The organism is Flavobacterium sp. N2550, assembly GCF_025947265.1.
In the GTDB taxonomy this organism is placed as follows: domain Bacteria; phylum Bacteroidota; class Bacteroidia; order Flavobacteriales; family Flavobacteriaceae; genus Flavobacterium; species Flavobacterium endophyticum.
In genome coordinates, this window is sequence record NZ_CP110007.1 from 2,538,614 (window position 1) to 2,596,284 (window position 57,671).

The 57,671-nt window shown below is 39.5% G+C and carries 50 protein-coding genes, 1 tRNA gene and 2 pseudogenes (1 of these 53 cut by a window edge); 21 read left to right on the forward strand and 32 right to left on the reverse strand.

The window, feature by feature from the left end; genetic code table 11:
- The first annotated feature begins 45 nt into the window (after positions 1-45).
- Positions 46-471: a DUF1801 domain-containing protein gene (locus tag OLM56_RS11200; RefSeq protein WP_220477659.1), complete on the forward strand. Its 426-nt coding sequence runs from the start codon at positions 46-48 to the stop codon at positions 469-471.
- A 53-nt stretch (positions 472-524) separates the two neighbouring features.
- On the opposite strand, the gene OLM56_RS11205 is transcribed toward OLM56_RS11200, so the two are convergent.
- Positions 525-848: a nuclear transport factor 2 family protein gene (locus OLM56_RS11205; protein WP_264527025.1), complete on the reverse strand. Its 324-nt coding sequence runs from the start codon at positions 846-848 to the stop codon at positions 525-527.
- Positions 849-868: 20 nt separating this feature from the next.
- The gene (locus tag OLM56_RS11210; protein WP_264527026.1) at positions 869-1,663 is read right to left on the reverse strand and encodes an SDR family oxidoreductase; all 795 of its coding nucleotides are present in this window, start codon (positions 1,661-1,663) and stop codon (positions 869-871) included.
- Positions 1,664-1,787: 124 nt separating this feature from the next.
- Here OLM56_RS11210 and OLM56_RS11215 point away from each other — a divergent pair, with 124 nt between their 5' ends.
- The 4 genes from OLM56_RS11215 (at position 1,788) to OLM56_RS11230 (ending at position 4,748) form a co-directional block, all read left to right on the forward strand.
- Positions 1,788-2,144, forward strand: coding sequence for a winged helix-turn-helix transcriptional regulator (locus OLM56_RS11215; RefSeq protein WP_264527027.1), 357 nt, complete (start codon positions 1,788-1,790; stop codon positions 2,142-2,144).
- 36 nt (positions 2,145-2,180) lie between these two features.
- Positions 2,181-2,819 carry a class I SAM-dependent methyltransferase gene (locus OLM56_RS11220; protein WP_264527028.1) on the forward strand — a complete coding sequence of 213 codons (639 nt, stop codon included), beginning with the start codon at positions 2,181-2,183 and terminating at the stop codon, positions 2,817-2,819.
- 247 nt (positions 2,820-3,066) lie between these two features.
- Positions 3,067-4,197, forward strand: a complete 1,131-nt coding sequence (gene chrA, locus OLM56_RS11225; RefSeq protein WP_264527029.1) for a chromate efflux transporter — start codon at positions 3,067-3,069, stop codon at positions 4,195-4,197.
- 89 nt (positions 4,198-4,286) lie between these two features.
- Positions 4,287-4,748: a hypothetical protein gene (locus OLM56_RS11230; RefSeq protein WP_264527030.1), complete on the forward strand. Its 462-nt coding sequence runs from the start codon at positions 4,287-4,289 to the stop codon at positions 4,746-4,748.
- Between the two features lie 124 nt (positions 4,749-4,872).
- Here the strand turns inward: OLM56_RS11230 and OLM56_RS11235 are convergent, their stop codons facing one another.
- The 4 genes from OLM56_RS11235 to OLM56_RS11250 all read right to left on the reverse strand — a co-directional run bounded on the left by OLM56_RS11235 (position 4,873) and on the right by OLM56_RS11250 (position 8,399).
- Entirely contained in the window at positions 4,873-5,781 is a 909-nt protein-coding gene (locus OLM56_RS11235) for an SDR family oxidoreductase (RefSeq protein ID WP_264527031.1), read from the reverse strand.
- A gap of 58 nt (positions 5,782-5,839) precedes the next feature.
- The gene (locus tag OLM56_RS11240; RefSeq protein WP_264527032.1) at positions 5,840-7,024 is read right to left on the reverse strand and encodes an MFS transporter; all 1,185 of its coding nucleotides are present in this window, start codon (positions 7,022-7,024) and stop codon (positions 5,840-5,842) included.
- A gap of 85 nt (positions 7,025-7,109) precedes the next feature.
- Positions 7,110-7,946, reverse strand: a complete 837-nt coding sequence (locus OLM56_RS11245) for an AraC family transcriptional regulator (RefSeq protein WP_264527033.1) — start codon at positions 7,944-7,946, stop codon at positions 7,110-7,112.
- A gap of 42 nt (positions 7,947-7,988) precedes the next feature.
- On the reverse strand, positions 7,989-8,399 hold the full coding sequence (locus OLM56_RS11250; RefSeq protein WP_182493600.1) for a VOC family protein: 411 nt from the start codon (positions 8,397-8,399) through the stop codon (positions 7,989-7,991).
- A 194-nt stretch (positions 8,400-8,593) separates the two neighbouring features.
- Between OLM56_RS11250 and OLM56_RS11255 the strand changes: the two genes are divergently transcribed.
- From OLM56_RS11255 to OLM56_RS11275, 5 genes are all read left to right on the forward strand, one after another.
- Positions 8,594-9,448 carry a helix-turn-helix domain-containing protein gene (locus OLM56_RS11255; RefSeq protein ID WP_264527034.1) on the forward strand — a complete coding sequence of 285 codons (855 nt, stop codon included), beginning with the start codon at positions 8,594-8,596 and terminating at the stop codon, positions 9,446-9,448.
- A gap of 162 nt (positions 9,449-9,610) precedes the next feature.
- Positions 9,611-10,105 (forward strand): hypothetical protein, encoded by a 495-nt coding sequence (locus tag OLM56_RS11260; protein ID WP_264527035.1) that lies wholly within the window; start codon positions 9,611-9,613, stop codon positions 10,103-10,105.
- Positions 10,106-10,263: 158 nt separating this feature from the next.
- Positions 10,264-10,863 (forward strand): HD domain-containing protein, encoded by a 600-nt coding sequence (locus OLM56_RS11265; protein WP_182494006.1) that lies wholly within the window; start codon positions 10,264-10,266, stop codon positions 10,861-10,863.
- An 861-nt stretch (positions 10,864-11,724) separates the two neighbouring features.
- Positions 11,725-13,101, forward strand: coding sequence for a T9SS type A sorting domain-containing protein (locus tag OLM56_RS11270; protein ID WP_264527036.1), 1,377 nt, complete (start codon positions 11,725-11,727; stop codon positions 13,099-13,101).
- Between the two features lie 379 nt (positions 13,102-13,480).
- Entirely contained in the window at positions 13,481-14,857 is a 1,377-nt protein-coding gene (locus tag OLM56_RS11275) for a T9SS type A sorting domain-containing protein (protein WP_182493596.1), read from the forward strand.
- Between the two features lie 163 nt (positions 14,858-15,020).
- Here OLM56_RS11275 and OLM56_RS11280 read toward each other — a convergent pair whose 3' ends face one another.
- The 19 genes from OLM56_RS11280 to OLM56_RS11370 all read right to left on the reverse strand — a co-directional run bounded on the left by OLM56_RS11280 (position 15,021) and on the right by OLM56_RS11370 (position 35,375).
- A complete protein-coding gene (locus tag OLM56_RS11280) occupies positions 15,021-17,942 on the reverse strand; it encodes a PQQ-dependent sugar dehydrogenase (RefSeq protein WP_264527037.1) in 2,922 nt (973 codons plus the stop codon).
- 260 nt (positions 17,943-18,202) lie between these two features.
- A complete protein-coding gene (locus tag OLM56_RS11285; protein WP_264527038.1) occupies positions 18,203-18,979 on the reverse strand; it encodes a T9SS type A sorting domain-containing protein in 777 nt (258 codons plus the stop codon).
- 18 nt (positions 18,980-18,997) lie between these two features.
- Entirely contained in the window at positions 18,998-20,182 is a 1,185-nt protein-coding gene (locus OLM56_RS11290) for a hypothetical protein (protein ID WP_264527039.1), read from the reverse strand.
- A gap of 152 nt (positions 20,183-20,334) precedes the next feature.
- The gene (locus OLM56_RS11295) at positions 20,335-21,447 is read right to left on the reverse strand and encodes a hypothetical protein (RefSeq protein ID WP_264527040.1); all 1,113 of its coding nucleotides are present in this window, start codon (positions 21,445-21,447) and stop codon (positions 20,335-20,337) included.
- A gap of 151 nt (positions 21,448-21,598) precedes the next feature.
- Positions 21,599-22,348, reverse strand: coding sequence for a LytR/AlgR family response regulator transcription factor (locus OLM56_RS11300; protein ID WP_121376348.1), 750 nt, complete (start codon positions 22,346-22,348; stop codon positions 21,599-21,601).
- 6 nt (positions 22,349-22,354) lie between these two features.
- Positions 22,355-24,331, reverse strand: coding sequence for a tetratricopeptide repeat protein (locus OLM56_RS11305; protein WP_264527041.1), 1,977 nt, complete (start codon positions 24,329-24,331; stop codon positions 22,355-22,357).
- Positions 24,332-25,031: 700 nt separating this feature from the next.
- The gene (locus OLM56_RS11310; protein ID WP_264527042.1) at positions 25,032-25,409 is read right to left on the reverse strand and encodes a hypothetical protein; all 378 of its coding nucleotides are present in this window, start codon (positions 25,407-25,409) and stop codon (positions 25,032-25,034) included.
- A 192-nt stretch (positions 25,410-25,601) separates the two neighbouring features.
- Positions 25,602-25,686: transfer RNA gene (locus OLM56_RS11315), tRNA-Ser, on the reverse strand.
- A gap of 157 nt (positions 25,687-25,843) precedes the next feature.
- Positions 25,844-26,980 (reverse strand): 3,4-dihydroxy-2-butanone-4-phosphate synthase, encoded by a 1,137-nt coding sequence (ribB, locus tag OLM56_RS11320; RefSeq protein ID WP_264527043.1) that lies wholly within the window; start codon positions 26,978-26,980, stop codon positions 25,844-25,846.
- Positions 26,980-28,434, reverse strand: coding sequence for an LptF/LptG family permease (locus tag OLM56_RS11325; RefSeq protein ID WP_264527044.1), 1,455 nt, complete (start codon positions 28,432-28,434; stop codon positions 26,980-26,982). Before OLM56_RS11325 ends, ribB begins: the two co-directional genes overlap by 1 nt.
- A gap of 7 nt (positions 28,435-28,441) precedes the next feature.
- A complete protein-coding gene (locus OLM56_RS11330) occupies positions 28,442-29,086 on the reverse strand; it encodes a LolA family protein (protein WP_246336947.1) in 645 nt (214 codons plus the stop codon).
- Between the two features lies 1 nt (position 29,087).
- Complete coding sequence (locus OLM56_RS11335; RefSeq protein WP_264527045.1) at positions 29,088-31,559, reverse strand: DNA translocase FtsK; 2,472 nt, start codon at positions 31,557-31,559, stop codon at positions 29,088-29,090.
- A gap of 40 nt (positions 31,560-31,599) precedes the next feature.
- The gene (locus OLM56_RS11340) at positions 31,600-31,974 is read right to left on the reverse strand and encodes a diacylglycerol kinase family protein (protein WP_121376341.1); all 375 of its coding nucleotides are present in this window, start codon (positions 31,972-31,974) and stop codon (positions 31,600-31,602) included.
- A 16-nt stretch (positions 31,975-31,990) separates the two neighbouring features.
- The gene (tpx, locus tag OLM56_RS11345; protein WP_182493585.1) at positions 31,991-32,488 is read right to left on the reverse strand and encodes a thiol peroxidase; all 498 of its coding nucleotides are present in this window, start codon (positions 32,486-32,488) and stop codon (positions 31,991-31,993) included.
- Positions 32,489-32,599: 111 nt separating this feature from the next.
- Positions 32,600-33,337 carry a heavy-metal-associated domain-containing protein gene (locus OLM56_RS11350; protein ID WP_182493584.1) on the reverse strand — a complete coding sequence of 246 codons (738 nt, stop codon included), beginning with the start codon at positions 33,335-33,337 and terminating at the stop codon, positions 32,600-32,602.
- An 87-nt stretch (positions 33,338-33,424) separates the two neighbouring features.
- Complete coding sequence (locus OLM56_RS11355; protein ID WP_182493583.1) at positions 33,425-33,985, reverse strand: helix-turn-helix domain-containing protein; 561 nt, start codon at positions 33,983-33,985, stop codon at positions 33,425-33,427.
- A gap of 84 nt (positions 33,986-34,069) precedes the next feature.
- Complete coding sequence (locus OLM56_RS11360) at positions 34,070-34,327, reverse strand: DUF6952 family protein (protein WP_121376337.1); 258 nt, start codon at positions 34,325-34,327, stop codon at positions 34,070-34,072.
- 27 nt (positions 34,328-34,354) lie between these two features.
- Complete coding sequence (locus OLM56_RS11365; RefSeq protein ID WP_121376615.1) at positions 34,355-34,666, reverse strand: thioredoxin family protein; 312 nt, start codon at positions 34,664-34,666, stop codon at positions 34,355-34,357.
- Between the two features lie 73 nt (positions 34,667-34,739).
- A complete protein-coding gene (locus tag OLM56_RS11370; RefSeq protein ID WP_121376336.1) occupies positions 34,740-35,375 on the reverse strand; it encodes a peroxiredoxin in 636 nt (211 codons plus the stop codon).
- Positions 35,376-35,666: 291 nt separating this feature from the next.
- On the opposite strand from OLM56_RS11370, the gene OLM56_RS11375 reads away from it, so the two are divergent.
- Positions 35,667-37,601 carry an amino acid permease gene (locus tag OLM56_RS11375; RefSeq protein WP_264527046.1) on the forward strand — a complete coding sequence of 645 codons (1,935 nt, stop codon included), beginning with the start codon at positions 35,667-35,669 and terminating at the stop codon, positions 37,599-37,601.
- 69 nt (positions 37,602-37,670) lie between these two features.
- Here the strand turns inward: OLM56_RS11375 and OLM56_RS11380 are convergent, their stop codons facing one another.
- Complete coding sequence (locus OLM56_RS11380) at positions 37,671-39,851, reverse strand: S9 family peptidase (protein ID WP_264527047.1); 2,181 nt, start codon at positions 39,849-39,851, stop codon at positions 37,671-37,673.
- A gap of 209 nt (positions 39,852-40,060) precedes the next feature.
- Positions 40,061-41,287, reverse strand: a complete 1,227-nt coding sequence (locus OLM56_RS11385; RefSeq protein WP_264527048.1) for an aminotransferase class I/II-fold pyridoxal phosphate-dependent enzyme — start codon at positions 41,285-41,287, stop codon at positions 40,061-40,063.
- A 176-nt stretch (positions 41,288-41,463) separates the two neighbouring features.
- Between OLM56_RS11385 and OLM56_RS11390 the strand changes: the two are divergent.
- From OLM56_RS11390 to OLM56_RS11415, 6 genes and pseudogenes are all read left to right on the forward strand, one after another.
- Positions 41,464-41,923: pseudogene (locus OLM56_RS11390) on the forward strand (Lrp/AsnC family transcriptional regulator).
- A 144-nt stretch (positions 41,924-42,067) separates the two neighbouring features.
- Positions 42,068-42,262 (forward strand): hypothetical protein, encoded by a 195-nt coding sequence (locus OLM56_RS11395; protein ID WP_121376331.1) that lies wholly within the window; start codon positions 42,068-42,070, stop codon positions 42,260-42,262.
- 202 nt (positions 42,263-42,464) lie between these two features.
- Positions 42,465-43,871 (forward strand): dihydrolipoyl dehydrogenase, encoded by a 1,407-nt coding sequence (lpdA, locus tag OLM56_RS11400; protein ID WP_121376330.1) that lies wholly within the window; start codon positions 42,465-42,467, stop codon positions 43,869-43,871.
- A gap of 108 nt (positions 43,872-43,979) precedes the next feature.
- A pseudogene (locus OLM56_RS11405) lies at positions 43,980-45,279 on the forward strand (anthranilate synthase component I family protein).
- Positions 45,280-45,329: 50 nt separating this feature from the next.
- Positions 45,330-46,634: a tRNA lysidine(34) synthetase TilS gene (tilS, locus tag OLM56_RS11410; protein WP_264527049.1), complete on the forward strand. Its 1,305-nt coding sequence runs from the start codon at positions 45,330-45,332 to the stop codon at positions 46,632-46,634.
- Entirely contained in the window at positions 46,631-48,601 is a 1,971-nt protein-coding gene (locus tag OLM56_RS11415) for a protein-disulfide reductase DsbD family protein (protein WP_264527050.1), read from the forward strand. Before tilS ends, OLM56_RS11415 begins: the two co-directional genes overlap by 4 nt.
- A gap of 30 nt (positions 48,602-48,631) precedes the next feature.
- Here OLM56_RS11415 and OLM56_RS11420 read toward each other — a convergent pair whose 3' ends face one another.
- Together OLM56_RS11420 and OLM56_RS11425 are read right to left on the reverse strand one after the other, a co-directional pair.
- Positions 48,632-49,993, reverse strand: a complete 1,362-nt coding sequence (locus OLM56_RS11420; protein WP_264527051.1) for a CoA-disulfide reductase — start codon at positions 49,991-49,993, stop codon at positions 48,632-48,634.
- 72 nt (positions 49,994-50,065) lie between these two features.
- On the reverse strand, positions 50,066-51,268 hold the full coding sequence (locus tag OLM56_RS11425; RefSeq protein WP_182493574.1) for a sensor histidine kinase: 1,203 nt from the start codon (positions 51,266-51,268) through the stop codon (positions 50,066-50,068).
- A gap of 196 nt (positions 51,269-51,464) precedes the next feature.
- On the opposite strand from OLM56_RS11425, the gene OLM56_RS11430 reads away from it, so the two are divergent.
- Positions 51,465-53,000 (forward strand): YifB family Mg chelatase-like AAA ATPase, encoded by a 1,536-nt coding sequence (locus OLM56_RS11430; protein ID WP_264527052.1) that lies wholly within the window; start codon positions 51,465-51,467, stop codon positions 52,998-53,000.
- A 51-nt stretch (positions 53,001-53,051) separates the two neighbouring features.
- Here the strand turns inward: OLM56_RS11430 and OLM56_RS11435 are convergent, their stop codons facing one another.
- Positions 53,052-53,912 (reverse strand): neutral zinc metallopeptidase, encoded by an 861-nt coding sequence (locus tag OLM56_RS11435; protein ID WP_182493572.1) that lies wholly within the window; start codon positions 53,910-53,912, stop codon positions 53,052-53,054.
- Positions 53,913-54,137: 225 nt separating this feature from the next.
- Positions 54,138-54,512 carry a hypothetical protein gene (locus OLM56_RS11440; RefSeq protein WP_264527053.1) on the reverse strand — a complete coding sequence of 125 codons (375 nt, stop codon included), beginning with the start codon at positions 54,510-54,512 and terminating at the stop codon, positions 54,138-54,140.
- A gap of 265 nt (positions 54,513-54,777) precedes the next feature.
- On the opposite strand from OLM56_RS11440, the gene OLM56_RS11445 reads away from it, so the two are divergent.
- From OLM56_RS11445 to OLM56_RS11455, 3 genes are all read left to right on the forward strand, one after another.
- The gene (locus tag OLM56_RS11445) at positions 54,778-55,302 is read left to right on the forward strand and encodes a hypothetical protein (RefSeq protein WP_246336946.1); all 525 of its coding nucleotides are present in this window, start codon (positions 54,778-54,780) and stop codon (positions 55,300-55,302) included.
- 619 nt (positions 55,303-55,921) lie between these two features.
- Entirely contained in the window at positions 55,922-56,710 is a 789-nt protein-coding gene (locus OLM56_RS11450) for a sensor histidine kinase (RefSeq protein WP_264527054.1), read from the forward strand.
- On the forward strand, positions 56,700-57,356 hold the full coding sequence (locus tag OLM56_RS11455; RefSeq protein WP_182493569.1) for a response regulator: 657 nt from the start codon (positions 56,700-56,702) through the stop codon (positions 57,354-57,356). The genes OLM56_RS11450 and OLM56_RS11455 overlap by 11 nt, the downstream gene beginning before the upstream one ends.
- A 58-nt stretch (positions 57,357-57,414) precedes the next feature.
- On the opposite strand, the gene OLM56_RS11460 is transcribed toward OLM56_RS11455, so the two are convergent.
- Positions 57,415-57,671, reverse strand: the 3' end of a protein-coding gene (locus tag OLM56_RS11460; RefSeq protein WP_264527055.1) for a hypothetical protein. The gene runs 541 nt beyond the window's last position; the window shows 257 of its 798 coding nt (coding positions 542-798); its start codon lies beyond the right edge, outside the window — the gene reads right to left on this strand; its stop codon occupies positions 57,415-57,417.

Consider the following 57,671-nt stretch of genomic DNA (forward strand, 5'->3'; position numbering starts at 1 on the left):
CTCTTGCGCTGGATACTACAGAAAACAACCCAAATACGATGTACGATGGCTGAGAAAAAATCAAAATTGGCAGAAATCAAGACCAAACCAACTGTGGCAAGCGTAGAAGATTTTATCAATACGATTCCGGAGGAGCAAAAGCGAAAAGATAGTTTTGTGATTTTAGAAATGATGAAAGAGGCGAGTGGAGAAGAACCTGTCTTATGGGGCAGTTCCCTCATCGGGTTTGGTACTAAAAGATACAAGAGCGCTGCCACAGGAAGAGAAGTAGATTGGCTCAAGATAGGCTTTTCGCCGCGCAAGGCCAATCTGTCTCTATACATCAGCGTGGGCATAGCAGAACATGCCGAGGCTCTTAAAAAACTCGGCAAGCATAAGACAGGCGTAGGCTGTCTTTACATCAACAAGCTAGCCGATGTTGATTTGGATGTACTGAAAGGAATGATTGCCGCTTCTTTGGATAAAAAGTAAAAGCAGCATAGAATGCGAAGAGCGAAAGAGCAAGCATTCGGATTCGCATTTTCTTAAGCTGTTACTTCCAACGACTGGATCAGCCCGTCGATAATCTCAAAATGATAATTCAGGATAAGCGGACTTCCTTCAAATGTGCCTGAAACTTCTGTTGTCAGAATACTTGAGCTGCCTGCTTCCGTATAGCCGATCGGTTTCATGACGGCTTTATATTTCTGGTTCGCTTCGGCAATCCATTTCTCAATTTCAATTGTTCCAGTATACGCCCTGCCTTCATCTAAAACGGTAGCTGTTTCTGCAAAACAGTTGGCATAGGCGATACTATCGAAGTTGTTTTGCGCCTTTACTAATTCAAGGATACTATTGGGTAAATTCATGATTTTATTTTTTAGAGTTATTAAATTGTCGGGAGGGTACCGCCATCAATGATGTATTCGGTTCCGGTCAGATAGCTCGCTCGCGGCGAAACTAAAAAACCGACAAGTTCTGCTACTTCTTCTGGCTGTGCTGGCCTGCCGTAAGGAATGCCTCCAAGTGCGTCCATTACGCTTTGCGCGGCTTCTTCTATAGATCGATTGGAACTTGCCGAAATCCGTTCTATCATTCTTGTTGATGCTGTCGTCATGATCCAGCCTGGCGATACGGTCAATACGCGGACGCCTTTTGGCGCAACTTCGTTAGACAATCCTTTGCTATAGTTTATCAATCCTGCTTTTGCCGCTGCATAAGGCAAAGTAGAATCATACAAAGGCAATTTGCCCTGTATGCTAGCAATGTGGATAATAACGCCGCCTTTGCGTTCGATCATTTGCGGCAAAAACTTTCTGTCTAGGCGCACAGGAGCAAGCAGATTTGCTTGTATCGTACTTTCCCAAGCCTCGTCATCCAATACGGCAAAACCGCCGCTCGGTGTTTCGGAGCTGCCTAGGTTGTTTACAAGAATATCGAGCCTGCCGTATTTTCCTAAAACTTCGTTTACCACCTTTTGCGTTCCTTCAGGCTTGCTCAGGTCTGCCGAAATAAAATGCAGGTTTTCGTTTGCTGTTTCGGGCGCATTTCTCGCCGTGATGATTACCGTTGCGCCTGCTTGCAGCAGTCGTTTTGCAATAGCATTTCCGGTACCTTTTGTACCGCCAGTCACCAAGGCAATCTTGCCTGACAACTCGTTGTTGAAATTAAATTCGTGTTCCATTTTACATTTGTTTAGTGCAAAGTTGGGACATACAATCAGTTTGTACAAGTACGGAAAAACGAATTGCATAGGGATAAATTTATCCTATATTGTACAGCTTGAGACAATGGTTTATTTTTGTAATATGTATGAAAGAAAGATCCCGTTGAGTTTAAACTGCGGCCTTGACCTGATAGGCGAGGTACTGTATGGCAAATGGAAAGTCCGTTTGCTATGGTTTATTAATGAAGGGCATAAGCGCCCAAGCGAATTGCAGCGCAAAATTCCCGACGCTTCCCGAAGGGTGCTGACGATGCAGCTTAAAGAAATGGAAGAACACGAATTGATTGCAAAAAAGATCTATCCGGTGGTTCCGCCAAAAGTAGAGTACAGCCTTACCGAATTCGGCAAGACCTTGATTCCTGTTATTGCCACTTTGGGACAATGGGGAGACGAGCACGAAGAACGACTGAGGGAAGTTATCTTGAAAAGAAATTTATAGTACATTGCAAGCCGAATCACGTAAGCAAATAGGAAGATGACAGACGAAACTGGAAAGCCAGAGTTTTGGGAAACCGCTTTTGAAGAAAAGCAGGAGATGTGGGGCTTTGAGCCTTCTAAATCGGCAGTAGCGACAAAAGATTTCTTTGTGGAAAAAGGCGTAAAGAACCTCCTGATACCTGGAATCGGCTATGGACGGAATGCCCAGATTTTCAAAGACAGCGGCATGACCGTAACCGGAATAGAAATTTCAAAAACGGCTATCGAAATGGCAAGAAAGCATTACGGAACGGATATGGTCATCCACCATGGTTCTGTAACCGATATGCCTTTTGATGCCAACAAATACGACGGCATATTTTGTTATGCCCTAATCCATCTATTAGATACGCACGAAAGAGAAAAGCTGATTCAGGACTGCTACAATCAGCTAGAAGACAATGGCTATATGGTCTTTACGGTAATCTCGAAAGAAGCGCCTACCTATGGACAGGGAACTCTTGTGAGCAAAGACCGTTATGAAATCTTTGCAGGAGCACAGCTGTTCTTTTATGATACCGAATCCATCCATGCCGAGTTTGGCAAGGCCGGATTGTTTGAAATTACTGAGATTCAGGAAAGCCAGCCGTTCTTCTTGATCAAATGCAAGAAAGAAGCGGGTCAGCTTAGAAGATAATCCGTAGCAAAAAAGCCTTCAAGATTGTTGATTTTGAAGGCTTCTTTTTAAATAAGAAAGACAATAATAAGGTATTGTGAAAGCAGTTGCACTACCAAAGAAGCAAGATGACAATTTTGCAGTCTTGGTTTGTCTATTCGATTATTATCAAAGTAAAAAGTACGATCTGCACAGACAATTATTATAGCTTTTATAGTTATTTTAGCATGCCTAAAGACGGCATATTCCACAGGTAAGAAAAGAGACAATGGAAGCTAAAGTCAGTATAAAAAAAATCATACAGCTATTTCTAAAATTGGGCTTTATTGGCTTTGGCGGTCCTGCAGCGCACATTGCTATGATGCAGCAAGAAGTCGTACTGAAAAGAAAATGGATGAGCGAACAGCATTTTCTAGACTTGCTCGGTGCTACCAATCTTATACCCGGACCCAACAGTACCGAGATGGCTATACACATTGGTTATGAGAAGGGAGGATGGAAAGGCTTGCTAGCAGCAGGACTGAGCTTTATTCTTCCTGCTGTTTTCATTACGGGTATATTTGCTTTTCTATACCAACAATACGGACAATTGCCTGAAGTGCAGCCTTTTATTTACGGCATCAAGCCTGCGATTATTGCAGTAATTATCGGAGCAGTTTATCCGTTGGCAAGGAAATCCTTAAAATCACTATTCTTAGTAATTGTTGGTATCGGGGTACTGACAGCCTCTCTGTTCAATATCAATGAAATTTACCTTATGTTTGGGGCTGGCTTGCTGGCTGTCGTGTTTTATTCTCTCACAAGCAGAAAGACATCTACTTTACAAAACGTTGCACCGTTTCTGTTTTTACAGCTAAGCGGCAGTAGCTTATTCTCCGATACAACTATCCGACTGTTCTTCATCTTTCTGAAAATAGGCGCTATCTTGTATGGAAGCGGTTATGTATTGTTTGCTTTTTTAGATACTGAATTAGTAGCAACAGGGTTACTGAGTAGGCAGCAATTGACGGATGCCATTGCTGTAGGTCAGTTTACGCCGGGTCCCGTTTTTTCATCTGTTACTTTTATTGGTTACCAAATTAACGGCTTCACGGGAGCCGCAGTATCTACCATTGCAATATTTCTCCCATCATTTATATTTGTGGCGCTGCTCAATCCCCTGATGAAAAAAATACGTCAGTCCAAAATGCTATCCGCTTTTCTCGATGCGGTAAATGTCGCTTCTGTAGCCATTATAGCCTCAGTATGCCTTGCAATGGGCAGAGAAACAATTTATGATTCGGATACCGTTATTATTGCCCTTAGCAGTGCTTTTGTCGTATTCCGCTTCAAGAATATCAATAGTGCACTGATTGTATTGGGAGGCGCATTGCTGGGCTTTGTATTATATCAATTTTAAATAAATGCCATATACGATTATGTCGTATCTTAGTTCCAGATTTCTAATTTAATTCCTAACAGGACAGTAGTAATTTAAAATTTTGGCTTATGAAAAGTAGTAAAAGATTAATTTTTGGTATGTTGCTTTTGATATCTGCGATTTCTCAAGCTCAGGTAAATGTCAATGTGAACATAGGAAACCCTCCGGCGTGGGGGCCTGTCGGCTATACAGATGTCCGTTATTATTATATTCCCGATATTGAAACCTATTATGACATACAGACCTCTGACTATATCTATATCAGCAAGGGTAAATGGATTCATGGCAGGACACTGCCTGTGGCGTATCGAAACTACGATCTTTATGGCGGCTACAAGGTTGTTTTGACAGATTACAGAGGCAATACTCCCTATGCAAATTTTAAAGCCCATAAAATAAAATATGCCAAAGGCTATAAGGGAAAACCACAAAAGACTATCGGCGCTAAGCCTGGAAAAGGTAATAACAAGGCGCAAGGCAAAGCCAAAGGACATGGGGAAGGAAAAGGACATGGAAAAAAAGGCAAATAAGTAAGCCTCGCACAAGCAGATAAAAAAATCCTGATGCATTGCATCAGGATTTTCTGTTTAGAAACATACGATACGAGAGCCTATTGTAGCTTATTATAACATATTGATTCTGTGCTTCTCATAGCTAGAGAAGATTACTGTAAACTTTCGCAAATTCTGCCGCGAACTCCGCCAGTTTTACGCTGCCCAAGACCGGCCTGTTGCGGTAATAGTCTTCATAGAGCGAGCCATTGCCTTGGCTGGCCTGCATTTCGACAAAACCGTGGGCGACTTGAGGATTAAAGCCGATGCGCAGCCAATTGTCGAGCAGCTGTTCGTCCGAGATGACCTGCCATTGCAAATCGGGCTTGCCGATGGCTTCCCCCAAGGCCTTGGCGATTTCGTTGGGAGCCACTTCGTCGCTGGCGACATAACGCACAGTTCTTCTATCAAACGGACGGTCTATTTCTTCGGCTATCGCGCTGGCTATATCGGTCGGATATACCCACGGTTCTTTCGTATCGCCGCCGTAGTTTGAAATGATGGAACCTTTCGACTTGATGGTCTGCACAAAAGAGAACATATTGATGTAAAATCCGACCGGACGGATAAATTTGATGGAAACAGCTTCCGGCAATTGACGCAAGAGCTTTTCGACGTTATGGTGAAAAAGCAGGATGCCGATTCCGGTGTCTGTATGCGCGCCGACACTGCTCAGGTGTACGACTTTTTGTACGCCAGACAGTTCTATGGCTTTTTTATAGTTGCGGCCAATTTCTGTAATGCGGCTGATAAAATCGACTTCCTTGTCGAATAGATCTCCGGCCGCCTCCATAGTTTCCATAAGGTAAACGATATCAGCTTCTTTAAAGGCACCAGCCAAGAAGTCGGCATCAAACATGCTGCCGATAGCGGCTTGTGCGCCCAGCTGCTCGATTTCTTTTTTTCTTTCAAGGGTACTGCTGATAACGGTTACTGCATGTCCTTTCTGTACCAGTTCGCGTGTGAGTGGTTTTCCGATATTTCCAAGAGAACCTGTTAAGACTATTTTCATTTGTATGTTTTTTTTGATTAGTGGATATTTGAGAGTAATAAAGCACATTCGTGCCGATTTAGGTTTTGTTCTTTCCAAGCAATAAGACAACGATGGCGAGCAGCGCGCTGACTCCGCCGAATATATAGACGGATTGGTAATCGAACCAGCTGGCTACAAGTCCGGCAATAGGAGCGGCGATTCCAAGCGACAAGTCGAAGAAGGCCGCATACGCTCCCAAAGCGGTGCCGCGCATTTGCGGATTCACTTTTTTTATCGCTAAAACGCCCAATGACGGAAATATGAGCGAGAATCCTGCGCCTGTCAAACTGCATCCTGCTATGGCCATGACTTTTGAAGTAGAGAATCCGATTAAAAGCTGTCCAAGGATTTCGATCAGCAACGAGAACAAGGTTACCTTAAGCCCTCCGTATTTGTCAGGAAACGAAGAAAAAAAGACCCTGACAAGCACATACGAAACTCCAAAGCAGACAAAGGCCAGCGAAGGATCGCCCCATTGTTTTTGGACAAAGAACAACGCGATAAAAGACGAAATACAGGCGAATCCTATCGATGAAAAGGCCAGCGCCAATCCTTGTCCGGCAATGCTGCCGATTACTTTGTAGAAAGGCGTGCGAACATGACTTAAGTCTACAGACAGGGTAGGAAGCTTTTTGATAATAAGCCAGCTGATGATCGACAAAAGCACGAGGGTAGCAAAGGCGCTTTCAATCCCGAAGATTTTTGTCATTCCGATGCCCAAAGGCGCGCCAATCGCAATTCCGGCATACATGGCAATACCGTTCCAGGTCATTACCCGTCCTGATTTTTGGGCTCCCACCAAGCCGATTCCCCAAGTCAAGGCTCCGGTAAGAAATAGGCTTTCGGCAATGCCATGAATCATCCTTGCGACCAAGATAATCCCAAGCGCCAAAGATACGTTTGACATAAAAAAGGTAGAGGCAACGTACAAGATGCCCGTCGTTGTCGTAAGAATGGTCCCCAAACGGGTGCTGACTTTTGCGCCTTTGGTGTCGGTCGTCTTGCCTGCATAGGCTCTTGTCAATAACGTTGCCAAGGCTTGCAGTCCTATAACGATACCCACGGTAACGCTCCCGAATTCTAGGCTGTTTTGTATGTAGCCGGGCAGTATGCCCAGCGTTATTCCGATGGTAAGGTAGATTGCGAATACCGATAAGATAATCGGAGCGATCGCGGCATAAAAAGAGGTTTTGGTAGTATCCCCGCTGATGATTGTATCCATATTATTGTAATTAAACTTTCGGGTACAAAATTAGGCAGGGAGGATAGGGGATAACGCTGTTATTTCATGGTATTAGTTGGACAAATCATGGTTTTCTGTTTCTAAAATGGAGCGGAGTAGTGCCCGTATTCTTTTTAAAGAAGCGCGAAAAGTAGGCGTAATCATCATAGCCCAATTCATACGCAACAGCCGTGATGTTGAGGTCGGTATACTGCAACAGTCGCTTTGCTTCCAATATAATTTCCTGATGGATCCAATAGCTGGCGGCAAATCCGGTGATCTTTTTTATGGCTTCATTAAGATAGAGCGGCGTGATGTTGAGAAAGTCGGCATACTCCTTCACCTGCTTGTATTCTCGAAACTTCTGCTGGATGAGCTGCTTGAACTTTGCGGTTATCACGTATTTAGAACCTTCAAAATCAATGCGCTTTTCGTTGATCGTCAATATTTTTTGTGCTATCCATCCCACAATCGTTTTGGTCAGGGAAGTGAGCATTTGCGCTTTTAATAGCGCTTCGCCGCTTTCGAGCCACTTTTGCAGTAGAACAACCAGTTCAAAAAGATCCTCATTTTTATCTAAAAGAAGGTATTGGTTGCTGTTTAAGAAGGTATCAAAAACTTCACGGTACTGTTGCAAGGCAAAACTGGGATCGACAAAAAACAGCCATCCTTCCGGCTTTTCCGAACTGATATTGCGATGCACCTGTCCGGGCGCAACATAACAAAGAGAATTGGGTTCCAAGGTTATCGTATTGAAATCCAATTCCCATGTCGAAGACCCTTTTGCTTGGATGATAAACATAAAATGATCGTCCCTGTGCGCAGGATGCGTGACATCTGTAAGCAGCGATAAGGACTTTATATCAATCCCAATGCTTTTTAATTCATCTTTATGCAACAGTATTTTAGGCTTCGGGTTCACGCTTTATGCAATTTCTTAGGGCGATAAAAGTACAAATTTAATCTAATTGCTGTTGTCAAACTTTGCTATGGCTTCGGGTGTTGCAGGCGTAAACAGATTTACGAGGTTGCCGTCGGGATCGCGAAACAACAGCGAGGTATTCCCCCAAGGCATCGCCGTAGGCTTCTGGACGATACGATCTTCAAGATAGGCTGCCAGCCGGGCATAGTCTTTTTCTACATCGTCTACCCTAAATTCGAGGATGACGCTGCTGTTTTGGGCGGGCCTTGCAATGGCCTCGCCGCCAAAGAAAAGCAAGGTCTTGGTGCTTCCGATAGCCAAGGTGGCGGTGGCTGTTTTTAGCTCGGCAAAGTCGGGAGTATAGCGCACGGCGGTCTTGCCCGTTACCTGTTCGTAAAATGCTACCAATTCGTCTAAACGATCGGTAATAATGCGGATGGATACGAAATTCATTTCTTCTGTTTTAAAGTTATGCCGCAAATGTAATAGTGCCCTATGACAACAGTCTGTCAGCAGTCTTGGCTTTTTTCTTTCGGACTGAATTTGTTGTGTCGGAATGCAAACCCATCGGCACCGATAATCCGATTTCTTAAATTATAGCGTATCTTTGATATTCGGACACGCAGAAACGATGCCACTACATTGCTATGATAAACGATTATAAAAAGCACGATCTATACGGCAAGACCCTGCTTCAAAAAATTGCATTGACGCCGCCCTTCCAGTTTGATTTTCCGGTCACGGAACAGGCTTGCTTTTTATACGTGCTGAAAGGAGACGTCGAATACCAGATCGATGACGAGCGGCTCAACATTCCGACGAACTATTCTTTATTGCTGAACTGCATCCAGTCCGGAAAGCAGCTCCATCATTCCCATCCGAAAAGCAATTGCGAGATTGTGATCGTTACTTTTTATCCGGAGATATTAAAGAAAATATACGACAGGGAACTGCCGGTAGTGCTTCAGGCACCAAAGAATGCCATCTCTAACCAATCCAGCGAAAAGATAAACAACGATTTCCTGATCCAAAAATACATCGAAGGATTGCTGTTTTATTTCGAGAATCCGTCCCTGATCAACGAAGACATCCTGATCCTGAAAGTAAAGGAAATCATACTGCTGCTATCGCAGACACAGAATGCCGAAGCGATACAGCTTATCTTATCGCAGCTTTTTTCTCCTACTACCTATACGTTTAAGCAGATTATCGAAGCGCACCTGTTTTCGCAGCTCACGATTGAAGAACTGGCACAGCAGAACAACCTAAGCGTATCTTCCTTCAAACGCGAATTCGCTAAGATATACAACGATACGCCCGCCAACTACATCAAAGCCAAAAAGCTGGAGAAAGCGGCCGAACTGCTCTTGCTGTCTGACCAGCGCATTACTGAAATTGCGTTTGATTGCGGGTTTAATGACCTTGCAAATTTCACCAAAAGCTTTACCAGCAAATACAAGGTTTCGCCTACAGCTTACCGACAAAAGCAAAACAGCAAGTAATAAGTACCTAGCAAACTATCTTCTTTTAAGCCTCTTTCTGATCTATCGGAAGGGTGCTTTTTTGGTGAACCAAATTGCCAAACAATTGAACCGATCCGCTAAATGATTCTGTTTATTCTGATAGACATTTGTCCCGTCATTACTAACTTAAAATAAGATAAAATGGGACTTTCAAATTTAGGAATTTTTCATACCGTTATCGGTATTGCGGCCATTATTGCGGCCATCGTAGGATTTGTCAAATACGGTAAGATCTATCTCGGCGCCTTATCCGGTAAAATATATTTTTATGGAACCCTTATTACGTCGCTGACGTCGCTGGGCATTTCAAAACATGGCGGACTGAATGCGGGACATGCTTTTTCGGTGTTTATCATGTTGCTTGTAGTGGAAGCCTATTTTCTTTACTCTAAAAAGAAAAGCAGCGGCAGGGCGCGTCATTTTGAAAACTTCTGCCTGTCGTTTAGCTTTTTCTTATCGCTTGTGCCTACCGTTAACGAAACGTTTACCCGCGTTCCGATTGGACATCCGTTGGCGAAAGACAGCAGCGATCCTATTATCGGAAAGACGCTTCTTGTTTTGCTTATTCTTTTTATTGCGGGCTTTGTCTATCAATTTAGAAAGCAAAAGAAAAGCAACAGCACGGTTGCCGTATAAGCTACATTTTTATAAAACGGACTTGAAATTTTAAGGGAATTGCTATGCTGCCTCCGCGCGAATCACTGTACCTTTGCAGCGATGATTATCAACAACAAAGCTTAAGATAACCAATTGTTTTGTCTTGGCTTTGCGCTACTAGCATAACTCGAAACGTAATGGATACAAACAATTTGCTGCAACAGGTCGCCTTTATCAAGGAAATCGATAAATTAAAATACATACAGCGCCGGACAAAATTATTTAACAGCGACCGGCATGAAAATGATGCGGAGCACAGCTGGCATCTGGCCGTAATGGCGCTGGTCTTGGCGGAGCATTCCGACAAGCCGATTGACGTGCTTAAGGTCGTAAAAATGGTATTGATCCACGATCTGGTCGAAATCGATGCAGGCGATACGTTTATCTACGATACTACAAAAAATCATACCAATACGGAGGAGGAGCTTCTGGCCGCAAAGCGAATCTTTGGACTATTGCCGGAAGCGCAGGCGCAAGACTTCATAGCGGTTTGGGAAGAGTTTGAAGAGGGAAGGACCGATGAGGCAAAATTTGCCAGGGCCATGGACCGCTTTGAACCTTTATTGCAGAACTCTAGCAACAATGGCGGAACCTGGGCCGAATTCAATGTCGAATACCACACGGTTTACGACAAGAAAAAAGCAATCGCAAACGGTTCGACTTCTATTTGGAACTATGCGGAGCGTTTGTTAGAAGAGAGTGTGGAGAAGGGGATACTTCGGAGGGATAGTTTATAGTTGTTAGTTGATAGTTTTTAATGGATAGTTGATAGTGGAAAGCTGTAAAGTCATAAAGTTGGGAGTATTGGGAGAGGGCAAAAGCCTAAAAGTCTCAAGCTCTGCCAGGAATTGATATAGTGCTATAAGCAAGAAGTGTTTGTTATATTACATTAGTCTTATGTTGTGTAACAAGCACTTCTTGTTGTATGGTATCTTTATCGTGTTACATGACATCAGTTCTATGTTGCACAACAGACGATTATTGTTATATAACATCAGTATTATGTAATATAATGTTTGTCAGGTGTAGCCCAGTAAATATTCCTTGTAGTATAACATCATCTATATGTACTAATACATCTACTGCATGTAGTATGACATACTAGTACATGTTATAAAGCAACAATTTTATGTTATATTTCATGTGTATGTTGCTGTATAGCACCGTCACTATGTTGTGTTATAAGGAGTATGTGCTATTCTGCATCTGCTCCATGCAATACTGAACCGACAGGATGCAGTACTCATTCTTCTGAGTAAAGGAGTAATTGACTTTACATATAATTTCTTGATAACGAAAGAGGCCAGAATCTGGGTAACTTCTGTTTTCTTGATACTTTATTAATAGACGCTTTCTTTACCCATTATTTATTTCCAAAAAACGATTATACATCGAAAGCCAACGTTTAGACCTAAAAAAGAAACGCTTGTTCATTGGCCGAAATTTTTTTGTTTATTTTCTTAATTTTTGTACTGAAAATGCTAGGTACTACTCTTTTTACAAAAGATTAAATTGGGTAAGATTCGCTTTTAGCAAGAAAAATAATTATTTAAATACCAATAATTTCTGAAACAATTTCAGACCGAAAAACAGCAAGCATGAAGAAAACAATTACTCTTTTTTTAATTTTTTTATCATTACAAAACTACGCACAATGCTGGCAGACCATAAGTTCAGGCATAGACCACACACTTGCCATAAAACCCGACGGAACGCTTTGGGCCTGGGGCGAAAATGGAGTCGGCCAATTGGGTGACGGTTCGGATGTCGACAAGAACGTGCCCGTGCAGATCGGCACAGCAAACAACTGGAAAGAAATCAGTGCGGGTACAAGATTTTCCCTAGCCATAAAGACCGATGGGACACTCTGGGCGTGGGGAAACAACGCCTTAGGCCAGTTGGGGGATGGTACCAATACTCGCCGATATTACCCAGTTCGGATAGGAACCGCAACCGACTGGAAAAGTATCAGTGCCTCAGCAGGAACATTAGGGGGACATAGCTTGGCCATAAAAACCAACGGCACACTTTGGGCATGGGGCTTCAACTCATCAGGTCAGCTGGGCAATGGCTCGCTTACTAGCAGAAACCAACCTGTCCAGGTAGGGACTGATACCAATTGGAATGCTATCTGCGCCGGAAGCAGCTACTCAGTAGCTATTAAGGTTACCGGAACGCTTTGGGCATGGGGAAATAATGTTTCATACCAATTAGGTGACGGTACCGGCACTAGCAAATTAACACCTACACAGATTGGCACGGCCACCAATTGGAAAAGCATAGACACTACAAGAAATCATACCCTGGGTATCAAAACAGACGGGACGCTTTGGACATGGGGGTTTGGAAGTGAAGGACAATTGGGCTTGGGAACGGTACTATATATCAATGTTCCTACTCAAGTAGGATCAGATAATGATTGGGCAAAGGCCGTAGCAGGAGACGATCATTCCCTTGCTCTGAAAACCAATGGCACCCTTTGGAGCTGGGGCAAAAATGAAAGCGGTGAACTGGGCCTCGGAACAAACAGCACTACTGACATAACGGTTCCTACACAGGTAAATACCAATGCAGATAAGACCTTGATTTCAACAGGGGGAGAGTTCTCACTAATAATGAATGCTGATGGCTTTCTGTATGCAACCGGTTTCAACGCTGATGGAGAATTGGGAGATGGGACCAACACCAACAAAAACACACTTACGCCTGTTATCTGTACTGCCCTGGGCGTAAATGAATTTGGAGCCACGAAAGTCAACGCTTATCCCAATCCGGTCAGAGACCTACTGCACCTTTCTTATGGGCAGGGAATTACTATGGTTTCCATTTATAATCTGTTAGGACAGGAAGTATTCAGCAAGTCCATTCAGGACAATGAAGCTGCGCTTGATTTGTCTGCTTTGTCACCAGGAACCTATTTGGTAAAGGTTGCTTCTGCTACTAATACACAGACCCTGAAAATCGTAAAACAGTAAAAACTTCGTTTAATGAATTTCTTTGATAGAGCATAATGCAAAAAACGCCGTAAGACATTTGTTTTACGGCGTTTTGCTTTACATTACCTTTCAGTCTGTGGAAAAGAGGAATCAAACTTTATTGATAGACGCTTTCTTTACCCATTATTTATTTCCAAAAAACGATTGTACATCGAAAGCCAACGCTTATATCTAAAAAAGGAACACTTGTTCATTCGCCGAAATTTTTTTGTTTATTTTCTTAATTTTTGTACTGAAAATGCTAGGTACTACTCTTTTTACAAAATATTAAATTGGGTAAGATTCGCTTTTAGCAAGAAAAATAATCATTTAAATACCAACAATTTCTGAAACAATTTCAGACCGAAAAACAGCAAGCATGAAGAAAACAATTACCCTTTTTTTTATTTTTTTATCATTACAAAACTACGCACAATGCTGGCAGACCATAAGTTCAGGCACAGACCACACACTTGCCTTAAAAACTGACGGTACGCTTTGGGCTTGGGGCGACAATGGCACCGGCGAATTGGGAGACGGTACCACAGTAGACAAAAACCTGCCCGTACAGATCGGTACAGCAAACGACTGGCAAAAAATCAGTGCAGGAAATAATTTTTCCCTAGCCATAAAAACCAATGGAACACTTTGGGCATGGGGAACCAATCTATTTGGCCAACTGGGAGATGGAACAAATATCTCCAAACAATCTCCTGTTCAGATAGGAACCGCAACAGATTGGCAAAATATCAGTGCCGCTTCAGGATTACTAGGAGGATCTAGCATAGGCCTAAAAACCAATGGTACTCTCTGGACATGGGGTGACAACGCCCAAGGCCAACTGGGCGACAACACGCTTGTCAATAAAAATCAACCCGTCCAGATAGGCGTCGATACCGATTGGCTGGCTATCGAAGCCGGAAGCGCTCACTCAATTGCTATTAAGACCACTGGAACGCTTTGGGCATGGGGATGGAATGGTACACACCAATTAGGTGACGGCACCAATACTAACAAAAAAATACCTACACAGATTGGCACAGCCACCAACTGGAAAAGCATAGACGGAGGACATACCCATAGCCTAGGTATCAAGACAGACGGAACGCTTTGGGCATGGGGATTTGGAAGTGATGGAGAATTAGGCCTAGGAAACTCATCCTCAGCCGTGACACCTACTCAAATAGGAACAGATAATGATTGGGCAAAGGCCGTGGCCGGATCCGACCATTCTCTTGCCCTGAAAACAAACGGCGGTCTTTGGAGCTGGGGCAACAACGAAACTGGTGAGCTGGGCCATGGAACAGCCAGCACCACCAACATCACTATTCCTACCCTGATAAGTACCAATGCAGACAAGACCTTGATTTCTGCAGGACGAAATTTCTCGCAGATAATGAATAGCGATGGCTTTCTATATGCAACGGGGGTAAATACTTTGGGGCAATTGGGAGACGGAACCAATACCAACAAAAATACACTGACACCTATTATCTGTACTTCCTTAGCCGTAAATGAATATGCAGCCACGAAAGTCAACGCTTATCCCAATCCGGTCAGAGAATTACTTCACCTTTCTTACGAGCAGGGAATTACTATGGTTTCTATTTATAATCTGTTAGGACAGGAAGTATTCAGCAAGTCCATTCAGGACAATGAAGCTGCACTTGATTTGTCTGCTTTGTCACCAGGAACCTATTTGGTAAAGGTTGCCTCTGCTGCTAATACACAGACCCTGAAAATCGTAAAACAGTAAAAACTTCGTAATGAATTTCTTTGATAGAGTATAATGCAAAAAACGCCGTAAGACATTTGTTTTACGGCGTTTTACTTTACATTACCTTTCGGTCTGTGGAAAAAGAACTACTTTCCAATAGATTTTAACTGGCATTTTCTTTACTCTACTTTAATAGTATCTATTATAATTTGATAATATGTATCGCCTTATTGGCTTCATTTGTTTTTAGAAAGTATACTCCTGAGGCATGCTCTGAAATATCAATCAGATTTCCGGATCCTTGTTTTATTTTAGCGCCGAGGGCTGAAAATACGGTCCATTCTAGTTCTTTTGATAATTGGAATATTCCTGTTGACGGATTTGGATAGACTTTTATTTTATTTGAATTTTCTTCAGGAATTTCAACACCAAGATCACAGTGATGCACCATATAGGAGACTTCTTTTGTATTACTGCCAATTGTATTGCTAACGGTTAATAAAACATCTCTAGTGCCTTCTGTCGAATACAGTACAGGATGGGGACCGACTCCAGTTGCTGTTGCCGGCTGCGCTCCAGCGCCAAAGTCCCATGCATAAGTATCTACGGTTCCTATAGAAACCGATGTGAAAGTAACGGCTGCGTTGATGCATCCCATCTGTGGGTTTACTTCAAAATCGGCGATTGGGGCTGCAGTTGCTCCAGCAAGTACAAACTCCATCTTATTGATATTAATATCGGCTCTTTCAAAATGCAAGGTGATGACATGAACACCCTGAGTTAAAGGAATATTGGTTACTGTAGCGGTTTGCCATGCTTGGAAGCCTCCTGAGTTTGGTATCGTCACAGATCCAGTCACATTGATACCATCGACTTCAAGATGCAATGTTTTGGCATTATAGGGAGTTGAGGTTCTGAAGCTGATATTGTAATTGCCTGTAGTAGTTACTTGCGCCGTATATTTGAGCCATTCATTTGTAGCTACATACGCAATATTATAACCTCCTTCACTGCAGGCTTCTGTTCCCACTCCGTCGCCTGGCCTGTAGACGTTATCACCGCCACCGTTGGTGTCAAAATAAGCAGCAGGGCCAATATCGTAGTTTTCTGCTTCTATGATACCCGGAATCTGGGCTACAATGCCTTGATAAGGAGCAGTCTGTAGGGGAGTTGCAGTATAGAATGCCGTAAATGTAGCAGTGCCTGTGGCAGGTGCCTGAAATGTCTGATTAGCGGCTCCGCCTTGGCTCCAATGGTCAAAGTCATATCGGGTAGTGCCTGCATATTGCGGCGTTGGCGCATTGAGTGTCTGCAAATTGGCATTGGCAACAACTTGTCTTGTAGCAGGCGCTACTATTGGCTTTTGATTGAATTCTAAGTTTAGCAAAGCAGGGGAGCTGGTTGTCGTGATATCCACCAGATTAGGATCAATATCTACAGATGCCGTAGCAGTCAGTCCGTTGCTGTCTGTTACCGTTACCGTAAATCGGTACCAGACATTCGGTGTCTTTTCGCCCTGGTTTGATGCTGTAAAATTTCCTGATCGGACACCTTGAGGGCTGGCACCTGGATGCGAATGTCCTGAACCAGGAACGTCTTCATGAAACAGGTCGATGCTCCAAGAAAAAGCGCTGGCAGGCAATACTCCGTCTTCCACATCGGTTGCTGTGGCTTCAAAATGAACCACATCATCGGCATTCCATGTCAAAGTAGGCAAGGGGGCGATAATCTGTACTTGTGGTCTATTGCTAAACGGTACTACCGTTAGTATTGCAGAATTGCTTGTTACTGTTCCTGCGGAATTGGAAACTATAACCGAATAGCTGCCTGCATTTGCCATAGTCACTGCCGGAATGGTATAGCTGGCTGCAGTTGCTCCGGTTATATTTACGCCATTAAACTGCCATTGGTAGGTTTGTCCGACTCCGCTAGCGGTAACGCTAAAGGTTACAGGATAGGTTTCCATTATTGTTTGCGAAACAGGATGGTCGACTATGGTTGGAGCAGCAGTTTCAATGTAATTCAGCTTGATCAAATCGCCTGTGTTGCTGTAACTGCAATAGTAGATATACCCATCATTTCCGAGCATCATGCCCAGTGCATATTGCTGTGGCGCAGTATAGAATACGTTGGAAACCGGATTTGCGATTGTCGGATCAAAAGCTCGGATTTCATTCCTTACATAGTCCTTAAATATAAACTTTCCTTGAAGATTTGGATATCGAGGCGTTGCAGGATTATAAAGCACTCCGTTTGTCAGTGCGTTTCCTATGCTCCCTGTCGCATACGTAAATATCGGATTGGTAAATAAATTCGTTTCGGTCTGTACTCCGTCGCCGCCTTGCGGGTGTCCCCATCCATAGTTGCGGATGGTTGGATTGCTGATTTCATTTACTTCTTCCCATGAAGTTCCAACATCCAAGACAAACAATTTATTAGCTGTAGGATTGGGAATCAGCCTCCACGGATTACGGAAACCATATACCCAAATGCTTTGTCGCTGTATAGAACCGCTTCCATAAAACGGATTTCCAGGAGCTGGCAGTCCGTTTTCGGTGATTCGAAGTATTTTTCCTTTATACGTATCTAAATCTTGGGAATTGGTGTTTTGCTGGCTATCACCGACTGTCACATAAAGATAGCCGTTAAAGAACTTTAAATCGCCGCCATTGTGGAATCCGCCGCCGATGGGTTCTAGTAGCAAGATTTCTTGCCTGCCTATTTCTTGATTAGCATTGTTGATCTGGACTCTTTCAATCCGATGCCTGATAACGCCTCCATCATTGACAGAATAAAACACGTAGATATAACCGTTTGTGGCAAAATCAGGATGTAATGTAAGTCCTAGCAATCCTTGCTCATTGTCTGTAACGGTTGTTACTGTAAAGACAGTAGAAACGGTATTGTTTTGGTACACTTTTACGATACCGCCGCGTTCTGCTATAAATATTCGCCCGTCTGAAGACTGCTCTAAAGACAGTCCTTCCTTAATTACTGCTGCAGGCGTAAGGTTTTCTGTAATGTATTGGCTGCGGGCCTGCCAAGTACTGATTAAAAATAGAGTAAGTACTAAAAATAATGGGTGTAGGCGTTTTGAAAAACGGAAAGGTAGATTTGGATTCATAGCGATTTAATGAATTAGTAGGTTTGGTTAAACAAAGTTAGCATATTCTTATACCCTAAATGTTAGTTTAAAAAAAAATAAAGGGCACCTCTGTAATAATTCAATAAATAATCTGGCCGTTACCGTCAAAAAAAAAAGAGACAACCAACAGGTTGTCTCTTCATCTATCAATAATTATAAGTTTATATTCTTTCTCAGTTAGTTAGATTACTATTTTGTAAAATACCTAAACTGAGGCGTAATCAAAATAAAAAAACGTACTACTCTTTTATAACTTTTAGTGTTTTAAAGGCGTTATCGGCAGCTACCTTTACAAAGTAAGTACCTGATGTTAAACTCGAAACATTAATAACTGTTTCAGTAGCGTTTACTTGTCTTTCCATAACCTGCTGCCCTAAGGTATTGAAAACAGTGATGGTTCTGATTTCTTTATCAAACGAAACATTCAGTACATCCCTTACCGGGTTTGGATAAACCACTAAGTTAGCAAGCGAAAAATCGTCTGTAGACAAAGAATTCTGTACTGAAACAACGTTCCTAAAAACTGGTCCCCATTGACCCGTGTTGTCTTTTACACGGATATTGAATACGTGCAAGCCTACGGAAGGCAATGCGATTCCGGTTCTGCTTAGTTGTTCGTAGGCACTGTTAAAGCTGCCATCAGTGGCCAAAATTGCTGTTCCGTTTCCAGCTCCCGGATCGGTATCCCAGAAATATTCGGCTTGCAATATTGACATTACAGATGTCGTACCAGGCTGTTCCACATTAATAATGTTCGTAAAAACAGGTCCCCATTGTCCAGTATTGTCTTTTACTCGAATACAGAATTTATGCAATCCTACGCTTGGTGCAGTAATTCCTGTTTTGGTTAATCGTTCAAAAGCACTGTTGAAATTACCATCGGCAGCCTGGACAGCAGTTGCAAGTCCAACTCCCGGGTCGGTGTCCCAAAAATATTCAGCCTGCGTTATCGAGCTTTGTGCAGTACAAAAGCTAACTGTCAATACTGCAGTTATAGTATATATAAATTTTCTCATCTTACTTTAAATTACGAATTATTTAGAATAAGCTGATCCACTTACATTTAATGTGCTGGTGCTTAAAATGGTTCTAGGGGTGATAAAATAGTTTACCTGAGGCCTTCCGCCATTGTCCGCTGGAAAGTAATTCGCCCAGCTGTTGGAACCGCCGTAATGCCCGGCATCGTTTCTGGTTAAATCTAAATCGGTATATTGTACCGCAGGGTTTCCTGCATTTACATTGCCTCCTGTAACCGTATAAGCTGTATTATCGAAGTTCATGTTGACAGATCCCGTATTGTTGCTTTGCGTGATTGTTCCCTCTACTACAAAGGCATTTGTAGATACGTTATAGCTCGCTGTTACTGTTGCTATATTATCGGAATAGATACAGGTATTAGTTTGGGCCACAACAAAAGAAATCGCATTGTTCATGATGGCAACGTTTCCGCCACTGCCCGGATTGCCATTTCCGGTGATATAAATTGGCGCTACGTCTCCGCCATTAGGCTCATACACTGTATTGTTTACGATTTCGTTGGATCCGCCTGCTTTGGTTGCGTATACTCCAAATCCTGACGTAAAATTATTGTAGAACTTAAAATTATAGCTGGTCTGTTGATTCGCAATTACGGAAGAGGCTGAATTTCCTATAATTTCAACATCGTCAGCTGCCAGGGAAGTATCAGAAGAAGTGTTGTAGGCCGTCATTCTCTGCACTCTGTTTCCGGTCATTCTTCCGTGCGAAAAAAACACATAGCCACCAACAGTACATCCAGACATGTTTGTGGTCGTGTTCGCTTGGGTTGTGTCCACATTGTTCAAATTGCAATTGAACAGATTGATGGTTGTTCTTCCGCCAGTTGTTGGACCTGTTGCAATTACGTTGTAAATGGTAAAGCTACCGGAATTTAAGTTGCTTATCGTCACCACGCGTCCTGCAGCCGGATTGATATTTATCGTTCCTCTGATGAAATACTTGTTGTAATTGGTTTCGGAAACGAAAGTTAGCGATTTGTTGATGGTCAAGTTTTCAATGTAGGCAGAGCCATCGGTTTTTGGCTGGATGATGATGCGGTCACCGTTGGCAGCTGCTGTTATAGCTGCAGATACAGTAGTGTAAGCACCATTTGCTCCAGATGCCCTAACATACAAATCAGCTGCATTGGCCATCGAGGTAAACAAGCCCGCGATTGCGATAAGAAGTAATTGTTTTTTCATTTTGTCTTAAAATAATAGAGTTGGTATTTTATTTTTTTTAACGAGCTCAAAGCAACAATTTTTTTATTAATAATTGTTGCTTTGGAAGTTATTTTATTTAAAAATTTGAGGCATTAGCTTTCACTTTTTGGTCTTGAAAGCTACTATTGTCTCTATTTTTCAAGCTTCAACCAGAAATAGTCATTCCATCCTTCGATCAATCGGGTAGGGTCTGTATTCTTAGTTCTGTCTTGTTCAGGTATTTGCACTACTTTTTTATCTTTAACTGTAAATTTGTAGATCCTCGCATTGCTTTCACCTTCAACTGAAAGTTCAATTCTATAAGCGCCATCGGTAAGATCAGCAAATTTGATTTCCCCTGGTTTATTAACCAGTTTGAAAGCACAAGAAACTTCGTTCCATTTGGCTTGTTCTACCTGAGCTTGGTTAGGCCCATTTCCATAATGCTGTGCATACAATTTGTTGTCTTTAAACATATTTACCGACCACTTTACACTCTTGGTCGTTTTTTTGCTGTTTGCAGGAAACGGCTTAAACTCTTCATGTGTGATATAGTACCCAAAAACCAAATTTCCTGTATCTGCATAATTCAAATAGGCAAAATTATTCCATGGCCCACGCGTAACAAACATATCTTTTATAGCACCATACGGGTCATCGTTTACCAGCTTGTGCAGTTCAAAGTCGAAAGCGTAGAACATTTTGTCTCCAGCATAAAAATCCAATCTATAATTACCCGGACCCCAGTCTGTTATGAACGATTCTGACCATCCAACCCATTCGCCATCACGCTTGTAACGGCTACTTGGCACATTAAACTTTGTCTTCTTACCGTCATCAAAAACTTGGTGTCCGTCATATTCAAAATAGTTCATGTATTCGCCGTCTTTATAAACCTTGATTCTTAAATATTCCGACTGGTCTGCGGTATAGTCTACTGCTTTTCCGTTTGCCGTTTTATTCGGAATAAAGGTGCCGGTATAGTCAGCACATCTTCCGTCTCTGGTTCCATAAAGAAGTGAGTTAAAAGTTATGGCAGGTGTCTGCTTATACATACTCCAGTCTAACTTTAATCCGGTTGCGAATCCGCCACCTGCTGCTTTACCTTTTACTTTTTTTGCTACTTTGTCGACACCTTTGGCACCTTCAACCACGTTGCTGGCAGTATTGGCTGCTTTTGTAACTTTATTCAAAAGTTGCGCATTGGCTGCCGTAAAGGAAAATAATAGTGCAACAATCATCGCACTGGTTTTAATCTGTTTCATGTTTTTAATGTCTTTAAAAGTTAGTACTTTTTTAATTACAGGTCAAACATAAATCAAAATGGAATGGAAATTTTAGGCAATGTGTATACGTTTCCTTTTGGAGGAAATTCGTAGGATAGTAAAGGAAATTCGTTTTAGGGAAATTTTCGACCTAAAGGTTTTCGAGCAAGACCAAGAATTCTTCCTTTTTACGGACTGAAAGCGGTATGGCCGTTTTGTTTTTCATCATAATCGTATTTCCTCCATCGGTTTTGATGAAATGGTCGAAATATGCCATATTGATCAGGTGTGACTGGTGTGACCTGAAAAAATTATAGGGCGATAGCATCGTTTCATATTCCTTAAGATTGGTAGAAACAATAAGCTTCGGCGCATTGATGAAATTAAAAGTGGTGTAATTTTTATCGGATTCGCAGTTGACAATATCCTGGATATTGACCGAGTAAATTTTATCGGCCGTTTTCAGGATTAGCTTCTGCAGGTTTTTCGGCCTTTCGAGATTAGAGAACAGATTGCTTAGTTTCATGTCAAAAACTTCCTTGCTCAGGGCTTCCTCAGCTTTCTTAACAGCATCAACCAAGTCTGACGCATCCAACGGCTTTAACAGGTAATCAATAGCTGAAAAGCGGAAGGCCCGAATCGCAAAATCCTCATAACCCGTAATGAAAATCACCTTAAAGTTAATCGGTTTAAGTTTTTGAAGCAGGTCGAAACCAGTACCATCTGGCATTTCAACATCGAGAAAAACAATATCCGGCGAAAGCTGCTTAATGGCTTCAATTCCGGATTCTACAGAATCTGCCTGCCCGATTACTGAAACATTAGGGCAACTGGCTTTGATGATGGCAATATTCTTCTTTCTGATATTTTCGATATCGTCTACGACAACGGCTCTTAACATGGTCTTTTAATTTTCGTAAATATACGGGATTTCAAAACTAATTTTGGCACCAACAATATTTTCATTGGTATCCTTTATATTATCTGCCTGCACGATAAAGTCGGCATTTTTGGTATAGTTTACAAGACGTTCCTTCGTTATGGTCATTGCAAGCGATTTGTGGTTGGTCACTTTCTTCTCGGCATCAAAGCCTTTTCCATTATCCGAAACCTCGAAGAAGAGTTTGCTTTCCTTCAGGTAAAAGTGAATCTCGATCATTCCGTTCTTATCCTTGTTGCCCAAACCGTGCTTGATGGCATTTTCAATAAATGGCTGAGTCAGCATTGGCGGCAGCAATATGGCTTCGGTATCGATGGCATCTTCTACTTCAATCTTATAGTCGAATTTGTTGGAATACAGCAGCTGCTGGATGGAAAGGTAGTTCTCGATCATCTCGACTTCTTCGGATAATGAAATGTAATTTTCATTGGAATTCTCTAGGATCTGCCTTGTCAGTTTTGAGAATTTGGACAGGTAATTTACCGCGTCGCTATCTTTCTTATCGTGGATGAGCCCTTGGATGTTATCAATGGAATTGAAGATAAAATGTGGATTCATCTGCGTAATCAGAAGCTTCTGCTTGATCTGGTTTTTCTCCAGTCCGGCTATGGCGTGTTTTTGTTTGTTATTTCGGTAATAGAAATAAACTCCTAGCAGCAGCACTACAATCGCGCCGGAAAGTGCAATAAGCCAATTATTCTTAACAGCCGCTTTCTTTTGGGAAACGAGCTTGTAGTTTAGTTCTTTTTTCTCGAAGTCGTATTGGAGCTGCTGTTTTTCAAAAGCACCTTTTGCTTCGAGTATCTGGGTTGAGTCGACAATCTTCTCATAATATTTATACATCTCGAGGGCCTTCTCAAAATTTTTGGTCTTGATGTTTATCGTATATAGCAAATCGGCGCCTTGTTTTTGAAGAGCGATGTTACCCGTTTCTTTGCTCAAGGCAAAACCTTTGGCGGAATATAAGTTGGCTTTGTCTAAATCTCCTTTTTCAAAATACAGCAACCCAAGACCCAGCGTAGACATGGCAATGGACAGGTTGTCGTTTTCTACAGTTAAGCTTTTTATTCCAAGAACTTCCTGGTATAATTTTTCTGCTTCCTCAAAATGGCCAAGCTTTGTGTGTGCCTCTCCCATTCTTGCCAACGCTTGTGCTGTCTGCGAATCGGCTCCTATTTTTTTCGTAATAGCCAGCGCTTTACTATTGTAAATAATACTCTGATTGTATTCCTTCATCCGTGTGTAGCAGAACGCAATATGGCCATAACACAAGGCTTTAAGGTAAAGAGTGTGAGTAATTGAGTTTTTGGCATAAAAAGCATCATAGTAACCAATAGCTTTCAGGTCATAGGATATGGCTTTTTCGTATTGGTTTTGGCTGGAATACACATTGGCCATCATCGTCAGGGCATAGGACATTTGCTCGGCATACTTCACAGGATCCTTTTCATAAAACTTAAGAGCCGCATAAATCAGCGGAATTGCCTCTTTGTTTTTTTCCATCTTAGCATAAAATGCCGCTTTGTTTAAAGAAACTACGTACATTTCATCATAGGATTTTATGGATCTTAAAATCGCAATAGCTTTGTCGTGGTAAGCCAATGCTTTTTCGGGCATCGCTTTTTGGGAATATCGATTTGCTACAATAGAATAATGCGCGGCAAGCCATTCGGCATATATTATTTGCTCTTTGGAGGTATTGCCTTTTTTATAATTTTTCAGGGCTAAGTTGCCCAATATAGTATTAAGGTAGTAATAATTTTTGTCGTCTAGTGAATAGTAGTTATCCATGACATCAGATATTGCCTGTAATTTTGTAGTATCATGGACCTTTGTGTTCCTAAGGACAATTTTCAGCGAATCAATAGTCTTGTCTTGCGAATAGCTGCTCGAAAAAAACAGGATGGAAAAAGCTAGAACTAGCAGTTTGGGGATTTTAAACATTGTAATGGCAATCGGGGTTTAATTTTCGTAAATGTAAGGGGTTTCAAAACTGACTTTAGTGCCCCCTATATTTTTAAGGGAATCAATATCATCCTGGCAATAGGAATTTGAATAAAAGAAACCAATTAAAAGTAGGACAGTTATCTTAATAATCCTATGCATGGGACAAAAAACTATGATATTAATGCCCAAATATAGAGAATAAAAAAGAATATTTTTTTAGGAAACAGAAATTAAAACAGGCTTAATTTTTTTAATAATATTCTCAATTGGGCGGTTTTCCTTCCTTGTTTTCCAAGTAAGTCTTTTGTTTCTAAGTTTATTGATATAAAAAAAAGCCTTAATTTCTAATAATAAAAAAGGTAGCAGCTCCAAAAAAAGGCCACAGAATTGCCTCGTAAACTTTGTGGGTTTTTGAAAATTTTGGAGGTAGAAGAGGGGTAAGTCATAAAACAGAAAAACCTGCAAATTTTGAAGTTCGCAGGTTTTATGCTTTTTGACAGATATTTTGTGAACTGGACTGCATAATGCAGGTATAGGATTTAAAAGCCCGGATAAAATTTTGAGTGGTACGAAATACGGCTTTCTCTAAATATTTCATACTCACGGCGAAGTTCAAGAAATATGTGTTCTTCCTTTTGGAATATCCGGTCCACTTTTTTAAAGCATGCAATTGCGGTAGCACAAAGTCGTTTTAAACTTAATTAAAATGTTTTTTGATAAACAACAGCAGATTTTCTTCGCTCATTTTATTGGAGGTACTGTCTGATGCTACCACATTTTTATATTGTGGTGTTTCTGCCAGATACTTCATAAACTGTTCCTGGATCTGCCCAGTTCCTGTTATGTGGATTTCATCAATGTTTGGCATTTGACTGGCAATTTCCTTGAAGAATTTCTGTGTTAGGGCAATCTCCTGATTGTTTGCTGCATTTTCGTTGGAGTTATTATCCGGGCCTGCGTTTTTGATCTGCCCAATAACAGCAAACACTTTTTCTTCTTCCTCTGAATTTCCTACTATGGTTGCATTGTGGGAATCCATCCAAACCCCAAATAACTTCTTGTTTTTAGCTGACATATCTTTACTTTTTTTAAAGATAAGTCATGCGCACAGTATACAATGGAATTTGTGTTAAGATTGTGATTAGGTATGGGATTCTGAATGTAATTTCATAAAAGAAAGGTGCTACCATTTTATGAACTTCTTTGATACTGCTACAAAACAAAAAACGCCATAAAACATAAGTTTTACAGCGTTTTGCCTGTTCAGCGGAGAAAGAGGGATTCGAACCCCCGGACCTGTTACAGTCAACAGTTTTCAAGACTGCCGCATTCGACCGCTCTGCCATTTCTCCAGTATGTTGCTCTCATTTCCTGATTGCGAGTGCAAATATAGAAACCTTTTTCGAGTTTCAAAACATTTTATCATTAAAAATAAAACATTTTTTGGGCAACATTTTTAATTATTTCATTTTCTAGACGTTACAGGAAAAATAATTTTCTGTGTTTTTTCTAGAATTCGACATATTCCATAATTTCTAGGCCATATCCTATCATTCCGACACGTTTGGTCTGTTCTGAATTGGATAGTAATCGGATGTTTGTGATGTCGATATCATGCAGGATTTGCGCGCCTATACCAAAATCTTTATTGTCCATTTTTACTTGCGGCGCTTTAAAAATTCCTTTTTCCTGCAATCCTTTTAGTTCAGTGATACGATTCAACAATTCGATAGGCTGGATCTCTTGGTTGATAAACAAGATAGCGCCTTTGCCTTCTTCATTGATCTTCTTGAACATGTTCTCTAATTTCTGATCCGGATCATTGGTAAGCGTTCCTAAGATATCATTGTTGACTTGAGTAGAATTGATTCTTGTCAGTATCGATTCGCCGATATTCCAGCTTCCCTTTGTCAATGCAATATGCACCTGCTTGTTTGTTATTTGGAGGTAGGCTCTTAGCCTGAATGTACCGAAACGAGTTTCCACTTCGTAATCTTCTTTCTTTTGGATAAGGCTATCATGCTGCATTCTGTAAGCAACCAAGTCTTCAATAGAAACAATTTTCAGGTCAAACTTCTTGGCTACTTCCAACAGTTGCGGCAGACGCGCCATAGAACCGTCTTCGTTTAAGATTTCTACAAGAATTCCGGCTGGTTTTAATCCAGCTAGACGCGCTAAGTCGATTGCAGCCTCTGTGTGGCCTGTTCTTCTTAAAACGCCACCTTGTTTTGCTCTTAAAGGGAAAATGTGACCAGGACGTCCTAAATCTTCTGGTTTGGTATTGTCATCGACTAAAAACTGGATAGTCTTTGCACGATCGTGTACAGAAATTCCTGTCGTACAGCCATGGCCGATCAAATCGACAGAAACTGTAAATTGGGTTTCATGCAATACGGTATTGTTCGTGACCATCAAATTTAAGTCTAGTTCTTTGCAACGTGCTTCGGTCAGAGGAGCACAGATAAGTCCGCGACCGTGGGTAGCCATAAAGTTGATCATTTCAGGTGTTACTTTTTCGGCGGCGGCAATAAAATCGCCTTCATTTTCGCGATCTTCATCGTCGACAACAATAATGATTTTTCCTTGACGGATATCTTCAATTGCTTCTTCTATAGTATTTAACTGCGTAATTTTATTTTCGGACATTATTTAGGTGTGTTGTTGTTTTTTAGTTTAAATAGTTTTTGGAATCCTTTTTGGATAGGTGTAAGGATTACATCCATGTTGATCAATCCAATGTCGTTTGTAGCTCTGTAGGTCAATAAAATAGCCAAAGGAGACAAAATGAAGGAAGACATCCAAGAGCCTAAGAAGGGAGGTATTCCGTTTTCTTGGGCCAGTTTCCTTCCAAAAGTATTGATGAAATGGAAAGTAATAAATATCAAGACGGCAAATACGATTGGTAGGCCTAATCCTCCTTTTCGGATAATTGCACCTAAAGGAGCGCCGATAAAGAACATCAGCAGGCAGGCAAAGGCAATTACGAATTTTTCGAAAAGAGCCAGCCAGTGATTGTTAATATTCTTCTGCTTTAGGTCTATTTCTTGCTTGGTACCGTCAATCGAAAATCGGGAGCTTTCTAAATTGCTATTGGCAATTTCTAATACTCGTGATTTGTCTGTAGCAGACAAAAGGCTGAGAAGATCGGCTGTATCGGAAGTTTTTTTAGGCTTTTCGATAGTGACCGTCGGCTTGGTAAAACTCGTGATTCCGGTTCTTTGATAAATGTTTTCAGCAAAAGAAACCAAATCTTTATCATAGTTTTTATGCAATGAATCTAGGGTATAGGTAAGCTCGCTCACATTGAGCATGGCATTTGTGTTTGTGATGTTGGATTCGTCCTCAACCGTATTCAGTTTTGACAAATCGATATTAATGATGTCTTTTTTGAACGACGCTTTGACAAAAGGTACTCTTTTGCTCTCTTCGTATTTTTTGGGAATGATGTTTTCGTAATAGTTACCATTGAATAAGATCAGCTGAAGCATGCTGGATTCTTCTTGATTGACAAGCACTCCATTTTTGGCTTTTATTACGACGTTATTTCCAATACCGTTCGCTGCTTTTTTGTGTATCGTAACGCCTTCCAGCTTTTCGCCTTTATCGCCTGATTTCTTATTGACTTTGATGTTATATTCTCCTACATCGCTAAACTGTCCTTCTGCAATAGCCATTGCGGGTTTGGTCTGTACGATATCTCTTCGGAGGTTCAAGAACTTATATTCAGCGGCAGGAATAACGTTATTGGCAAAAAAGAAAGCGATGATGCTTAATAGAAAGATAAAGACCATCAAGCTTTTCATAGCTCTTTGCAATGAAATTCCAGAAGATTTCATGGCAGCAAATTCATAATTCTCGGCAAGATTACCAAATGTCATGATGGAGGCCAGCAATATCGAAAGAGGTAATACCAGCGGAATCATCTTTGGCGAATAAAAAAGAAGGAATTTTGCGATCAGCAGTACATCTAGGTCTTTCCCTGCTAATTCTGCGATAAAGAGCCAGACAGCTTGCAGGATGAAGATGAAATAAAGGATTACAAAAACCGTAGCTAATGTTTTGAGGAATGTCGTTAGAATGTATCTGTCAAGAATTTTCACCGATGTATCAATCTAGTTTGTTGATATAGTAATTAGGGTATTTACTTTCCGCAAAGGTAAATTGATTTTTTGATAATGGCTGATTGGTTTTAAAAGAATTAACAGTGATTGTTGTTTTTGAACCATTCTTTCCTATTTCCATAAGATTGTAGATGTGTTTGGTCTGTACGTCAATGCCTAAAAAAATCTCTTTCCTGTCGTCTTTAGAGCTTGTAGGCACTAATTTTACGTATTGGATTTTTCTGCCGCGTACGTTTTGAAGGATATCCCAAGAATATTTGAATCCGTGATTAAAAAAGGTAAGCATTTTTGACGGCGTCACAGCATCTTCTTCGTTTTCGTCAAATTTTGAGATGCTTATTTCTTCGTCTTCTGGAACGATATTGTATATTTTTTTTCCGTCATAGATTTTGGTCACTCCCATGAAGTTGAGCACATATTTGTTGCCCTGCATGATTACATTTCCTTTGCTCTCTTGGTTGAGGTTTTCCTTCGGATTCGTGAGGGAATACTTAAAGTCAATCGAGATATTATCATAGCTTTTTACCTTGGCAGAAACTTCATCCAGCAGATTTCTCGCTTTTTGGCTGTTTTGCGCTTGAAGATTGAAGCCGATAAGAAATAATGTAATAATTTGTAATAACCTTTTCATTTTAAAAATCATTTTGCTCATTGTTAAAAAACTGGTCAAGAGAAGCTAAGTCGGGGATATTGACACTTCTGGCCTTGCTTCCCTCAAAAGGGCCAACGATTCCAGCAGCTTCCAATTGATCGATTAATCTTCCAGCTCGGTTATAGCCCAATTTCAGCTTGCGCTGTAATAATGAAGCAGAACCTTGCTGTGCTGTAACAATGATTTCGGCAGCTTCCCTGAACATAGAATCTCTTTCCGAGATATCTACATCAAGTTTGATGCCATTTTCTTCTCCGATGTACTCTGGAAGAAGGTATGCGTTCGGATACGCTTTCTGCGATCCTATGAATTCGGTGATCCTTTCTACTTCTGGCGTATCTACAAAAGCACATTGGACACGAACAACGTCGTTTCCGTTGGTATACAATAAATCTCCTCGTCCGATCAATTGATCGGCTCCTTGGGTATCTAAGATAGTCCTAGAGTCAATTTTTGAAGTAACGCGGAATGCAATCCTTGCAGGGAAGTTTGCCTTGATGATACCGGTAATTACGTTTACCGAAGGTCTCTGTGTAGCAATAATCAAATGAATACCGATGGCTCGTGCCAGCTGTGCTAGCCTTGCGATAGGCGTCTCGACTTCTTTTCCGGCAGTCATGATCAAATCGGCAAACTCATCTACGACCAAGATAATGTAAGGCAAAAAGCGGTGTCCTAATTCAGGATTTAATTTACGGGACTTAAACTTTTCGTTGTATTCTTTGATATTACGAACCATCGCGTCTTTTAATAAAGAATAACGGTTGTCCATTTCGACGCATAGCGAATTCAGCGTGTTGATTACTTTGGCATTGTCTGTAATGATAGCTTCTTCGGTATCAGGAAGCTTTGCTAAATAATGGCGCTCGATTTTATTGAACAGCGTAAGCTCTACTTTTTTAGGATCGACCAAGACGAATTTTACTTCGGCTGGGTGTTTTTTATACAGTAACGAGGTCAATACAGCATTTAGTCCGACCGATTTTCCTTGTCCAGTAGCACCTGCCATCAAAAGGTGAGGCATCTTGGCCAAATCGACAACAAAGGTTTCGTTTGAAATTGTTTTCCCTAGAGCAATCGGCAATTCCATTTCGGCTTCTTGGAATTTAGCGGCTCCGATAACGCTTTTCATGGAAACCATGGTAGGGTTCTTGTTCGGAACTTCGATACCAATAGTTCCTTTTCCAGGAATAGGAGCGATGATACGTATTCCTAAAGCAGAAAGCGATAAAGCAATATCATCTTCTAAGCTTTTGATTTTAGAGATTCGGATTCCAGCTTCTGGAACGATTTCATACAACGTTACTGATGGCCCGACAGTGGCCTTGATCTGGGCAATTTCAATTTTGTAGTTTCGAAGCGTTTCTACGATTCGGTTTTTGTTTTCTTCTAATTCTTCTTGGTTGATGGTAATTCCTCCCGTAGCATATTCTTTTAGCAAGTCTAGCGTCGGAAATTTGTAATTGGACAAATCTAAGGTCGGATCAAATTCGCCAAAATCGGCTACTAATTTTGAAGCCAGGTTTTCTATGACCGTATCTTCATCTGCAAATTTTTCAATCACGAAAGCATCGTCATTGGTTTCGATAATCTCTGGAGTATGATGTTGGATAGGAGCAACAGGAGCCTTGATAATTGGCTCTATCGTAATGTGCGAAGGATTATTAATTGTAGGCTTTAGCGCTTCTTTGTTGATTTCGAATTGAGAAATCGGTTTTAGCGTAGGTTCTTCAATTTCTTCGTCTTCATCATCTTCTACTTCAACAATATCTTCTTCTAAGATTTCATCCGTCAGTTCTTGTACGGCGACTGGCGCAACGATTGATTCTGCCGCAGCTCTTTCTTCGGCCTTTCTCTTTTTGGCTTCAAAATAATTTTTGATTCCGTCTGGAGAGATTTTAATCTTGAAGATAAGATAAACGAGCAGTCCGAAAATCAAAACGAGCAAGGTTCCTGCCTTTCCAAGATAATCTTGGATGAAAAGGTTCATTTCAAATCCGATAACGCCGCCTAATTCAGGCAAGAAATCGGCAAAGAATCCGAATAATATAGAAATAATGATGATGGCAAACAAGTCCCAAAACCACGTATTCTTTAATTTTCTTACCGGCATGTCTAAGATAAGATACATTCCGGTTATGAAAAACAATCGCACCAATAAGAAGGAAGCGACACCAAATCCTTGGTATAGGAATAAATTGGCAAGATAAGCGCCAAATTTTCCCAGCCAGTTTTGGACTTCTATAGACCTATCGGCCAAAGCATCGACTGCACTTTGGTCATACTGTCCGTATAAGAAAAATGAAATGAAAGCCAGCAGTAAGGCTACAGAAAACAAGACTAATAAAGCTCCAATGATTACTTTATGCTGTCTGGTCAATTTCCAAGGTTTTTTCTCTTTGAGTTGAGCATCTGCTTTGCCAGCTGTTTCTTTTTTTGTCGTTTTAGCCATTCAAAAAGGTGATGATTATACGTAAAAATAAATATTTTTTTTACAAATTCTGAAATATTGGTATATATATGATGAGGCCAACCGCAATAGCGGCAACGGCTGCAAAGAAGACCGCTCCGGCGGCAACATCTTTAATGAAGCCAATCTTGTCATGAAAGCTAGGGTGGATAAAATCTGCAATTTTTTCTACTGCTGTATTTAGTCCTTCGATGCTCAAGACCAATCCGATTGCTAAAGTCTGGAAAAGCCAATCTGTTTTTGAAATTTCAAAATAGAATCCAGCCGCTGTCATTATGATACCCAGAAAAAACTGGACCATGACGCTGTGCTCGGTCGTGACTAATTTATAGGCACCGTGGATTGCATACTTAAAACTTTTTAGCCTTCCTGATACAAAAGAATGGTCTGTCTTCATATAGTAATTTAAGGTTTTACAATACTGCCAAAGCGCTTTCGTAGTTTGGTTCGTTAGCAATTTCGCTAACTTGCTCTGTATGTAATACTGTTCCGTTTTCATCAAGCACAACCACAACTCTAGAATGAAGTCCGGCTAAAGCACTGTCGGCAATTTCTAAACCATAGTCTTTTCCGAAGCTTCCGTCTCTAAAATCAGATAGATTCACTACGTTTTCAAGGCCTTCGGCACCACAGAAACGTTTTTGCGCAAAAGGCAAATCTCTTGAGATGCAAAGCACAGTAGTATTTTCTAAACCGCTGGCTTTAGCATTAAAATTTCTGACAGAAGCCGCGCAAGTTCCAGTGTCGATACTAGGGAAAATATTCAATACTAATTTCTTTCCTGCAAAATCAGAAAGTGAAACTACGCCAAGATCTTTATTTACTAATTTGAAATCAGGTGCTTTTGAGCCTATTTTTGGTAATTCACCGCTTGTTTTTACTGGATTTCCTCCTAATGTTACTGTTGCCATCTTTTTAAATTTTATAAGGTTCAAAAGTATGAAAAATATATTTGTGAAATTGCCGTAAAACAAAAAACTCTCCCACATCATGGAAGAGTTCTGAATTTGGCTGAAGATAGATTACATCAGAAAAAGCATCGCCAAACTCATTAAGATCATAAGTCCGTCCTCGATAATCGTTACGGTACTCATTGGGAGATTAAATACAGCTCCAAGACAAGCGCATTGGATTTTCTTTTTGTTGAGCACGCTTTGCAATACGCCAATAATGCTGATTGTCATTACGATTAAAGTAACCAAGTTTGTTAGAAAAGGCTCAAAATTCAAGGCGAAAGCAAGTCCTAAAGCCAATTCTAAGAAAGCATACAAATAACCCCAGCCTTTGAATTTTCGTGCTACGACATCATACATAGAATAGCTGTCTGCAAATCCGCGGAGGTTTAGCATCTTAAAGAAAGAGAAAGTCAGGAAAAATCCAGCCATGAAGACACGCATGGCCGTCATGTAATCGAAAATACCATTGCTAAATCCAGCGATTAAAGAAATGGTCAAGATGTACGAAAAGATCAAGACAATCGGCTTGTAGGTTTCTAACCACGTTTTTTCAGGCTCTGCAATCGGTGCAAAAACATTTTGATGCATCGTTACATTTTTTTCAGAAAGCTGGTATTTTGGATAGCCTTTTAGGATGTCTTGCAGTTCTGAAGTAGCAATATGTCTTTCCATTTCAATCGTAGCTTCTCCTTGCTCCAGATCGATATCTACATTTTGTACCGAAGGAATTTGTTTTAATGTGGAAGATACTTTGGCGGCACATCCTTCGCAAGTCATACCCGATATTTTATACGTATGTTTCATGTTTTTTGTTGTTTGATTTGTAGGATACAAAGTTGCGAAACATCGGTCGGAAGACTATTATGTTATTTCATGAAAGACTATTAACTTTTACAGTTCGTCGATATTCTTCCGCTTGGTTTCTTTCAACGACTTATAAAAGGTAGGAGTGAGGCCGGTAATCTTTTTAAATTGGCTCGATAAATAAGCCGTACTGCTGTAGCCTAGCTGTATTGCGATTTGGGAAAGCGACAGTTCATCATACACTAATAGTTCTTTGACTTTTTCTATTCGCTGCGCAATGAAATATTTTTCGATCGTAGTGCCTTCGACTTCTGAAAAAAGGTTGCTGATGTAGTTGTATTCGTAATGCAGCTTTTCTGAAAGCAGGCTCGAAAGATTAGTATTCTCAATTTCTTCTGAATGATGTATCAATCGGATGATTTCGGTCTTGATCTGCTCGATAAGTCGGCTTTTCTTATCATCGATCAGTTCAAAACCAAGATGTTTTAATGCATTTTCGAGCTCTTCGAGTTGTTCTTTAGAAATAGTTTCGGCAGTTTCGACTTCGCCTAACTCAATAGTTATGGGCATCAGCCCAATTTTTTCGAATTCCTTCTGAACGGCCATCTTGCATCGGTTGCAGACCATGTTTTTGATGTAGAAATGCATTTATTGATATCTAGATTAATTGGAAACTCAAAGGTATAAATAAAAAACGCTCCCCAAAGAGAGCGTTTTATAAGGCAAAAAGGATTATTTGTCAATGGAGCCAAGAACCCGCTTCATAAAATTATTAAGCGCTTCTTTTTTTTCTGTACCGTCTTTGATCATCTTATTGACTTCAAGTGCACCGTACATATTAGAAATCAATTCCCCGATAACATCTAATTCTTCGTCTTTTAAAGAAGGAACCTCAGTCAAAGCTTCGAGGACCTCAATTGTTTCGATAATATAATCCTGGTCATTTTCTTCGATAAATTGAGTCAGGTGCTTTATAACGGGTAATTTCATTGTAGACTTCTTAAATTTTTAGATCTTTTAATTTGCTATTTCATTTACCAATTCTGATAAAACTTCTGCTTTATTAGTTTGTGTCTGATTGACCAACTGTCCGTTCACGAAAGTTGCGAAAGTCGGCAGGTTAGAAACATTAGCTAATTTTCTAGATTCTGGAGCATTTTCGGCATCTACCAAAACAAAAGTTACGTTTTCGTTTTCGGTAGCCAATTTTTTGAATTTTGGCTTCATAATACGGCAGTTCCCACACCAAGAAGCAGAATATTGCACGACAACTTTTTCATTAGAGTTTACTACATCCTGAAGCGTGTCTTCGTTTAAATCAATTAACATAGCAATTTTTTTAAGTATTGGATTAGATTGTTCGGCTTTCCCAAAAGGATAGCCGAACAATCAAAAATTTGTTTTAGTTATTTAAGTAAGAAGCAACACCTTCTCTTGTAGCGAACATGGCTTCTTTTCCTTCTTCCCAGTTAGCAGGACAAACTTCTCCTTTAGTTTGAACGTGAGTATAAGCGTCAACTAATCTCAAGTATTCTCCAACGTTTCTTCCTAATGGCATATCGTTTACGCTTTCGTGGAAGATTTTTCCAGTCTCGTCAATCAAGTAAGTCGCTCTATACGTTACGTTTGAACCTTCGATGATAACTGAGTCAGTTTCTTCGCTATAGCTTGTAGATTCGATATCTAAAATTCCAAGGATGTTGGCAAGGTTACGGTTTGTATCCGCTAAGATTGGATAAGTAACGCCTTCGATTCCACCGTTGTTTTTTGGAGTGTTTAACCAAGCAAAGTGTACTTCGTTGGTATCGCATGAAGCACCGATAACGATAGTGTTTCTTTTTTCAAACTCTGGCAATGCAGCTTGGAAAGCGTGCAATTCTGTCGGGCAAACAAAAGTGAAATCTTTTGGGTACCAGAATAATAGTACTTTTTTGTTGTTGTTTACAGCTTCTTCAAAAATGTTGATTTTCAAGTTGTCGCCCATTTCTGAGATAGCGTCTACTGCAATGCTTGGAAATTTTTTTCCTACTAATGACATAATTATATGGTTTAAAATTATTTTTTCTGATGCAAAGCTACACTTATGATTCACTTTTGTTTATAGAAAATTATTATAAATATTTATTTTGTAATAGCTTCAGGCTATTCTTTTTGATTTACTGATAATTATATAATTTTCTTCAGATAATTTTAGTGGATTCCTAGTTTTGGCAATTTTCTTTTTCATAAATCCTATTATTAAGTTTGGTTTTATATATTTGTTTTTGGTTAAAATTTACACAACAGAAATAGATTCTTCACGAAATCAATTAAATACGCACTCCAAAATATGAGTTTTTCCAATTTATTCCGAAAGAAAACAGTACAGGATATTTTAAAACAAGTTGAAAAGAATGAGATCGACGGACATGGCTCATTGGGAAAGCATCTTACAGCTCGCGACCTTACAGCATTTGGAATTGCGGCTATCGTTGGAGCAGGGATTTTTAGTACCATCGGAAAAGCCAGCGCAGATGGAGGTCCGGCAGTTATCTTTCTGTTTCTATTCACAGCTTTAGCGTGTAGTTTTGCTGCTTTCGCTTATGCTGAATTTGCTTCTATGGTACCTGTTTCTGGTAGTGCCTATACGTATTCTTATGTTGCTTTTGGAGAGCTTATCGCCTGGATTATCGGCTGGGCGCTGATTATGGAATATGCTATTGGAAATATTACCGTAGCGATATCATGGAGCGATTATTTTACAGGACTTCTGGAAAGCGGTGGACTCTATCTGCCCCAATGGATACAGATGGATTATCTGACAGCTTCCAATGGTTTTACAGATGCGACTGCGTTGATGCAAGGCGGAAAATCCTTTGCAAACCTTGATGCTGGATTGCAGGATGCGTATACAGCTTGGACAACTTCGCCTGTAATCGGTTCATTTCATTTTGTAGCCGATTTGCCAGCATTATTTATCATTGTGCTAATAACTGCCTTGGTGTATAGAGGGATGAAAGAATCTAGAAATGCCAGCAATATGATGGTTGTTATCAAGCTTTGTATCATTCTTTTGGTTATTGCAGTCGGTGTTTTTTATGTAGATACGGCCAACTGGGACCCTTTCGCTCCTAATGGAGTAGGAGGCGTGCTTAAGGGAGTTTCTGCAGTATTTTTTGCCTATATAGGCTTTGATGCTATTTCTACTACGGCAGAAGAATGCAAGAATCCGCAACGCGATTTGCCAAGAGGAATGATGTGGGCGATTATTATTTGTACGGTCTTATACATTGCTATAGCCTTAGTCTTGACAGGAATGGTAAAATACAGTTCGCTGAATGTGGGTGATCCGCTGGCTTTTGTTTTTGACGAATTGGATTTAAAATGGATGTCAGGCATCATAGCAGTAAGTGCAGTTGTAGCTATGGCAAGCGTTTTATTGGTATTTCAGATGGGACAGCCAAGAATCTGGATGAGCATGAGTCGTGACGGACTTTTGCCTCAGAAATTCTCGAAAGTGCATCCGAAATTCAAGACGCCATCTTTTGCTACTATCGTAACAGGTTTTGTTGTTGCCATTCCGGCGCTTTTTCTTAACCTGACAATGGTTACCGATTTATGTAGTATCGGGACGCTATTTGCTTTTGTGCTCGTGTGTGCCGGAGTTTTAGTATTGCAGAACAAACCGAATATTCCGCGAGGGAAATTCAAAACGCCTTATGTCAATTCCAAATACATTGTGCCGATTTTATTGATTGCAGGAATCGTTTACTCTTTTACCTACAATAAGAAAAACACGATAGATTTTGTGACGAATGTACCGCAGATAAATGCGCCAGCTTCTATTGTGACTTCCTTAAATAAGACTGAGACAGAAGAAGTCTATGCCTTTTTAGTAGAAAACCATAAAGAAAAAGTCTTTAATAAGACAACCGACTTAGAGCAGATATTAAGTGATTTCCAAAATAATGAAACGGAATATGTTGCCGTGGTCGAATCGCTTCCTATTGACAAATCGTTGAAATATGAGACAGGCTTTGCCTTGTTCAAACATAAAATTCCGATGTGGATTTTCTTGATTGTTCTAGTAGGTCTGGCTGTATGGGCTTTCCGCCAAAATCTATCTTTAATTCCTTTACTCGGACTCGTTTGCTGTTTGTATATGATGGCAGAATTAAGCGTCTGGAATTGGATTTATTTCTTCATATGGCTGCTGATAGGACTGGCAATCTATTTTGGCTACAGTCGAAAAAACAGCAAGCTTAATTTTGTGAAAGAAAGCTAAGTCAGCATTTAGAAATAAAAAAACCGTTTAAGGAATTCTCTAAACGGTTTTTTTATTGTAGCATGATTATTATTTCAAATGCAAGAAGAAATAATTAGCAATTTTTTGGTTCAGATGAATTCTATCCTTGCCGCTAACGTTATGCTCGTGAGTAGGATATAAGAAGTAATCAACCTGTTTTCCTTCCTTGATACAAGCTTGGATAAACTCCATGCTATTTTGCTGAACGACAACCGGATCTTGCGCTCCATGAATCATCAACAAATGGCCTTTTAATTGTTTTGCTTTGTTGATTACGCTTGTTTTTTCATAACCTTCTGGATTTTCCTGCGGCATGTCCATATACCTTTCGCCATACATGATTTCATAATATTTCCAGTCGCAAACCGGACCACCAGCAACACCAACTTTGAAAACATCGCTATGGTTCAGCATTAATGAAGTTGTCATGAATCCTCCAAAACTCCAGCCATAGACACCGATTTTATCTTGATCTACGAAACTTTTTGATTTCAAGAACTCAATTCCCTTCATTTGATCCGCCATTTCGTTCTGTCCTAGATTTCTGTGGATTACATGCTCGAAGTCTTTTCCTCTAGCATCGCTTCCTCTGTTGTCTACCGTGAAAACCACGAATTCATTTTGCGCCATAAAGAAGTCAAACAATGTAGCGCCGCCAAGCCATTCGTTTTGCACCAATTGTGCATGAGGACCGCCATATACATACACCATTACTGGGTATTTTTTATTCGCATCAAAATTTGCAGGATAAATCAAGCGTCCGTTCAAAGGTGTTTTGCCATCAGCAGCAGTTATCGTTACCAATTCCATCTTTGGAAGATTTGTTTTTCCTAAGTAAGGATTAGAAGCCTTGATAAGATTTGTAGATTTTTTAGCCTTCAAGTTTACGATCGACACTTCGTTTGGTGTATCGACATTAGAATATTGGTCAAACAATAACGTTCCGTCACTGCTGATGCTTCCTGAGTGCATTCCTGAAGCAGTGGTCAATTGAGTCGTTTTGCCAGATTTTAAATCGACTTTAAAAAACTGTCTGTCTAAGCCTTTATTTGTAGTTCCGATATAAAATACATTTTTACCTTCCTTGTCAAAATCCAAAAGAGTAGTGACTACAACATCATAATAACCTAGTTTTTTGACTAATTTTCCATCGGTGTTATAAAGATACAACTGCTCAAAGCCGTCTTTTTCACTACGGTATAAAAACTCGGTATTCGAATTAGGCAAGAAAGTCAGGTCGTGCAATGGTTCTACATAGGTCGGAGCTTTCTCTTCAAACAACGTTTTTACCAAGGCACCAGTAGAAGCATCATATTTGTTCAGCTTCAAATGATTCTGTTCTCTGTTCAATACTCCGATATAAATAAACTTTCCGCTCGGTTCCCAAGTAATGCTAGTCAAGAATTGTTCTTTAGGCTCGCCCGTCTGCAAAGTCAGTGATTTTTTAGTGTTTACATCATAAACCACCAAGGTTACTTCCTCGCTTTTCATGCCTGCCATCGGGTATTTGATGTTCTTGTTGGTGGCAATTCTCGCTCCGAAATCTGTCAGCGGATAATCTGCAACCATAGTTTCATCTTTTCTGTAATAAGCCAATTTATCGCTTTTTGGGCTCCACCACATTCCTTTGTTGATTCCAAATTCTTGTCTGTGTGTGTAATCACTTCCGTTTACGATTCCTGCATTTTCGTCAGAAGTTACAGTAATCGTTTGTCCGGAATTAGAAGTAATTTTGATATTATTATTGTCTAGCCAAGCTGTATATTTTCCGTCAGAAGAAATAGTTTGGTTTCTGCCTTCAGAAGAAAAAGCAGTGCCGTTTTTCACTTCTTTTTTATCAACATCAAATTGGATAAGGTATTTCGAATTCTTTCCGTCAACTTCAAATTCTAAAGTGTTTTTGTCAATCCAAGAATAGGCATACGGAAACATTCTTAACTGAAATTCATCGGAAGCAAATTTGCCTTTTAAAGCATTTTGTAATTCGGTTTTTGTCAATAGCGTCGTTTCGGCCCAATTGCCTTCCTCGCTTTTTGAAACCAGTTTTGAATACGAATTATCGAGATACGTTATTGCCTTGGTATCTTTTCTCCATTGCGGAGAAACAAGATTTTCAACAGCAAAATTCCGGTACTGTCCAAAAGTAGCTTCCTCGATAGTCAGGTTTTTCTGCCCGAAAGCCGTCATCCCGACCAAAAGGAAAGCTGATAAAAAAGATATTTTTCTCATGTTGTAAAAATTAAAGTCGCTAATTTACTCAAAATACTAGTCGTGCAAATGAAAGATTGTTACAAATATTCCTTAAAAAGAAATATCCTCAATGTTTTCAATATGTATTGAAAAATCCGTGAAATCGGCACAGTCCGCGTCAAAAAAATGCCTTATTGATTCCAAAGCGAAATCAAAAAGGCATTTTTACAAATATTTTATATCGTAAGCTATTCGGCTAAAACCATAGATTGGTCTAATATCCCTAATTCTATCATACAGGCTTTCATCATAGAATACGTTCTCTCGATATCATTGTCCAAACCGATAGAAAAACGAATCAAACCATCCGTAAGTCCCATTGCAGCCTGTTCTTCCAAAGGAATTTCGCTCGAAGTAGAAGTACCCGGAGCGCTAAACAACGTCTTGTAAAATCCTAAGCTTACGGCAAGATAGCCTAGGTTTCGCTGTTGCATCAATTCCATCAGCTCGTTTGCTTTGTCTAACGTACCAACGTCAATTGTCATCATACCGCCAAAACCATATTCAGGATTAATCATGCCTTTGTATAGCTCGTGGCTCGGATGACTTTTCAATCCAGGATAAACCGTTTTCAATCCGTCTTTTTCAAATTTTTCAGCCAGATATTGTGCATTATGGCTATGCTGTTTCATTCGGATGTGCAGCGTTCTTAAGTTTTTCATCACGCTCGCTGAACGAAGGCTGTCCATTGTGGGTCCCAAAAGCATGCTTGCACCGTTGTTTACATTTTTCAAGTCGTTGATAAATTCTTGTGAAGCACAAACTACGCCGCCAACCGTATCGCTGCTGCCGTTGATGTATTTTGTCAAGCTGTGGATTACGATATCAGCACCCAATTTTGCAGGAGCAACAGACAGGGGAGAAAAAGTATTATCAACTACTAATTTGATATTGTGCTTTTTGGCAATCTTGGCTAATCCAGCAATATCAGCTACTTCAAGCAACGGATTGCTAACCGTCTCGCAGTATAGTACTTTAGTTTCCGGAGTAATTGAAGCTTCGACAATATCTAACTTAGTGATATCCACGAAAGTGGTTTTGATACCAAATTTAGGCGTAAAGTTTTTTAGGAAAGCGTAAGTTCCGCCATATATCGTTCGGCTTGAAACAATATGGTCGCCATGGCTGCATAATTGTAAAAGCGTAGGCGTAATTGCGCCCATTCCAGAAGCTGCAACGTTCGCAGATTCTGTTCCTTCCATGGCAGCTAAAGCCTTGTCAAGGTACAGATTGCTAGGAGAGGAGTGGCGGGAATACAAATAACAGCCTTCTGCATTGCCTTCAAAAGTATCGAACATTGTCTTTGCCGATAAAAAAGTGTAGGTTGATGAATCCGAAATAGAAGGATTTACGCCTCCGAATTCCCCAAAATATTGTAAGTCCTGGATATTATCCGCTGGATTAAAATTTTTCATGAATATATTTTTGTAGTTATGATTACTTTTAAATAATTAGACAAAAAAACAGTTATATAAATAATTAATCAACCATATGGAATATATTTAGAAAATTAAACTATAAATACTACTTTTGATAATTATATAAACTATTCAGGTTTGAAATTATTCAGTCCTGCCGAAAATTTATCCAAATGACTTTAGATGCAATCGACAAAAAACTTTTAAAGCTACTACAAGAAGATTCTAAACGCACGACCAAAGAACTTTCCTTAAAATTAGATTTGTCCGTTACCGCAGTCTACGAGCGCATAAAAAAGCTTGAAAGGGAAAAAAATTATTGAAAAATATGTCGTTCTTTTAGACAGAAACAAAATCCAAAAAGGCTTTGTGGTTTTCTGTCACCTCAAGCTGATGCAGCACACTAAAGAATTTATTTCACAGTTTGAAAAAGAAGTCATAAAACTCACAGAAGTCTTAGAATGCTTTCACGTGAGCGGCGATTACGATTATATTCTAAAAATCTGCGTAGAAAATATGGAAGAATATCGAGAATTTATGGTGACAAAACTTACGACGCTGCAGCACATCGGAAGCACCCACAGCACCTTCATGATTGGTGAAGTAAAAAACACTACTGCTTTCGTATTATAAGTTTATTTTTAACGTAACTTGCTTATTGTTAAATATTTATTTTTATAATTTTTTTGTTAAATTTTTGAAATAACATTAATAATATTGAATCTCTTGTGTATAATTTCTTATATTTGATGTTATTAACTTAACCGAAATATTGTTATGAAAACAAACATTTTAAACATCGCAGGAGTAGAAGTACTCTCAAAAGAAAATTTAAAAGCAATCAAAGGTCAAGGACCAGTAGATCTTTCGTTATGCGGTTGCTCATGTAGCGGCTCTGTAACAGGGCCTAAGTATTGCGTATATTATATTGCTTGTCCGCAAGTTTATACTTGTGACCAATCAGCGATATAATTAGCACAAAAAATTAAAGAGCTGCTCAAGAGAAATCTTGGGCAGTTTTTTTATGTTGTCCTTTCAAAGAAACACAGCGACTGGTGATTTGAAAGCAGAAGCAGTATTTTAAACAAACTTTAAATGCCAAAGGACTTCCTAAACAAAAAAACTTCCTTAATTTTGTGACACAAATTTTAAAAACACAAAAAAAATAGATATCATGAGTTCATTTGACGTAGTCGTTATTGGTTCAGGACCTGGTGGATATGTTGCTGCGATCCGTGCTGCACAATTAGGTTTCAACACCGCAATCATTGAGAAATACAGCACTTTAGGAGGAACTTGCTTGAACGTTGGATGTATCCCGTCAAAAGCACTGCTTGATTCTTCGCACCATTACCACGATGCTATTTCGCATTTCAAAGAACATGGAATCGAAATCACAGGAGAAGTAAAATTCAGCATCGAGCAGATGATTGCCCGCAAAGGAAATGTAGTAGACCAAAACGTTTCTGGTATCAAATACTTGATGGACAAAAATAAAATCACTGTTTTTGAAGGAGTAGGTTCTTTTGAAGACGCCACGCACATCAACGTTGCAAAAAAAGATGGATCTTCTGAGACGCTTGAAGCAAAATATACGATTATTGCAACAGGTTCTAAACCGTCTTCGTTGCCTTTTATCAAAATTGACAAAGAAAAAATCATTACTTCTACAGAAGCCTTGAACTTAAAAGAAGTACCGAAACACCTTATTGTTATTGGCGGTGGCGTGATCGGACTTGAATTAGGACAAGTATATCTTCGTTTGGGAGCGCAAGTTTCTGTAGTAGAATATCTAGACAGAATTATTCCAGGAATGGATGCCGGGCTTTCTAAAGAATTGACAAAAGTCTTGAAGAAACAAGGCATGAAATTCTATACGTCACACAAAGTGAAATCAGTAGAAAGAAATGGCGAAGGCGTTCAAGTACAAGCTGAAAATGCTAAAGGAGAAACAATCACTCTTGACGGAGATTACTCTTTAGTTTCTGTAGGCCGTCGTCCGTATACCGATGGATTGAATGCTGACAAAGCCGGCGTAAAAATTACAGAAAGAGGACAAATTGAAGTAAACGACCATTTGCAGACATCAGTTCCGAATATCTACGCTATCGGCGACGTGATTAAAGGTGCTATGCTAGCGCACAAGGCAGAAGAAGAAGGGGTATTTGTGGCGGAAACTATCGCAGGACAAAAACCTCATATCGATTATAATTTGATTCCTGGCGTTGTTTATACTTGGCCGGAAGTTGCTGCTGTAGGAAAAACAGAAGAGCAGTTAAAAGAAGCAGGAGTAGAGTACAAAGCAGGAAGTTTTCCTTTCAAAGCCCTTGGACGTTCTCGTGCCAGCGGTGATACAGATGGTTTCGTGAAAATTCTTGCTGATGCAAAAACAGATGAGGTGCTTGGCATCCACATGATTGGAGCCAGAACTGCCGATTTGATTGCTGAAGCTGTAACTGCGATGGAATTTAAAGCTTCTGCTGAAGATATCGCAAGAATGAGCCATGCGCATCCAACCTATGCTGAAGCTGTAAAAGAAGCCGCGCTTGCTGCAACCGACAACAGATCAATTCACATGTAATAGTTCAAAAACTGAATAAAAAGACCCGTTTCCAAAAGAAGCGGGTTTTTATTTGTCGCTAAAAAATAAAAAAACTTAATCGTAATTTTGCTCTTCAAATCAAAGCTCTTGAGAACATCGATAAAAATAACGCTAGAAAATCCATCCGAATTTAAAATACAGCTCTTGCTCTGGTCGCAACAATTTCGTGAAGCCATTTTTCTAGATAGCAATAATTACGATCAAAAATATAGCTCGTTCGATGCTGTTCTGGCCGTCGATGCTTTTACGTCTGTCAAAACCGACGAACATAATGCCTTCGAAGACTTGAAGCAATACCAGCAGATTACAAAAGACTGGCTTTTTGGCTATCTTTCCTATGATTTGAAAAAACGATACAGAGGAACTAAAATCAAGCAATTATGACGGACTGCATTTTCCGGATGTATTTTTTTTCCAGCCCAAAAAGCTTTTTCTTCTAAAAGAGGATCAGCTTGAAATCCAATATTTGAATATGTGTGATGATGAGGTAGAGGAAGATTTGGAAGATATCAGAAATCAGAAATCAGAAATCAGTCAAAAATCAGATATCAAAATCCAGCAGCGAATTTCCAAAGAAAGCTATCTTGAAAAAGTTTCAACTATGTTGGAACACATCCACAGAGGTGATATTTACGAAGCGAATTTCTGCATGGAATTTTTTGCTGAAAATGCATCCCTAAACCCAATCGAAACCTATACAAGCCTGAATGCAATTTCAGAGCCGCCATTTGCTGTATTTTTTAAGAATAACAAGCAGTTTCTGCTGTCGGCATCTCCAGAAAGATATTTACGGAAAGAGGATAACAAAATTATTTCCCAGCCTATCAAAGGAACTGCAAAAAGGCATGCAGACGTTCAAGAAGATGAAAGCATAAAGCAAGAATTGTTGGCTAACGAAAAAGAGCGTTCTGAAAACATCATGATTGTTGATCTTGTCCGAAATGATTTGTCACGAACCGCCTCAAAAGGTTCTGTTGAGGTCGAAGAGTTGTGCGGGGCTTATACTTTCAAGCAAGTACATCATTTGATTTCAACGGTTGTTTCAACTGTAGAAAGCGATAAATCTCCTATAGAAATCATCAAGACCACTTTTCCGATGGGAAGCATGACCGGAGCGCCGAAAATTTCTGCTATGAAGATTATTGAAGAGTTGGAAGAAACCAAACGCGGCCTTTACAGCGGTGCGGTAGGTTATTTTACGCCAGACAATAATTTCGATTTTAATGTGGTCATCCGAAGTATTTTATACAATCAAGAGAATAATTATGTCTCGTTTTCTGTAGGCAGTGCTATAACCTCGCTATCCGTTCCAGAAAAAGAATACGAAGAATGCTTGCTGAAAGCCAAAGCCATGCGGGAAGTATTAGAAACACAAACATTGTACTGACAGCCTTTGTATCTGTTAGGTATTAATTTTTCCTTTTCCTATCTTTGAAAATGCTTTTGAAATTTCAGAAATATCTTGCCGAAAACCTTCCTTTCTTAAAAGAAAAAAAACTGCTATTGGCTCTCAGTGGAGGTATTGACAGCATGGTTCTAGCGCACTTGCTGAAGCAGTCTGGTTATATGGTTTGGCTGGCTCATTGCAATTTTCAGTTGCGAGGAAAAGAAAGCGATGAAGATGAAGAGTTTATCAGAAATTTTGCTTCTGGAAACAACTTTGAATTATTTGTAACTACTTTTGATACAAATAGTTTTGCTAAAGATAATAAACTATCCATTCAAGTAGCGGCACGTCAGTTACGATACATTTGGTTTCATCAATTACTTGAAGAAAACAACTTAGATTATCTGCTGACGGCGCATCACTTAGATGATAATTTAGAAACTTTCCTGATTAATTTTTCAAGAGGCACTGGCTTGGAAGGCTTGACCGGAATTCCTGTTCAGAACGATAAAATTGTTCGCCCGCTTTTAACTTTCAGTCGTGAGGAAATTCAAGATTTTGCTGCTGAAAATAAGATCCAATGGCGCGAAGACAGCAGCAATTCATCGGATAAATACTTACGAAATAAATTACGCCATGATGTGGTTCCGATATTAAAAAGCCTCAACCCTGCTTTTTTAGATTCTTTCCAAGACACTTTAAGCCATCTGCAACAAGCAAAATCGTTGGCAGAAGACGCTTCCGTTTTAATTTATAAGCAAGTCGTTTCCGAAAAAGAAAATCAAAAACATTTCAATATTGCAGAATTGAAGAGGCTTCCCAATTATCAAGCCTATTTGTTCGAATGGCTCAGGCCTTTCGGTTTCAAAGCTTGGCAAGACATTTATGAATTGGTCGATGCTCAGTCTGGAAAAGTGATTATATCAGAAAATTATAGGTTACTGAAAGACCGCGAGTACCTTATTTTAGAGCCTATTTCAGAAAAAGATTCAGCCATTTATGAAATTTTTGAAGACGAAATAAAATTTCCGATACATCTGAAAATCTCTGCCGCAGATCAAATTCAGAAACAATCCGATACCGCTACGATTTACGTAGATAAAGAAACGTTAAAGTTCCCCTTGCATATTCGAAAATGGCGTGAAGGTGATTATTTTTGCCCAGCAGGAATTGATGGCAAGAAGAAAGTCAGCAAGTATTTTAAGGACGAGAAAATGTCTTTGAGCGAAAAAGAAAGTACTTGGCTTCTGATTTCAGACGATAAGGTTGTCTGGATTATCGGAAAACGTTCAGACCGAAGATTTTATGTAAACAACACAACTCAAGAAATATTAAAAATAGAAACCTTAAAATGAAAAAAATAAGCCTCCTACTGTTCTTTTTCTTCGCTTTTATTTCTTCTAACGCCCAAATTTTAGATCCTGTAAAATGGACTTCAAAAATAGAGAAGACATCCGATACAGAATATCTTTTGACTTTTAACGGAATCATTGAACCGGAGTGGCATATGTATTCGCAGTTTACGCCAGAAGGTGGAGTCAATCCGCTAGAAGTGCTGATGAATAATGGAGAAGGTAATTTTGAGCCTATTGGAAAAGCTACAGAAAGCAAGACAAGAACAGAATTTAATGAGGTTTTTGAGATAGACGAAACGTTTTTTGAAAATGTTGTTCAGCTACAGCAAAAAATAAAAATCAATAATAAAGAAAATAACCTGATTCAGATTGAATTGTCGTATCAGGTCTGCAAAAAAGTCTGCATTCAGCAGAACAAGTATTTCGAGTTTGATCTAAAAAATCTTGCAGCTCAAGAAGTAATGACTTTTTCCGAACCTGTAGTAACCAAAACAGAAAAGAAAACAGAACAAACTGTAGCTCAGAAACCAGCAAAAGAAGCTGAAAAAGGGTTGCTTTCGATCTTTTTAATTGCCTTTTTCTCAGGCTTTGCAGCGTTATTGACACCATGCGTTTTTCCAATGATTCCAATGACGGTAAGCTTTTTTACAAAACAAAGCAAGACCAAAGCACAAGGAATAAGGAATGCCATCTTATACGGTATTTCCATTATCCTGATTTATGTAATCTTGGGTTCGCTGGTTACGGCAATCTTTGGTGCTGATGCACTTAATGCTTTGTCGACGAATGTATGGTTCAATATCATTTTCTTTATCCTTTTGATCTTTTTTGCATCGTCTTTCTTGGGCGCTTTTGAAATTGTCTTGCCGAATTCTTGGGCAAATAAAGTTGACCGACAGGCAGACAGAGGAGGATTTATCGGAATCTTTTTCATGGCCTTGGCTTTAGCAATAGTTTCTTTCTCTTGTACAGGTCCCATCGTGGGTTCACTTTTAGTGGAAGCTGCCTCAAAAGGCGGTATTGCACCGATTGTCGGAATGGTTGGTTTTTCATTGGCTTTAGCGTTGCCGTTTATGCTTTTTGCCTTATTCCCAGGATGGATGAATTCATTACCAAAATCAGGTGGATGGTTGAATACGGTTAAAGTTTCTTTAGGGTTCCTAGAATTGGCTTTTGCTTTTAAATTCCTTTCTAAAGCAGATTTGGTTATGCAGACACATTTGCTAGAAAGAGAAGTATTCTTGGCTATTTGGATTGCCGTTTTTGGAGCCTGGGCATTTTATTTATTTGGAAAAATAACACTGCCGCATGATAGTCCGCTTTCGCATATTTCGGTCGGAAGGTTTTCACTAGGACTTTTGGTATTATCTTTTACGATATATTTGATTCCGGGGCTTTGGGGAGCGCCATTAAAAATTATCAGTGGTTTCCCGCCTTCAATTACCTATAGCGAGTCGCCTTATGGAGTTGGTAATTCAAAAGGAGGAGGAGCTTCTTCTGGAGAAGAATTGCCCGAAGGTGCAAAATTAGCCGTTCATGATATTGTTGCTTTTACGGATTATGACCAAGGAGTTGCTTATGCCAAAAAAGTCAATAAGCCTATTTTACTCGATTTTACAGGATTTGGCTGTGAGAACTGTCGTAAGATGGAGGACTTTGTATGGTCGGACGCCAAGATACAATCCATACTTAAAAACGATGTAGTGCTGATCTCTTTATACGTGGATGAAAAGCAAGAACTACCTGAAAGCGATAAATACGTTTCTAAGGAAACAGGCAGAAAAATAAAGACCAAAGGAAACAAATGGAGCGATTTCCAGATTACAAGATATAAAGCGAATGCACAGCCTTATTATATTATTCTTGATTCTGAAGGGAAAGACTTGAATGAGCCTGTAGGTTATACGCCTGATATCACAGAGTACGAATCTTGGTTGAAATCAGGAATTTCAAAACATACTAAATAATAAAAAAAGCCTCAAATTTTGAGGCTTTTTTTATTTTCCTAACTGACTTATCAATTTTCTTGCTGCAATCTGCACCGGATCCCAGACAGGTGAGAAGGGCGGGGCATACGACAGATCTAGATCAATAATGTTTCTCAAGGTAAGCCTGTTTGTCAAGGCAGTCGCTAAAACATCAATTCTTTTAGCAGCACCTTCTTCGCCTACAATCTGGCCTCCTAAGAGCCTTCCTGTTTTTTTGTCGGCGATTAACTTTACAGTGATGTCTTTGGCATCTGGATAATAATGTGCCCTGGTTTTAGATTGTATAGTTGTAGTGATATACTCAATATTTAGTTTTTGTAGTTCTTTTTCTAGCAGTCCGGTTCTCGCTACTTCGTAAGAGCATATTTTGCAGACTCCTGTGCCGACTACGCCCGGAAAGACGGCTTTACCGCCTGCAATATTCTTTCCGGCAATTACTCCAGTTTTGTTGGCCACTGTTCCTAAGGACACATAAAATGGTTTTTTGCTCACGAGATGGAATGTTTCCGCACAATCGCCAGCAGACCAAACGTTTCGGATATTTGTTCGCTGTGTTCTTGCGACTTTAACGGCGCCTTTTTCGGATAGTGCGATTTTAGAATTCTTCAAGAAAGCCGTATTTGGGCTAGTGCCCATTCCTAAAATAACCAAATCAGCTTTAAGCGTTCGCTTATTGGTTACTACGGCAGAAATTCTATCCTTTTCGGTTTCGAAATGCTTCAATTCTTCGTTTGAATAGATTGTTACGCCTAGGTTTTTCATGGCTTTGTGGATTAGCGTTCCCATATCAGGATCTAATGTATTCATGATTTCTTCCGAACGATTGACCAAGGATACTTTCAGTCCTCTTATGAGCAGTGCTTCTGCCATTTCTAAACCGATATAGCCACCGCCAACAATCACTGCGTTTTTGGGATTGAAATCTTTTATGTAGCTGTCGATTTTTATACCGCTTCGCAATGTCGATACGCCAAAGATCCCGTTAGCATCTCTATTTGCCACATCAGGACAGTACGCTTTTCCGCCAGTAGCAATCAAGAGTTTATCATAATTTTCCCAGAACTGTGTTTTTTCTGTGCTGTTTTTTACTAAAACCCTGTTGTTGGAAGTATCTACCTCAAGTACTTCGTGTAAGATACGCGCATCTATATTATGTTTTTTTTTGAATTGCTCCGGACTTCTGACAATAAGTTTTTCAGAAGAGCTGATTTTTCCCGAAATAAAATAAGGAATTCCGCAAGCCGAATAGGAAGTATACTCTGATTTTTCAAAGACAATGATCTCTATTTCTTTATTTTCTCTCCGTACTTTGGACGCGGCACTCATTCCCGCCGCATCACCTCCAATAATTACCAGTTTTTGTTTCTTCATAGTTTATAAAAAAAATCAGCCAAGATGTTTAAATATAAACATTTTGGCTGAGATATGGAAAATGGGGAGGTATTACTTTTTAAGAAAAATCCTAAATTCAGTTCCTAAGCCCAATTCTGATTCAAGTTCGATTTTTCCATTTAATTTTTGAACCATCTTTTGTACGGTTGAAAGTCCGATACCAGTGCCTTTTGTGGCAAAACGATCTGTTTTTCCTAACGTTTCAAAAATGTTGAAGATTTTATCGTAATTACCCTTCTCAATTCCGCAGCCGTTATCTTTAATAGAGATGGCATAATAATCTTCTGTTTCGGAGAAATTAATATAAATGATTCCCTTTGGCTTGTCATTGTACTTTATGCTGTTACTGATCAGATTGTAAAAAATCTGACCCAAAGCCATCTTATTTGACTGTATCTTGTGATTCTTTTCGGGCAATATGAATTCGAATTCATTTTTGGTATCCAATATGTCGATAAGGTACTGCATAAAATCGTTCAGCCTTATGTTCTCGTTGGTGATGACCTGCTCATTATCATATTTATAATATTCCAAAATCGCATCGACCAGTTTTTTTAGCTCTTCAGACGACTTATAAATATAATCTAGCATCTGTATTCCTTCGTCATCTAATCGATCATGATTGGTTTCCTGAAGCATTTTGGCGAGCATCATGATATTGTTCAAGGGAGATTTTATATCATGTGAAACGATAGAGGCAAATTGTTCCAAATCCTTGTATTTCGAAAGCAGCATATTGTGGTTTTCCATCAATTGGAAATTCTTCTTTCGTAATTCTAAAAGATTAATGACTTGATTTGCCAGCTTTTCTAGAGCCAAGAGCTGAAAATTATCCAAGCTTCTAGGGTGATTGTCAATCACACAGAGCGATCCTAAAGCATAGCCATTCGGATCTACCAAAGGAACTCCTACATAACAGCGTATGTTCGGAAATCCAGTCACCAGCGGACTATCATAAAAGCGATCGTCATCTAAAGAATCAGGAATAATAAGCATCTCTTTAGGATTGTTGAGCGTGTGGGCGCAAAAAGAGGTTTCTCGAGCTCCTTCAGAAAATTCAAGGCCTATTTTCGACTTGAACCACTGGCGATCCTTATCGACAAGAGTAATGGTTGAAATCGGAGTCTGGCAAATTTCAGAAGCAAGCTTGACGATATCGTCAAAATCCTTTTCAGGAGCGCTGTCTAATATTTTATACGCTAAGAGGGCATCGAGACGCTCCTTTTCATTGTGTGGTATTTGAGGAGAAATCATTGGAAGCAAATAATAAGGGTGTTCTACTTATACGGAAAAAATGAGTTAATGGTTTTCTGTTTTTAATTAAAAAGATAAAAATATTTCATTTATGCTTCTATTCCACATTTATTACTGAGTTTAACAGAATTAGATTTTATTTTTTTAAATGCTGAAACAAGAAAATTAGTATTTTAGCGTATATAATTTATAAGCCATGTTAGTAAAAGTATACGGAAGCGCCGTTTTTGGCGTTGAAGCCACAACCATTACCATTGAAGTAAATATTGACAAGGGCATAGGCTATCATTTGGTAGGATTGCCCGATAATGCCATCAAAGAAAGCAGCTATCGAATAGCCGCGGCATTAAAAAATAATGGCTATCAGCTGCCGGGAAAGAAAATCACGATTAACATGGCGCCAGCCGATTTGCGAAAAGAAGGTTCTGCCTATGATCTTACATTGGCAATAGGTATTCTTGTGGCTTCAGGACAGATTCAGTCTGATGATGTGGATAAGTATATTATCATGGGCGAACTCTCGCTAGACGGAAGTCTGCAGCCGATTCGCGGAGCTTTGCCAATTGCCATTAAGGCTAAAGAGGAAGGTTTTAAAGGATTTTTTCTTCCGAAACAAAACTTAAAGGAAGCTGCTATTGTTTCAGAGCTTGAAGTGTATGGCGTCGAAAATGTTCAAGAAGTTATCGACTTCTTTGAAGGCAAGAGTACTATGGAGCCTGCTGTTTTTGATACACGAGAAGAATTTTATAAGACATTGGATTTTCCAGATTTTGATTTTAGTGATGTAAAAGGGCAGGAGTCTATCAAGCGCTGTATGGAAATTGCTGCAGCAGGAGGACATAATATTATACTCATAGGTCCGCCTGGAGCTGGCAAGACGATGCTAGCCAAGCGACTGCCCAGCATTTTACCTCCCATGACATTGCGTGAAGCTTTAGAAACTACAAAAATACACAGCGTAGTTGGAAAAGTAAAAGACGCAGGGTTGATGAACCAAAGGCCGTTTCGCAGTCCGCATCATACGATTTCAAATGTAGCACTCGTAGGCGGCGGAAGTTACCCGCAGCCGGGAGAAATCTCAATGGCGCATAATGGTGTCTTGTTTTTGGATGAGTTGCCTGAGTTTAAACGAGAAGTACTGGAAGTCATGCGGCAGCCGTTGGAAGATCGAGAAGTTACTATTTCAAGGGCGAAATTTACGGTTACTTATCCAGCATCATTTATGCTGGTTGCTAGTATGAATCCTAGTCCGAGTGGATTTTTTAACAATCCAAGTGCCTCTATGACTTCATCTCCAAATGAAATGAACCGCTATATGAGCAAGATTTCAGGACCTTTGTTAGATCGGATTGACATTCATATTGAAGTAACTCCCGTGCCATTTGACAAGCTGTCAGAAGAAAGAAAAACGGAGAGCAGTGCCAGCATCAGAGAAAGAGTGATCAAGGCAAGAGAAATTCAGGTACTTAGGTTTTCAGAGTACGGCCAGGTGAATTACAATGCACAGATGACTTCCAGACATATTCGAGAATTCTGTGTGCTGGAAGAAAAGTCAAAGCAATTGCTAAGGTCGGCAATGGAAAGACTGAATCTTTCAGCCAGAGCTTATGACCGGATTTTAAAGGTAGCCCGTACTATAGCTGACTTAGAAAATGCTGCAGATATAGATTCAAATCATATTGCAGAAGCTATTCAGTATCGAAGTTTGGATAGAGAGGGGTGGTTGGGGTGATATTATTTCTGCTTAGCCACAAAAAAAAGGATTCCAATTGAATCCTCTTTTTTATTCTATTTCTGCAAAAGTATCACCTTGTTTTATATCGCCAGTTTTAAAACCTTTATTAAACCAGTACATTCGCTGCTCTGATGTTCCATGCGTAAAAGAATCGGGAACGACTTGGCCTTGCATTTTCTTTTGGATGGCATCATCGCCTACAGCATTTGCGGCGCTTAGGGCTTCTTCAATATCGCCTGGTTCTAAGATTTGGTTCATTTCTTCGTTGTAGTGTGTCCATACGCCAGCATAAAAATCAGCTTGGAGCTCTAAAGCTACAGAAAGTTTGTTGGCTTCGGCTTCACTAAGACCTTGTTGCATTTGTCTCATTTTTGCAGAAGTCCCTAAAAGCGTCTGGACGTGGTGTCCAATTTCATGGGCGACCACATAAGCTACAGCAAAATCACCGCCTTTGGCGCCAAACTTCGATTTTAACTCTTCAAAAAACGACATGTCCATATATACTTTTTGATCGCCTGGACAATAGAACGGGCCAGAAGCTGAGCTGGCTCCGCCGCAGGCCGTCTGAACTTGCCCGCTAAATAAAACTAATTTAGGCGCTTTATAGGTCCATCCGTTTTCTTTGAAGATTTTAGTCCAGACATCTTCATTGTCAACTAGAAGGGCATTTACAAATTCTCCTTCTTCTTTTTCTTTGGCAGTTAATTCCCTGGACTCTGTAGGAGCGGATTGGCCTTGTTGCAATTGCTCTAAAATGGGAGCAATATTTTGGGCGTTTTCGCCACCAAAAATATTTACTAATAATATAATAATACCAATAATCCCGCCTCCGGCGACTACTTTGCCGGTTGAGCCTAAGCCTCTACGGTCTTCCATATTATCACTCTGACGTCTACCTTGCCATTTCATAATTGTTCGTTTTTATACAAATTAAATACTTTTTATGATAAAATTATTCATAAAAACAAAAATTAATCAGAAAAGACTAAATATTTAAAATTCATAAAAGAAGCAAAGAAGGCAATGTTTTTATCCTATTGCTAAAATGCTTTTTTGTCTTTTTGTTTTATATTTAGTATTGGCATTCAGGTATTGGCGAGACAGAATTACACTACCAAATGGCTTAGAACTATTTTAGCTAATGAGATACCTATTCCAAACTTGGTGGCCAAGCTTTTGGATTCCATAACCTAAATTTTCGGTTTCTAGTTTTTGCGATGAATTATCATCAAAAATCAGTTCGAGGTAGAGTTTTTGGTCTTCTTCGCAGACGTTCCATTTTCCGTTATATTTCTGAGTATTTTGATTCGGCAGATAGAAATTTCCGCCTGAAACATTGCTGAAGGATTCGAGAACATAAACAGAACTGAAATCGGGATATAAAAAGATAGCGTATTTCTGTTCTTCATACCAATCGCTGCCGGAATAGTCGCTGTCGCTGTTTGCTTTTTCTAGACGCAGCACTCTATTTGAAAGAGTATTGATCATTCGGTTTATTGAGGAATTCATAGATTATAAGGTTTTAAATTGCACTTGACTTGCTTGTATAAAGGCTATTTGATGTGCGCCCTTTATCAGCTTTATCACAAAAAAGCAACGGTGTAAAATTGATTTTTTATAATTGTATGTAAAAGAGCTTATTTCCTGTATTTTTTAATAGTTATTCCTGAGCAGACAAGAAATAAGGCTTGATAAAAAAGGGGAATTTTCCCCTTGCAACATTTTTCCAATTAAGATAGTTTTGTTGCTTATTAACAACTTAAACTTTTAAAACATGAAAAGCTCAAAAACTATTTTTTTAGCTGGATTATTTTGTTTAACTTTTTTCCTCCAATCTTGTAGCGAAGACAGGATTTATGAAAAACCTACCCAATTGATTACAAATGATTTAGCGCTGCAGCTGAATAGCAATTATAATATGAATACATTGCAATCAAAAGCTGCGACTGTTGATAGTATTAGGGAAGATGCCAATGCTGTGTGGTATTCTGTAGAAGAACTAGAGAGATATATTAATTATGTGAAAACGGAAGGAATTAATAAAGGATATACAGTCGATGGTATCAGAATGTATCTTGGTAAATATCCAAATGATCCGAAATTAGGAGAGAAAGCAGGAATGACGACCGTATTTCTTTCGCCGACAGGAGCAAAAAGTGACGAGCAGAAAGCGGGAACAGGAACGTCGAATAGCACAGCTGACCAAGAGGAAAATCATTATGATATAACCGATCTTTCTCCAATGAATTACGGATCAATGGGCAATCCTCCAAAAATGACATATCCTTATAATAAATAATGTTAGAAAACTTAAGATTTTATAGTATTTACTTAGCTTTATTAGCAGGAATTGTAGGGTTGTTTTTTCTTTACAAACTCCCTGGTCATAAAGCTAAGTCTTTGCTAGGCATGATCTTTTTTTCTGTCCTGACGGAATTTGTCGGAAGCAATCTGACGCGATGGACAGGACTCATAAATTATTGTGTTTTTAATATTTATATACTTGTTAGCTTTGCTTATTATTTGATTCTCTTGAAATACTTATTGGTTCATCGAAACCACAAGAGATTCGCCGATATACTCCTTATTATTTTTGTTCTTTTTTATATATGTGATTTTATTTTTATACAAAAAACGATATTTGAGGCATTTACGTTTAGTTTTGCTTTTGGAGTTATATTTGTTTTAATACTATCATGTTTGTACCTTGTGGAAATATTTAACTCAAAGAAAATTCTGAATTTCGGAAAATCGATTTTTTTTTGGTTTATACTTGGCGTCTTGCTTTTCCATGTTCCTTTTTTGCCCTTTATGCTGGCTATTAAGTGGTTTTTGATAGAAAGCAACGAAACTATTTACAGCTTGATGCTGTTTATTCTAAATCTTTTGATGTACGGTTGTTTTATATTCGGATTTATATGGAGCGAAAAGAAATACAATTACTAGTTATTTCATTAAGCATTGTACTTTTTACTTTGCTGATACTGATCCTAGTACTGTTTTTCTATTTCCATAAAAAGAAAACCAATTTTTTGATCGAAAAGATGGAATCCGATCTTCATTTTCAATCAGAGCTGGTGAAATCCAGGATTGAGATGAAAGACCAGACATTGTCGGAAATCAGCAGGGAGCTTCACGATAACATCGGACAAATATTATCAGTAGGCATCATGCAGATTAACTTGTACATGCAAAATCAGAAAGAAGTCAGCCGAGACGATCTAAACGATTTAAAAGGCATGTTGTCTAAGTCACTAGACGAAATCAGAACTTTGTCAAGAATAATCAATAGGGATAACTTACTCGAGTCTAATTTTTTAGAAGCCATACAATTGGATTTAGAACGAATCCGAAAGCTCAAAAAAATTGATTGCACTTTTAGCCTGAAAGGAGATTTTCCTGAAATAAATGTAGAGCATGAATTGATTATCTACAGGATTTTCCAAGAAGCCATCCTCAATATCTTAAAACACTCCCATAGCGAAGTGATCGATTTCCAGATTGACTGTCTTAATAACGATACCATACAAATGAAGCTGACCGACCACGGAATTGGTTTTAATGCAAAGAAAAAAAGCAGCGGTTCAGGGCTTAATAATATAATTGTCCGTGCAAAACTTATTGGGGCTACCGTTTCGATTGAGTCGGATAATTCAGGAACCAAGCTATTATTTACTTACCCAAAAAGAATAAGCAATGAAAACTAGTACAAAAAATAAGGTCATTATAGTAGACGACCATCTGCTGTTTTCGCAATCGCTGAAATTTTTGATTAACAGCTTTGATGATTTTGAAGTCACGCATAGTTTTGAAAACGGCAAAGAATTCATACAGTTTCTCGAGCAAAAAGAGAATTTAGACATCGAGGTCGATTTGATTCTTTTAGATGTCAATATGCCTATCCTGGATGGCTTGGGGACAATGATGTGGCTTAAAGAAAACAGGCCCGATTATAAGGCGATAGCACTTTCTGTAAACAATGAGGAAGATATTATCATCAAAATGATCAAGAATGGCGCGAAAGGCTATCTGTTGAAAGATACAACACCTACAATTTTCTATGATGCGCTAAAAACCGTAATAGAAAAAGGATACTTTTTTACGGAAATGGTTTCTGGGATTTTAGTAAACAGAATCGATAATAAAGACAAAAAGCTCGAATTTAAAGAAAAAGAATTGGACTTTATCAAGCGTGCCTGCAGTGAAAAAACCTATAAGGAAATTGCAGACGAAATGTGCCTGAGCCCTAAAACAATTGACGGCTATAGAGAAAACATCTTTGCCAAGCTGGAAATAAAGACAAGGATAGGCTTGGTTTTATATGCGATAAAAAATAAAATCGTCTGCGTATAATTAAGGCATAAAAAAACTCCATTAATCTAATGGAGTTTTTTATTGATTATGTGTTATTCTAATATTCGGAAGAATTTCCAATTTCATCTAATTCATTCTTATCGTCGATTCCTACAGCATTCGCATAAATCATATACTGCATCGAATAGATAATCGGTATGGTGAATATGATTCCGATACAAAAAGCAAAAATCCCTAAGCAAGCTAAAACCACAGCTAAAATCATCAATCCTAAAAGAATAAGGAAATTTTTTGATACAAGCATCAAGCTTCCTTGGATAGCGTCAATCGCTTTAAGATTTCCGAAAATGATCA

Excerpts from the sequence above, each read along its gene's own strand:
- OLM56_RS11200 (WP_220477659.1), top strand. The coding sequence starts at position 46 with ATGGCTGAGAAAAAATCAAAATTGGCAGAAATCAAGACCAAACCAACT.
- OLM56_RS11205 (WP_264527025.1), bottom strand. The coding sequence starts at position 848 with ATGAATTTACCCAATAGTATCCTTGAATTAGTAAAGGCGCAAAACAAC.
- OLM56_RS11210 (WP_264527026.1), bottom strand. The coding sequence starts at position 1,663 with ATGGAACACGAATTTAATTTCAACAACGAGTTGTCAGGCAAGATTGCC.
- OLM56_RS11215 (WP_264527027.1), top strand. The coding sequence starts at position 1,788 with ATGTATGAAAGAAAGATCCCGTTGAGTTTAAACTGCGGCCTTGACCTG.
- OLM56_RS11220 (WP_264527028.1), top strand. The coding sequence starts at position 2,181 with ATGACAGACGAAACTGGAAAGCCAGAGTTTTGGGAAACCGCTTTTGAA.
- chrA (WP_264527029.1), top strand. The coding sequence starts at position 3,067 with ATGGAAGCTAAAGTCAGTATAAAAAAAATCATACAGCTATTTCTAAAA.
- OLM56_RS11230 (WP_264527030.1), top strand. The coding sequence starts at position 4,287 with ATGAAAAGTAGTAAAAGATTAATTTTTGGTATGTTGCTTTTGATATCT.
- OLM56_RS11235 (WP_264527031.1), bottom strand. The coding sequence starts at position 5,781 with ATGAAAATAGTCTTAACAGGTTCTCTTGGAAATATCGGAAAACCACTC.
- OLM56_RS11240 (WP_264527032.1), bottom strand. The coding sequence starts at position 7,024 with ATGGATACAATCATCAGCGGGGATACTACCAAAACCTCTTTTTATGCC.
- OLM56_RS11250 (WP_182493600.1), bottom strand. The coding sequence starts at position 8,399 with ATGAATTTCGTATCCATCCGCATTATTACCGATCGTTTAGACGAATTG.
- OLM56_RS11255 (WP_264527034.1), top strand. The coding sequence starts at position 8,594 with ATGATAAACGATTATAAAAAGCACGATCTATACGGCAAGACCCTGCTT.
- OLM56_RS11260 (WP_264527035.1), top strand. The coding sequence starts at position 9,611 with ATGGGACTTTCAAATTTAGGAATTTTTCATACCGTTATCGGTATTGCG.
- OLM56_RS11265 (WP_182494006.1), top strand. The coding sequence starts at position 10,264 with ATGGATACAAACAATTTGCTGCAACAGGTCGCCTTTATCAAGGAAATC.
- OLM56_RS11270 (WP_264527036.1), top strand. The coding sequence starts at position 11,725 with ATGAAGAAAACAATTACTCTTTTTTTAATTTTTTTATCATTACAAAAC.
- OLM56_RS11275 (WP_182493596.1), top strand. The coding sequence starts at position 13,481 with ATGAAGAAAACAATTACCCTTTTTTTTATTTTTTTATCATTACAAAAC.
- OLM56_RS11280 (WP_264527037.1), bottom strand. The coding sequence starts at position 17,942 with ATGAATCCAAATCTACCTTTCCGTTTTTCAAAACGCCTACACCCATTA.
- OLM56_RS11285 (WP_264527038.1), bottom strand. The coding sequence starts at position 18,979 with ATGAGAAAATTTATATATACTATAACTGCAGTATTGACAGTTAGCTTT.
- OLM56_RS11290 (WP_264527039.1), bottom strand. The coding sequence starts at position 20,182 with ATGAAAAAACAATTACTTCTTATCGCAATCGCGGGCTTGTTTACCTCG.
- OLM56_RS11295 (WP_264527040.1), bottom strand. The coding sequence starts at position 21,447 with ATGAAACAGATTAAAACCAGTGCGATGATTGTTGCACTATTATTTTCC.
- OLM56_RS11300 (WP_121376348.1), bottom strand. The coding sequence starts at position 22,348 with ATGTTAAGAGCCGTTGTCGTAGACGATATCGAAAATATCAGAAAGAAG.
- OLM56_RS11305 (WP_264527041.1), bottom strand. The coding sequence starts at position 24,331 with ATGTTTAAAATCCCCAAACTGCTAGTTCTAGCTTTTTCCATCCTGTTT.
- OLM56_RS11310 (WP_264527042.1), bottom strand. The coding sequence starts at position 25,409 with ATGTCAGCTAAAAACAAGAAGTTATTTGGGGTTTGGATGGATTCCCAC.
- ribB (WP_264527043.1), bottom strand. The coding sequence starts at position 26,980 with ATGTCCGAAAATAAAATTACGCAGTTAAATACTATAGAAGAAGCAATT.
- OLM56_RS11330 (WP_246336947.1), bottom strand. The coding sequence starts at position 29,086 with ATGAAAAGGTTATTACAAATTATTACATTATTTCTTATCGGCTTCAAT.
- OLM56_RS11335 (WP_264527045.1), bottom strand. The coding sequence starts at position 31,559 with ATGGCTAAAACGACAAAAAAAGAAACAGCTGGCAAAGCAGATGCTCAA.
- OLM56_RS11340 (WP_121376341.1), bottom strand. The coding sequence starts at position 31,974 with ATGAAGACAGACCATTCTTTTGTATCAGGAAGGCTAAAAAGTTTTAAG.
- tpx (WP_182493585.1), bottom strand. The coding sequence starts at position 32,488 with ATGGCAACAGTAACATTAGGAGGAAATCCAGTAAAAACAAGCGGTGAA.
- OLM56_RS11350 (WP_182493584.1), bottom strand. The coding sequence starts at position 33,337 with ATGAAACATACGTATAAAATATCGGGTATGACTTGCGAAGGATGTGCC.
- OLM56_RS11355 (WP_182493583.1), bottom strand. The coding sequence starts at position 33,985 with ATGCATTTCTACATCAAAAACATGGTCTGCAACCGATGCAAGATGGCC.
- OLM56_RS11360 (WP_121376337.1), bottom strand. The coding sequence starts at position 34,327 with ATGAAATTACCCGTTATAAAGCACCTGACTCAATTTATCGAAGAAAAT.
- OLM56_RS11365 (WP_121376615.1), bottom strand. The coding sequence starts at position 34,666 with ATGTTAATTGATTTAAACGAAGACACGCTTCAGGATGTAGTAAACTCT.
- OLM56_RS11370 (WP_121376336.1), bottom strand. The coding sequence starts at position 35,375 with ATGTCATTAGTAGGAAAAAAATTTCCAAGCATTGCAGTAGACGCTATC.
- OLM56_RS11375 (WP_264527046.1), top strand. The coding sequence starts at position 35,667 with ATGAGTTTTTCCAATTTATTCCGAAAGAAAACAGTACAGGATATTTTA.
- OLM56_RS11380 (WP_264527047.1), bottom strand. The coding sequence starts at position 39,851 with ATGAGAAAAATATCTTTTTTATCAGCTTTCCTTTTGGTCGGGATGACG.
- OLM56_RS11385 (WP_264527048.1), bottom strand. The coding sequence starts at position 41,287 with ATGAAAAATTTTAATCCAGCGGATAATATCCAGGACTTACAATATTTT.
- OLM56_RS11395 (WP_121376331.1), top strand. The coding sequence starts at position 42,068 with ATGAAAACAAACATTTTAAACATCGCAGGAGTAGAAGTACTCTCAAAA.
- lpdA (WP_121376330.1), top strand. The coding sequence starts at position 42,465 with ATGAGTTCATTTGACGTAGTCGTTATTGGTTCAGGACCTGGTGGATAT.
- tilS (WP_264527049.1), top strand. The coding sequence starts at position 45,330 with ATGCTTTTGAAATTTCAGAAATATCTTGCCGAAAACCTTCCTTTCTTA.
- OLM56_RS11415 (WP_264527050.1), top strand. The coding sequence starts at position 46,631 with ATGAAAAAAATAAGCCTCCTACTGTTCTTTTTCTTCGCTTTTATTTCT.
- OLM56_RS11420 (WP_264527051.1), bottom strand. The coding sequence starts at position 49,993 with ATGAAGAAACAAAAACTGGTAATTATTGGAGGTGATGCGGCGGGAATG.
- OLM56_RS11425 (WP_182493574.1), bottom strand. The coding sequence starts at position 51,268 with ATGATTTCTCCTCAAATACCACACAATGAAAAGGAGCGTCTCGATGCC.
- OLM56_RS11430 (WP_264527052.1), top strand. The coding sequence starts at position 51,465 with ATGTTAGTAAAAGTATACGGAAGCGCCGTTTTTGGCGTTGAAGCCACA.
- OLM56_RS11435 (WP_182493572.1), bottom strand. The coding sequence starts at position 53,912 with ATGAAATGGCAAGGTAGACGTCAGAGTGATAATATGGAAGACCGTAGA.
- OLM56_RS11440 (WP_264527053.1), bottom strand. The coding sequence starts at position 54,512 with ATGAATTCCTCAATAAACCGAATGATCAATACTCTTTCAAATAGAGTG.
- OLM56_RS11445 (WP_246336946.1), top strand. The coding sequence starts at position 54,778 with ATGAAAAGCTCAAAAACTATTTTTTTAGCTGGATTATTTTGTTTAACT.
- OLM56_RS11450 (WP_264527054.1), top strand. The coding sequence starts at position 55,922 with ATGGAGCGAAAAGAAATACAATTACTAGTTATTTCATTAAGCATTGTA.
- OLM56_RS11455 (WP_182493569.1), top strand. The coding sequence starts at position 56,700 with ATGAAAACTAGTACAAAAAATAAGGTCATTATAGTAGACGACCATCTG.